This window comes from Alistipes putredinis DSM 17216 (genome assembly GCF_000154465.1).
GTDB lineage: Bacteria > Bacteroidota > Bacteroidia > Bacteroidales > Rikenellaceae > Alistipes > Alistipes putredinis.
In genome coordinates, this window is the sequence record NZ_DS499581.1 from 115,344 (window position 1) to 173,014 (window position 57,671).

Annotated in this window: 42 protein-coding genes and 1 pseudogene (2 of these 43 cut by a window edge); 16 read left to right on the forward strand and 27 right to left on the reverse strand. The window is 55.3% G+C overall.

The window, feature by feature from the left end; translation table 11 throughout:
• Positions 1-999 carry the 3' portion of a transposase gene (locus ALIPUT_RS11505; RefSeq protein ID WP_004328501.1) on the forward strand. It extends 390 nt beyond the left edge of the window, so only the last 999 of its 1,389 coding nucleotides appear in the window; its start codon lies beyond the left edge, outside the window; it ends in the stop codon at positions 997-999.
• A 387-nt stretch (positions 1,000-1,386) separates the two neighbouring features.
• Here the strand turns inward: ALIPUT_RS11505 and ALIPUT_RS11510 are convergent, their stop codons facing one another.
• Together ALIPUT_RS11510 and ALIPUT_RS11515 are read right to left on the reverse strand one after the other, a co-directional pair.
• Positions 1,387-1,731 carry a hypothetical protein gene (locus ALIPUT_RS11510; protein WP_004330173.1) on the reverse strand — a complete coding sequence of 115 codons (345 nt, stop codon included), beginning with the start codon at positions 1,729-1,731 and terminating at the stop codon, positions 1,387-1,389.
• A 76-nt stretch (positions 1,732-1,807) separates the two neighbouring features.
• Positions 1,808-2,377, reverse strand: coding sequence for an HdeD family acid-resistance protein (locus ALIPUT_RS11515; protein WP_004330174.1), 570 nt, complete (start codon positions 2,375-2,377; stop codon positions 1,808-1,810).
• A gap of 187 nt (positions 2,378-2,564) precedes the next feature.
• Between ALIPUT_RS11515 and panC the strand changes: the two genes are divergently transcribed.
• From panC to ALIPUT_RS11535, 4 genes are all read left to right on the forward strand, one after another.
• Positions 2,565-3,401 carry a pantoate--beta-alanine ligase gene (panC, locus tag ALIPUT_RS11520; RefSeq protein ID WP_004330175.1) on the forward strand — a complete coding sequence of 279 codons (837 nt, stop codon included), beginning with the start codon at positions 2,565-2,567 and terminating at the stop codon, positions 3,399-3,401.
• A complete protein-coding gene (panD, locus tag ALIPUT_RS11525; protein ID WP_004330176.1) occupies positions 3,398-3,757 on the forward strand; it encodes an aspartate 1-decarboxylase in 360 nt (119 codons plus the stop codon). Before panC ends, panD begins: the two co-directional genes overlap by 4 nt.
• Positions 3,758-3,980: 223 nt before the next feature.
• Entirely contained in the window at positions 3,981-4,493 is a 513-nt protein-coding gene (locus ALIPUT_RS11530; protein ID WP_004330177.1) for a DUF456 domain-containing protein, read from the forward strand.
• 12 nt (positions 4,494-4,505) lie between these two features.
• Positions 4,506-7,418 carry a M16 family metallopeptidase gene (locus ALIPUT_RS11535; protein ID WP_004330178.1) on the forward strand — a complete coding sequence of 971 codons (2,913 nt, stop codon included), beginning with the start codon at positions 4,506-4,508 and terminating at the stop codon, positions 7,416-7,418.
• A 206-nt stretch (positions 7,419-7,624) separates the two neighbouring features.
• Here ALIPUT_RS11535 and ahcY read toward each other — a convergent pair whose 3' ends face one another.
• The 8 genes from ahcY to ALIPUT_RS11575 form a co-directional block, all read right to left on the reverse strand.
• Positions 7,625-9,034: an adenosylhomocysteinase gene (gene ahcY / locus ALIPUT_RS11540; RefSeq protein ID WP_040293983.1), complete on the reverse strand. Its 1,410-nt coding sequence runs from the start codon at positions 9,032-9,034 to the stop codon at positions 7,625-7,627.
• A gap of 153 nt (positions 9,035-9,187) precedes the next feature.
• A complete protein-coding gene (locus ALIPUT_RS11545) occupies positions 9,188-9,562 on the reverse strand; it encodes a riboflavin kinase (RefSeq protein WP_004330180.1) in 375 nt (124 codons plus the stop codon).
• Between the two features lie 4 nt (positions 9,563-9,566).
• Positions 9,567-10,673: an AI-2E family transporter gene (locus tag ALIPUT_RS11550; RefSeq protein WP_004330181.1), complete on the reverse strand. Its 1,107-nt coding sequence runs from the start codon at positions 10,671-10,673 to the stop codon at positions 9,567-9,569.
• Between the two features lie 33 nt (positions 10,674-10,706).
• Positions 10,707-11,372: a phosphatidylserine decarboxylase family protein gene (locus ALIPUT_RS11555; RefSeq protein WP_004330185.1), complete on the reverse strand. Its 666-nt coding sequence runs from the start codon at positions 11,370-11,372 to the stop codon at positions 10,707-10,709.
• A 19-nt stretch (positions 11,373-11,391) separates the two neighbouring features.
• Positions 11,392-12,255 carry a phosphatidate cytidylyltransferase gene (locus ALIPUT_RS11560; protein ID WP_004330186.1) on the reverse strand — a complete coding sequence of 288 codons (864 nt, stop codon included), beginning with the start codon at positions 12,253-12,255 and terminating at the stop codon, positions 11,392-11,394.
• Positions 12,256-12,282: 27 nt separating this feature from the next.
• Positions 12,283-14,379, reverse strand: coding sequence for an ATP-dependent zinc metalloprotease FtsH (gene ftsH, locus ALIPUT_RS11565; protein WP_004330187.1), 2,097 nt, complete (start codon positions 14,377-14,379; stop codon positions 12,283-12,285).
• A gap of 6 nt (positions 14,380-14,385) precedes the next feature.
• Positions 14,386-14,736 (reverse strand): ribosome silencing factor, encoded by a 351-nt coding sequence (gene rsfS / locus ALIPUT_RS11570; RefSeq protein WP_004330188.1) that lies wholly within the window; start codon positions 14,734-14,736, stop codon positions 14,386-14,388.
• Positions 14,737-14,895: 159 nt separating this feature from the next.
• Positions 14,896-15,789 (reverse strand): hydrogen peroxide-inducible genes activator, encoded by an 894-nt coding sequence (locus ALIPUT_RS11575; RefSeq protein WP_004330189.1) that lies wholly within the window; start codon positions 15,787-15,789, stop codon positions 14,896-14,898.
• Between the two features lie 122 nt (positions 15,790-15,911).
• Between ALIPUT_RS11575 and trpS the strand changes: the two genes are divergently transcribed.
• The 3 genes from trpS to ALIPUT_RS11590 are packed head-to-tail and all read left to right on the forward strand — an operon-like array spanning position 15,912 to position 19,260.
• Positions 15,912-17,033 (forward strand): tryptophan--tRNA ligase, encoded by a 1,122-nt coding sequence (trpS, locus tag ALIPUT_RS11580; RefSeq protein WP_004330190.1) that lies wholly within the window; start codon positions 15,912-15,914, stop codon positions 17,031-17,033.
• Positions 17,034-17,063: 30 nt separating this feature from the next.
• Positions 17,064-18,875 (forward strand): chloride channel protein, encoded by a 1,812-nt coding sequence (locus ALIPUT_RS11585; protein WP_004330191.1) that lies wholly within the window; start codon positions 17,064-17,066, stop codon positions 18,873-18,875.
• Positions 18,876-18,933: 58 nt separating this feature from the next.
• Complete coding sequence (locus tag ALIPUT_RS11590) at positions 18,934-19,260, forward strand: PAS domain-containing protein (RefSeq protein WP_004330192.1); 327 nt, start codon at positions 18,934-18,936, stop codon at positions 19,258-19,260.
• Positions 19,261-19,500: 240 nt separating this feature from the next.
• Here ALIPUT_RS11590 and ALIPUT_RS11595 read toward each other — a convergent pair whose 3' ends face one another.
• The 5 genes from ALIPUT_RS11595 to lon form a co-directional block, all read right to left on the reverse strand.
• Positions 19,501-19,785 (reverse strand): YciI family protein, encoded by a 285-nt coding sequence (locus ALIPUT_RS11595; RefSeq protein ID WP_004330193.1) that lies wholly within the window; start codon positions 19,783-19,785, stop codon positions 19,501-19,503.
• Positions 19,786-19,790: 5 nt separating this feature from the next.
• Positions 19,791-20,756, reverse strand: coding sequence for a KpsF/GutQ family sugar-phosphate isomerase (locus ALIPUT_RS11600; RefSeq protein ID WP_004330194.1), 966 nt, complete (start codon positions 20,754-20,756; stop codon positions 19,791-19,793).
• A gap of 1 nt (position 20,757) precedes the next feature.
• Entirely contained in the window at positions 20,758-21,516 is a 759-nt protein-coding gene (gene kdsA / locus ALIPUT_RS11605) for a 3-deoxy-8-phosphooctulonate synthase (protein WP_004330196.1), read from the reverse strand.
• A gap of 4 nt (positions 21,517-21,520) precedes the next feature.
• Positions 21,521-22,276 carry a 3-deoxy-manno-octulosonate cytidylyltransferase gene (kdsB, locus tag ALIPUT_RS11610; RefSeq protein ID WP_004330197.1) on the reverse strand — a complete coding sequence of 252 codons (756 nt, stop codon included), beginning with the start codon at positions 22,274-22,276 and terminating at the stop codon, positions 21,521-21,523.
• 81 nt (positions 22,277-22,357) lie between these two features.
• Entirely contained in the window at positions 22,358-24,796 is a 2,439-nt protein-coding gene (gene lon, locus ALIPUT_RS11615; protein ID WP_004330198.1) for an endopeptidase La, read from the reverse strand.
• A 269-nt stretch (positions 24,797-25,065) separates the two neighbouring features.
• Here lon and ALIPUT_RS11620 point away from each other — a divergent pair, with 269 nt between their 5' ends.
• Entirely contained in the window at positions 25,066-27,693 is a 2,628-nt protein-coding gene (locus ALIPUT_RS11620; RefSeq protein WP_004330201.1) for a valine--tRNA ligase, read from the forward strand.
• A 67-nt stretch (positions 27,694-27,760) separates the two neighbouring features.
• A complete protein-coding gene (gene rnhA, locus ALIPUT_RS11625; protein WP_004330202.1) occupies positions 27,761-28,228 on the forward strand; it encodes a ribonuclease HI in 468 nt (155 codons plus the stop codon).
• Positions 28,229-28,364: 136 nt separating this feature from the next.
• On the opposite strand, the gene ALIPUT_RS11630 is transcribed toward rnhA, so the two are convergent.
• Positions 28,365-28,877, reverse strand: coding sequence for a flavin reductase family protein (locus ALIPUT_RS11630; RefSeq protein WP_004330203.1), 513 nt, complete (start codon positions 28,875-28,877; stop codon positions 28,365-28,367).
• 142 nt (positions 28,878-29,019) lie between these two features.
• Between ALIPUT_RS11630 and ALIPUT_RS11635 the strand changes: the two genes are divergently transcribed.
• From ALIPUT_RS11635 to ALIPUT_RS11650, 4 genes are all read left to right on the forward strand, one after another.
• Positions 29,020-30,864, forward strand: a complete 1,845-nt coding sequence (locus ALIPUT_RS11635) for an ABC transporter ATP-binding protein (RefSeq protein WP_004330204.1) — start codon at positions 29,020-29,022, stop codon at positions 30,862-30,864.
• A 12-nt stretch (positions 30,865-30,876) separates the two neighbouring features.
• Positions 30,877-31,431: a sugar O-acetyltransferase gene (locus tag ALIPUT_RS11640; protein ID WP_004330205.1), complete on the forward strand. Its 555-nt coding sequence runs from the start codon at positions 30,877-30,879 to the stop codon at positions 31,429-31,431.
• Positions 31,432-31,726: 295 nt separating this feature from the next.
• Complete coding sequence (gene ileS / locus ALIPUT_RS11645; protein ID WP_004330207.1) at positions 31,727-35,125, forward strand: isoleucine--tRNA ligase; 3,399 nt, start codon at positions 31,727-31,729, stop codon at positions 35,123-35,125.
• Positions 35,126-35,225: 100 nt separating this feature from the next.
• Positions 35,226-35,612 carry a TraR/DksA family transcriptional regulator gene (locus tag ALIPUT_RS11650; RefSeq protein ID WP_004330208.1) on the forward strand — a complete coding sequence of 129 codons (387 nt, stop codon included), beginning with the start codon at positions 35,226-35,228 and terminating at the stop codon, positions 35,610-35,612.
• Positions 35,613-35,805: 193 nt separating this feature from the next.
• Here the strand turns inward: ALIPUT_RS11650 and ALIPUT_RS12210 are convergent, their stop codons facing one another.
• The 6 genes and pseudogenes from ALIPUT_RS12210 to ALIPUT_RS11680 all read right to left on the reverse strand — a co-directional run bounded on the left by ALIPUT_RS12210 (position 35,806) and on the right by ALIPUT_RS11680 (position 45,739).
• Positions 35,806-39,588: a M56 family metallopeptidase gene (locus ALIPUT_RS12210; protein ID WP_004330209.1), complete on the reverse strand. Its 3,783-nt coding sequence runs from the start codon at positions 39,586-39,588 to the stop codon at positions 35,806-35,808.
• A 4-nt stretch (positions 39,589-39,592) separates the two neighbouring features.
• Positions 39,593-39,961, reverse strand: a complete 369-nt coding sequence (locus ALIPUT_RS11660; RefSeq protein WP_004330210.1) for a BlaI/MecI/CopY family transcriptional regulator — start codon at positions 39,959-39,961, stop codon at positions 39,593-39,595.
• 262 nt (positions 39,962-40,223) lie between these two features.
• Positions 40,224-40,415 carry a 30S ribosomal protein S21 gene (rpsU, locus tag ALIPUT_RS11665; RefSeq protein ID WP_004330212.1) on the reverse strand — a complete coding sequence of 64 codons (192 nt, stop codon included), beginning with the start codon at positions 40,413-40,415 and terminating at the stop codon, positions 40,224-40,226.
• A 37-nt stretch (positions 40,416-40,452) separates the two neighbouring features.
• Positions 40,453-41,586 carry a helix-hairpin-helix domain-containing protein gene (locus ALIPUT_RS11670; protein ID WP_004330213.1) on the reverse strand — a complete coding sequence of 378 codons (1,134 nt, stop codon included), beginning with the start codon at positions 41,584-41,586 and terminating at the stop codon, positions 40,453-40,455.
• 3 nt (positions 41,587-41,589) lie between these two features.
• A complete protein-coding gene (locus tag ALIPUT_RS11675) occupies positions 41,590-43,437 on the reverse strand; it encodes a menaquinone biosynthesis decarboxylase (protein WP_004330214.1) in 1,848 nt (615 codons plus the stop codon).
• A gap of 122 nt (positions 43,438-43,559) precedes the next feature.
• Positions 43,560-45,739: pseudogene (locus tag ALIPUT_RS11680) on the reverse strand (glutamine synthetase III family protein).
• Positions 45,740-46,171: 432 nt separating this feature from the next.
• Here ALIPUT_RS11680 and ALIPUT_RS11690 point away from each other — a divergent pair.
• Positions 46,172-48,022, forward strand: a complete 1,851-nt coding sequence (locus ALIPUT_RS11690) for a methylmalonyl-CoA mutase family protein (protein ID WP_004330219.1) — start codon at positions 46,172-46,174, stop codon at positions 48,020-48,022.
• A 12-nt stretch (positions 48,023-48,034) separates the two neighbouring features.
• On the forward strand, positions 48,035-50,179 hold the full coding sequence (gene scpA / locus ALIPUT_RS11695; RefSeq protein ID WP_004330220.1) for a methylmalonyl-CoA mutase: 2,145 nt from the start codon (positions 48,035-48,037) through the stop codon (positions 50,177-50,179).
• A gap of 610 nt (positions 50,180-50,789) precedes the next feature.
• Here scpA and ALIPUT_RS11700 read toward each other — a convergent pair.
• The 5 genes from ALIPUT_RS11700 to bamG form a co-directional block, all read right to left on the reverse strand.
• Positions 50,790-52,826: a peptidylprolyl isomerase gene (locus ALIPUT_RS11700; RefSeq protein ID WP_004330221.1), complete on the reverse strand. Its 2,037-nt coding sequence runs from the start codon at positions 52,824-52,826 to the stop codon at positions 50,790-50,792.
• A 156-nt stretch (positions 52,827-52,982) separates the two neighbouring features.
• Entirely contained in the window at positions 52,983-54,245 is a 1,263-nt protein-coding gene (locus tag ALIPUT_RS11705; RefSeq protein ID WP_004330223.1) for a hemolysin family protein, read from the reverse strand.
• Positions 54,242-54,970 (reverse strand): LPS export ABC transporter periplasmic protein LptC, encoded by a 729-nt coding sequence (gene lptC / locus ALIPUT_RS11710; protein WP_004330224.1) that lies wholly within the window; start codon positions 54,968-54,970, stop codon positions 54,242-54,244. The genes ALIPUT_RS11705 and lptC overlap by 4 nt, the downstream gene beginning before the upstream one ends.
• A 20-nt stretch (positions 54,971-54,990) precedes the next feature.
• On the reverse strand, positions 54,991-56,334 hold the full coding sequence (locus ALIPUT_RS11715) for a hypothetical protein (protein ID WP_050751554.1): 1,344 nt from the start codon (positions 56,332-56,334) through the stop codon (positions 54,991-54,993).
• A 42-nt stretch (positions 56,335-56,376) separates the two neighbouring features.
• Positions 56,377-57,671: the 3' portion of a BamG family beta-barrel-assembly machinery protein gene (gene bamG, locus ALIPUT_RS11720; protein WP_004330226.1), read on the reverse strand. The gene runs 61 nt beyond the window's last position; 1,295 of the gene's 1,356 nt are visible here — the last part of the coding sequence; its start codon lies beyond the right edge, outside the window; the stop codon is at positions 56,377-56,379.

Sequence of the window (57,671 nt, forward strand, 5' to 3'; positions counted from 1 at the left end):
AAGAAACTGAAGATTCAGGAGCAGCAGAAGGTACTTGCAGATGCATGGAAGCCGTACATGAAGAACCTTGATACTGTCTATACAGATGCCAGCTGCTATGAAAGCCTGATGCGCTTTCCAACTGACGTGAAGTTGCTTTGGGAATGTGTAGATAGAGCATACAAGATGATGTGCGGTATCAGTTCTCAGCTTGGTGAGCATCGAATGAGAACAAAGTACAATGATATCGACAAGGCGAACCTGGCATATAGGAAGCAGCGCAAACATACTCATAAGCAGACCAGAAAGATGATAATGAGACTGCTTGCATTGCTGGGCAAGATACTGGGAGAAATCCGCAGACAGATGCGCGTCCATCCGGATGAAGAACTATTGAATTACAAGCAGTTGGATATGCTTGAGACTGTCACAAGGGTATATCGTCAGCAGAAGAACCACTTCAAGAGTGGTGACTCTCGTGAGAGTATCCCTAACCGTATTGTAAGTCTCAGCAAGCCTTACATCAGACCGATAGTCAGAGGCAAGGAGACCAAGATAGTCGAATTTGGAGCGAAGTGCAACAACATATTGATTGACGGAATATCGTTTATTGAGAAGCTATCATTCAATGCATTCAATGAAGGAACGAGACTTAAGCACTGTGTGTCATTGTCGAAGAAACTTACAGGCGTTGATGTAAAAAAGATAGGTGGCGACCAGGGTTACTCGGGTAATGACAACAGAACTTTCTGCAAGGAGAATGGTATTGAAACCTCATTCACTCAGAAAGGACGAACTGGAAAGAATGAAGTTAAGAACGCTACTAAACGAGAACTTGCACGCGTTCGAGCTACAGCAATGGAAGGCTCTTTTGGAACTCAGAAGGAGCATTATGGTCTGCGAAAGATTGCTGCAAGGATAAAATCGACAGAGATCATGCTGATCTTCTTCGGTATCCACACAGCAAATGTGGTAAACCTTGCAAGACGAGAGTCAGTCCAAGTAGCTCTTGCAGCCTGATGTTCCACGCATGGAACACGACTTTACGGGAGTGGTAGCTCCAGACGTGACTGAAAATGAAAAAATCGGCCCTAAAAACAGAGCCGATGATATAAAAAACGATGAGTATGATCGGAAAAATAAGGGAAAGTCTGCTGGTTAATTCAAATTGAAGGAATTAAATGACTATCCCTAAATTAATTAATTTATGAACTCGGGGCCGAACGATCAAAACCGCCCCTCCTTCGGATGAATAAAAGTAGTTCTATTTTTTAACTGCAATCATATCATATAGTAATGTACCATTATCTAATGGTCACCTATTCGTGACTTGGGTGCATCTGTAATTCTGCTACCGCGGGCCCTCCCCGGAGAGGACTCGAGACACTACGCCTCCAAGGAAGTACATCAAATAATATCTTGAAAAGCCGCTTCCGACATCCGTTCAAGGACCGTATCCGTTTTGGAAGCAGATAGTGGGCTCCGTTTTATCGGGCCGTATTCGACAGCCCGCATATTCAACCGCACAAGCCCTTCTCCGTTTATTTCATTCTTCAATACTATAAATTCCCTGACGCTTCCTCTCTCCCGGCAGAAAACGGCACGCCGCGACACCTCTATTTCAAGTCTTTTCTTAAAATTATTGTAAAGATAAACAAAAAAATGAAACCAACGGCTATATTCTAACAATTTTTTGACATAAAGAACAAAAGACAGATCGAAGACATTCTGATCGTGCTGCCGGGAATTCATCGGGAATCTGTATAAAAAACGCTTCGGCCCGGCAAAATATTGCCAGGCCGAAGACGAATCGGAACATTATCGACCGTTACAGCTCCTTGCGCAACCGCCGCAGAGTGACAGCGTGTGCAATCAAATCGACACCGGCCAGCAGCAGGGACAATCCCACCCAGAACACGACTACACCGACACCGATAATCGGATTGAACAGAACGAGAAACGCGGAAATAATCACGAGAATACCCAGCGTCATCGTCCAGCCGGCGCCCTTGATACCCACACCCATCATCTCGCTGGCGACGCCGACGGCCATGAATCCCCGGAAGAGGAGCCAAAAGCCGAGCACGAACGGCAGGATCGTGAAGAGCATCGACGGGGTGCACAGCAGCAGGATACCCAGCAGGATTTCGATTACACCGCCTGCGATGTACCATCCCATGCCCGACCCGGTGGGAGCCTTCGTACCCAAATACAGTTCGAAAGCGCCCGAGAGAATCACGACGATCCCGAACAGCACGGAAAGCGCGAGATAAGTGCCGCCCGGCTCGAAAAAGACGACGATGCCCACGATGAAGAAAATAATACCGAGCAACATGGAGAGCTGCCAATTGTCGATGGAGTGTCGGAATCGACCGACATCATAAATTTTATCTGCCATAATAATACGAATTTAAGTTTCTACCTGGTATCCGCAAGAAACCTGCCAAACCCGGAATCGCCTTTCGACCGCATGGATTCGGAGAGATGGAGCGCTCTTCCCATTTTTTGAATTTTTCTCTTCCGATTCTTAATTGTTATTTCTACCTTTGCCGCCGTCAATACGACTAACTTTTCAAACCAAGAAAATGGAAACAATCACAAACAGCGAGGAACTGCGCCGGGCACTCGGCAGCCGGAACCGGTCCGGCATCGGATTCGTCCCGACCATGGGTGCGCTCCACGCAGGACACCGTTCGCTGGTTGAACGCGCACGCCGGGAGTGTGCGACCGTCGTGGTGAGCGTATTCGTCAATCCGACACAATTCAACGACAAAACCGACCTGAAAAATTACCCCCGGACCCCGGAAGCCGACCTGCGCCTGCTCGAAGAGGTCGGTGCGGACTATGTTTTCATGCCTTCGGTCGAGGAGGTATATCCCGAACCCGACACCCGCACGTTCGACTTCGGCATGATCGACAAAGTGATGGAGGGTGCGACCCGACCCGGCCACTTCAACGGCGTGGCACAGGTCGTGAGTCGGCTTTTCGATCTGGTGAAACCTGCCAAAGCCTATTTCGGCGAGAAGGACTTCCAGCAGATCGCGGTAATCCGCGAAATGGTACGCCAACTGCGCATTCCGGTCGAGATCATCCCCTGCCCGATCGTGCGCGGAGAGGACGGGCTGGCGCTTTCGTCGCGCAACACCCTGCTCGATACGGATCACCGGACGGCGGCCCCTTATATATATAAGGTATTGAAGGCTGCGGTCGAAAAATCCCATCAGACGACACCCGACCAGCTCGCAGCCTGGGTTACGGCACAGGTAGAGAGCAATCCGCTGCTGAAAGTAATCTACTTTCAGGTCGTAGATGCGGCGACCATGCAGCAGGTCCGCACCTGGGAAGAGAGCCCGGCTATACAGGGCTGCATCGCCGTACAGGCCGGAGATATTCGTTTAATCGATAACATCAAATTGCGATGAAATTCCAGATCGAAGTTCTCAAATCCAAAATACACCGCGTTTCGGTCACACAGGCCGACCTGAACTACGTGGGCAGCATCACCATCGACGAGGAGTTGATGGATGCGGCCAACATGATCGAAGGCGAAAAAGTACAGGTACTGGACGTCGATAACGGCGAACGCCTCGAAACCTATATTATCAAAGGAGAGCGGGGCAGCGGTGCGATCTGTCTGAACGGCCCTGCCGCACGCAAGGTGCAGGTGGGCGACGTCGTAATCATCGCCTCCTACGCCCTGCTGGATTTCGAAGAAGCCAAAGCCTTCAAGCCCTGGGTGATATTCCCGGATACGAAAACCAACAAGCTGATCCGGTAGAAAACTCCGGCAAACGATCGAAAATCCTGCCCCGCAACGGCAGGATTTTTTCATACGCGGTACGAACCGTCAAAAATGCCCCTAAATATTTGGTGACGCAGTCGATAACCCATATATTTGCATAAAAGTTCCCGAAAAGCGAGGACATACGCCAAACAAGTTCGGCACAGCCTGACGGAGAACCGAAAAAAACGATGCAACCTATTTTGCCGGCCGCATTTTTATGGACATAGCGCTTTCGATCGCAGCATTCCTGTTTTCGATCACAGGCATCGTCGGATGTATCGTTCCGATCATCCCGGGCGTAGCGTTGAGCTACGTGGGATTACTCTGCGCCTCCTTTTGCAGCTATTCCGAAATATCGTCCGCGACACTTTGGATCTGGCTGGCCGTGACAGTGGCCGTTTCGGTCATCGACTACTTCCTGCCCGGCTATTTCGCACGTCTGGTGGGCGGTACGCGGGCAGGGTCGATCGGGGCGACCGTCGGCATGATCGCCGGATTTTTCGCGGGCGGATTGGTCGGCGTCATCCTCGGCCCTTTCTTCGGCGCGGTCATCGGCGAGCTAATCCACGACCGCAGCGACTCGGCCAAGGCGTTCCGTTCGGGCTTCGGCTCTTTCCTCGCCTTCATCGCAGGTACGGGATTGAAGCTCGTAGCCGCCATCTGGATGATCTGCCTCGTCTGGTCGGACACCTACCCTGTCGTAAAAAACTGGATCGTAACAACATTCTAAAATATAAACCGTATGAAAAAATTTCTGTTATTAATCGCGGCAACGGCCTTCGCGCTGCTTACCACGGCCTGTACCGATTCATCCGGGTACACGTACGAAACGGTCAAGAACGACCCGCTCAAGACCCGTATCTACACGCTGGATAACGGACTGAAAGTCTATATGAGCGTCAATAAGGCAGAACCGCGCATCGAAACCTACATCGCCGTGAAAGTCGGCGGCAAGAACGACCCGAGCGAAACGACCGGTCTGGCCCACTATTTCGAACATCTGATGTTCAAGGGCACCCAACAGTTCGGCACGAGCAACTACGAAGCCGAGAAGCCCCTGCTCGACCAGATCGAACAGCTCTTCGAGGTTTACCGCAAGACGACCGACGATGCGGAGCGTGCGGCAATCTACCGTCAGATCGACAGCATCAGCTACGAAGCTTCGAAATACGCCATCCCCAACGAGTACGACAAACTGATGTCGGCGATCGGTGCTCTGGAAACCAACGCCAACACCTCGATGGACCGGACGGTCTATATCGAAAACATTCCTTCGAACCAGATCGAGAACTGGGCCAGGATCCAGGCCGACCGCTTCAAGAACGTCGTGATCCGCGGATTCCACACCGAGCTCGAAACGATCTACGAGGAGAAAAACATGTCCCTGACGGACGACAACCGTAAGGTTTACACCACGATCGGCGAAGTGCTCTATCCGAACCACCCCTACGGCAAACAATCCGTACTCGGCACGCAGGAACACCTGAAAAACCCGTCGATTACCAACGTAAAGAACTATCACACGCAATATTACGTGCCCAATAACATGGCCATCCTGCTTTCGGGCGACTTCGATCCCGACCAGATGATCGCCACGATCGACAAATATTTCGGCGATATGCAGCCGAACGAGAATATCCCGCAGCTCGCCTTCGAACCCGAAGCCCCGATCACCAAACCCATCGTCAAGGAGGTTTACGGTCCCGACGCCGCGAACGTAACGCTGGCATGGCGCACGGACAACGCCGCATCGGACGATGCGGAATACCTGCTGTTGGCCAGCCGGATCCTCTACAACGGACAGGCCGGCATGATCGACCTCGACCTGATGCAGCAACAGAAAGTACTCGACGCCTTCTCGTACCCGGATCAGCGGGCCGACTACGGAGCCCTCGTGCTGCAAGGTCTTCCGAAAGCGGGTCAGACCCTCGACGAGGTCCGGGATCTGTTGCTCGCAGAGGTAGCGAAACTCCGCAACGGCGAATTCAGCGAAGAGCTGATCAAGGCGGTCGTAAACAACCTGAAAGTATCGACCATGCGCGAGGAAGAGACGAACGTGGGACGTGTCGAAATGTACCTTTCGTCCTTCTACAACGACATTCCCTGGAGCGACGAAGTGACCAAGCTCGACCGCATCGGCTCCATCACCAAGGAACAACTGGTGGCCTGGGCCAATGAAAAACTCGGCACCGAGAATTACGGCATTATCTACAAACGCCAGGGAGAGGACCCCAGCGTGCAGAAGATCGCCAAACCGGCCCTCACCCCGATCCAGATGAACCGCGACACCCAGAGTGCATTCCTGACCGAAATTCAAAATTCGACGGTAACTCCGATCGAACCCGTATTCGTGGATTTCAACCGCGATATGGAGATTTTCAAAACCGATTCCAGCCTCGAAGTCCTCTATAAGAAAAATGACATCAACGACCTTTTCTCGCTGACCTACCTCTTCGATACCGGCGTGCTGAACGATCCGGCGCTCAACAATGCCTTCGCTTATATCGACTACCTCGGCACCCAGGCCAAGACAGCTGCGGAGATCGCATCCGAACTCTACGACATCGCCTGCTACTACGACCTGTCGGCCAGTCAGAACCGCTGTGCGATAACCTTCAAGGGATTGAGCGAAAACATGGGACAGGTCATGGATATCTTCGAAGACCTGGTAGCCAATGCACAGGGCGACGAAGAGATTCTCGCCAACTACAAGGCCGACCTGCTGAAAAAACGTGCAGACAACAAACTGAACCAGGAAGCGAATTTCGCAGCCTTGCAGCGTTTCGCCTTCTTCGGCGGAGAAGCTATCCAGCGCACGACCCTCAACAACGAGCAGCTCGAAGCGCTCACGTCGGACGTACTGATCGGCAAGGTCCGCGACCTGCTGAAAAAGCAGCACACCATCCTCTATTACGGTCCTAAGGACAAAGCCGGGCTGCTCGCCGACCTGAAAGCACACCACCAAACGCCGGAAGTGCTCGAACCGCTGACTCGGGGAAATATCGCGTTCCAGCCTACGGAACAGAACAAGGTCTGCCTGGCCAACTACAACGCGCCGCAGCTCTACTTCCTCCAGTACTCGAACCTGGGCAAAAAATTCGACGTAGCGGTCGATCCCGCTCTGAAACTGTACAACGAATACAACAGCGGCAGCATGGGAGCCATCGTCTTCCAGGAGATGCGCGAATCCCGCAGCCTGGCTTACATGGCCTTCACGGAGTGGATCAATCCGAGCTACCTGGACGACAATTATCTTTTCGCAGCGATCATCGCCACGCAAAACGACAAAATGGCCCAGGCCATCGACGCATTCGATGAGATCATCAACAACATGCCCGAATCGGAAGCAGCCTTCAAACTGGCCAAAGAAGCCGTACTGACCAATCTGCGGACCTCGCGTACGATCAAGGACGAAGTGCTCTGGAAATACATCGCCAACAAAGATCTGGGCGTAACGGAAGACCGCAACAAAGCCATCTTCGAAAAGGTCCAGGACATGACCTTCGCCGACCTCAAAGCCGCCCAGGAACAGTGGATCAAGGACCGCAAATACACCTATTGCATCCTCGGCGACCTGAAAGACCTCGACCAGGATTACCTGCGCAAGCTGGGCACGGTACAGATCGTGAGCCAAAAGGAGATGTTCGGCTATTAATTCCACCGACCCGATCATTCAAAACGTCTTCGGATTTTTCCGAAGACGTTTTTTATCCTCCTTTCCCCGGAGGCAAAGCAAGCGGTACGTCCTGTTTCGGATGCACCTTACTCGACCAATCGCCCGCAGCCCGAAACAATAAACCCGGCGTCAGATAAACTGACGCCGGGTTTATTTTCGGGCACCGAACGGAACCCGATCTATTTTTAATACCGATAATGCTCGGCCTTGTAAGGACCCTCGACCGGTACGCCGATATAGTCGGCCTGTTTTTTCGTAAGCTGCGTAAGCTCCACACCGAGGTTATCCAGATGCAGCCGGGCAACCTCCTCGTCCAGATGTTTAGGAAGACGATACACTCCCACCTCCAGTTTCTTCTGCCACAACTCGATCTGCGCCAGACACTGGTTAGTGAACGAATTGCTCATCACGAACGAAGGATGTCCCGTAGCGCACCCCAGATTCACCAGGCGACCTTCGGCCAGGATAAAGATCGAATGGCCGTCGAGGAAGGTGAACTTATCCACCTGCGGTTTGATGTTGGTACGCACGGCATCCGAAGCCTCAAGACGGGCCATCTGGATTTCGTTATCGAAATGGCCGATGTTGCAGACGATGGCCTGATCGCGCATCCGCTGCATGTGCTCGAGCGTGATGATGTCGCAGTTTCCCGTGCAGGTCACATAAATATTACCCTCGGCCAGAGCACTCTCGACGGTCTTCACCTCGAAACCCTCCATCGCGGCCTGCAAAGCGCAGATCGGGTCGATCTCCGTAACGATGACCCGGGCTCCGTACGAACGCATCGAACGGGCGCAGCCCTTGCCGACATCGCCGTAACCGCAAACGACCACCACCTTGCCGGCAATCATCACGTCGGTCGCCCGCTTGATACCGTCCGCCAGCGACTCGCGGCAACCGTACAGGTTGTCGAATTTCGACTTGGTGCAGGAGTCGTTCACGTTGATCGCAGGAACGAGCAGTTCGCCCGCCTCCTGCATCTGATAAAGGCGATGCACGCCGGTCGTCGTTTCTTCGCTCACACCCCGCCACTCGGCTACCGTTCGGTGCCATTTGCCGTTATCTTCGGCCAGAATCTTCTTCAGCGTATCGAGAATGACCTCCTCCTCGTAAGACGACGGTTCGTAATCCAGCGTCGAAGCGTCGTTTTCGGCCTTGTATCCTTTGTGGATCAGCAACGTGGCATCGCCGCCGTCATCGACGATCAACTGAGGGCCCTTCCCGCCGGGGAACGACATGGCCATCGCCGTACACCACCAGTACTCGGGCAGCGTTTCGCCCTTCCACGCAAAGACGGGAACCCCCGCTTCGGCGATGGCCGCCGCCGCATGGTCCTGCGTCGAAAAAATATTGCACGAGCACCAGCGCACGTCGGCGCCCAGCTCGACCAGCGTTTCGATCAACACGGCGGTCTGAATCGTCATATGCAGCGACCCCATGATACGCACGCCCTTCAACGGTTTCTGCGGGCCGTACTTGCGGCGTATGGCCATCAGTCCGGGCATCTCGTGCTCCGAAATCTCAATCTCTTTCCGGCCCCATTCGGCCAATGACATATCGGCCACTTTGTAAGGCAGGGACAAATCCAAAAACATACTTTTTATCATTTAATCAATTATACATAATCTCTTGCCGAATCGTCGGCTCTCGTCGGCCGCATTGCGACACCGACTCCCGCCGAAGGGAATCGAAGCCACAAAGCGGTAAACACGGCCTCCGGCCGAAAAACGGCATAAACCGCCGCACGGTCATCGCCGCCGATTCTCCGAACTCAAAATACAGCTGCGATCCCGTTCGATCTGGCGCTGCAACTCCTCCAGCGAATCGAACTTGCGCTCGTCGCGGATCTTACGCCGCAGCTCGACCCGGAGTCTCCGACCGTAGAGATCGCCCGAAAAGTCGAAAATATGGGTTTCGAGATGTCGGGGACCTCCGCCCACCGAGGGGTTGCTCCCCAGATTCGACATGGCCTTATACTCCACACCGTCGATCTCCACATAGGACTCATACACTCCGCTTTCGATCGTATCCGCATCCGCAACCTCCATATTGGCGGTCGGAAATCCCAACTCACGGCCCAGTTGCCGTCCGTGCATCACCTCTCCTTCGATCCAGACAGACATAGCCTCAAATCTTTTCGGTCAGCTTGCGCACCAGGGAAATCTGGGAGAAAAACTCCTTGGCGAAAACCCGCAGCACGGTATAAAGCGGTATGGCCAGCAGCATGCCTATCACCCCGGCCAACGACCCTGCAATCAGGATCACGAGAAATATCTCGAGCGGCTGCGCCTTGACCCGCTCGGAGTAGAGCGTCGGTTGCAGCACGAAATCATCCAGCCCCTTCAAAATCAACAGCGATCCTGCAATGACCAGCATCGTATGGCCGATCGACATCCCTTCGATCGGGGTGATGATACCCATGCAGACCGAAACAGCACCGCCGATGGTCGGACCGGCGTATGGCACGACGTTCATAACCCCCATGATAAGACCGATGAAAAAGGCATCCTGCGCCCTCATGCCGAAAGCCATCATCACCAGCGATACGGCCAACATCAACAGGAAGCTCTCGGCCAAAATCCCCCGAAAGTAGCGGAACAGAAGCACTGTAACCGAATTGAGGGCATGCGTCACGTTCTGTTGGTATCGATCCGGGAAAAGTGCCGTTACCATCGCATAGAAAAGTCCGTCGTCCCGCAGGAAAAAGAACGTGATGAACGAAATCGAAAAAAAGGCGATCACGCTCGAAACGGCCAAACTCACCACCGATGAAAACGCCGTATTGATCGTGTCGAAATTAATCAGCGACTGCAGGAACAAGATCAGCGTGTCCTTGAACGACACCTGGGTTTCGGGCAACGAGAAGAAGTGAGTGAGATAATCCTGAATACGCTGCAGCGGCTCCTCGACAGAAGTCAGCACCGTCGAAAAATCGAGGTGCGCCAACTGGTAGAGCTTGTTGGTCACCAGCGGCACGAAAAGCCCGCACATCACCGCGAAAACGATCCAGATCACCAGCAGCGTAACGAGCGCTCCGCACCAGCGCGGCACACGCCATCGCCCGATCCGACCTCGGGATATCCGGGCTACCAGCGGGCGTCCCATAATGGCCAGCACCGCCGAAACCAGAATGTAGATCACGATGGAGCTGAAGTACCACATCAAAAAGAGGACGACGGCCGTAATGGCCGCCCCCACCGTAAAACGAAGCAATGTTTGAGGTGTAATACTCATACGTACCGCAACGCGAAAACCGCCGCCAATAAGTTACTTCAACCGGGCGATGGGAGTTTGCGATCCCACGACAGGATCCCCGATCTCCACGAGCAGTTCGGTATCCTTCGGCAGAAGGATGTCGATGCGGGAGCCGAACTTGATGAACCCGCAAACCGAATTTTGCTCCACCTTCGAGCCGACTTTCATATAGGAAACGATACGACGGGCGATCAGACCCGCAATCTGACGGAAGAGCACCTCCTTGCCGTCGGGGGTTCGCACGACGGTCGTCGTCCGCTCGTTCTCGGTCGAGGACTTGGGATGCCACGCCACCAGGAAACGCCCCGGATGATACTTGAAATACTCCACGGTACCTCCGACCGGCACCCAATTCATGTGAACGTTGGTAATCGACATGAAGATCGAAATCTGCAGCATCTCCCGATCGAGGTATTCGCTCTCGTGCACCATTTCGGTCACTACGACCCGGCCGTCGCACGGAGCGAAGACCAACTCCGCATCATGGATCTTCACACGCCGCGGCTCCCGGAAAAATGCCACGATAAAGAACCAAAACAGCACAAGCAGAATGGATCCGAACCAGAGCAGTCCCGCTTCGGCATGGCGCGACATCAGATAGTACATCAGCGCCCAAAGCAGGAAACAAACGACTCCTGTCAGCCCGATAATCTTGTAGCCTTCCTTGTTTATTTTCATATTCGGATAGTAAGTTTTCTTATGAAATATACAGCAATACCAGATAAGCGACCACGAACGGCAACGAGAAAATGAGCGCATCGAAACGGTCGAGCCAACCGCCGTGCCCCGGCAGAATATTGCCCGAATCCTTCACGCCGGCCGCACGCTTGAACATCGACTCGATCAAATCTCCCAACACACCGCTCACGGCAGCGATCGCAGCTAAACAGCACCACAGCCAATAGCTACCGTCGAGCCACCATGCGGCAAGGCAACCCATGGCGATCGCACCGACGATGCCGCCGAAGAACCCCTCCCACGACTTGTTGGGCGAAATCCGCTCGTAAAGATGATGTCGGCCGACGCTGACCCCCACCAGGTAGGCGAATACGTCGTTGGCCCAAATAATGAAGATGTAGGCCAAAATCACCCAGGGATTCCAGCCACCCTTCCCCGTCAGCAGAGGCAGATAGGCCATCATCGACAAAGGCACGGCCACATAAAAGACACCTCCGAGCGTCGCCCCCACATCGGCGGCGGGGCGGGCACGCTTGAGGAACAGTTCGCAGACGAACATCAGTGGTATGAGCAAAATAAAAACCGGCAACAACCACAAGAGGACGGAAAGCGCTCTCGGCAACAACGCCACCTGCTCCGCAGAAACCGCCAGCAGGAAACTCGCCACGAAAAGAGCCGTACCCGTAACCAGTCCGAGCCATTTGAGAGGGTAAATATCCTCCCGGCGGGCCATCCGGTAAAACTCCCACATACCGCCGATGAGAATCGCCAGCAACAGCACTCCGAAACTCCACTGCGACCAAAGCACCGCTCCGACTACCACGACAGTCAGGACGGCACCGCTCAAGGTTCGCACCAGAAGATTCCTTATTTTATCAGACATAATTCAACCTTTTTCGGGTAAACCTCGTTAAACTTCAGGCGTTTCCGCCGACGATTTTCCGTCCGACACAGCGGAAGCGGCGGTTCCGGAAATCTTTTCTTCGTCCTTTCGGGGCTCGGCCGACGCAACCTCTTTTTTCCCGGCTGCCTCTTCCGCATCGCCGGATGCAGCTTTCCGCTCCGCCAAAGCCTTCTGCTCGGCCTCTTTCCGTTCCCGCAGAATATCCTTTTTCCGTTTACCGAAGATACGCTCCACATCCTCCGTAAAAACCACTTCGCGCTCCAACAGCAGTTCGGCCAACTCCTTCAAACCGTCGGCATGGCTGCGGAGCACCTCCGCCGCCATCGCATAGGCTTCGGCAATGGTATTTTTAGCCTCGGCATCGATCTGCTGGGCCGTCAGTTCGGAATAGGGCTTGGTCAGCGCCATGTCGCTCTGGCCCGTAGAGTCGTAATAGCTGATTGTCCCGACCTTCTCGCTCATACCGTAATAAGCCACCATGGCATACGCCATCTTGGTCGCCCGCTCCAGATCGTTGAGCGCTCCGGTCGAAACCTCGCCGAAATTGATCTGCTCGGACACCCGGCCGCCGAGCATCGCAGCCAGCTCGTCCATCATCTGCTCGCGCGTGGTGATCTGCCGTTCTTCGGGCAGGTACCAGGCCGCGCCCAACGACTTGCCGCGCGGAATGATAGTCACCTTGATCAGCGGACTGGCATTCTCCAAAATCCAGCTTACCGTAGCGTGTCCGGCCTCGTGATAGGCAATCACCCGCTTCTCTTCGTCGGAAATGATCTTGTTCTTACGCTCCAGACCGCCGATAATGCGGTCGATCGCCGCCAGGAAATCCTCGCGCGACACATATTTCTTATTGTGACGGGCCGCGATCAACGCCGCCTCGTTGCAGACATTGGCGATGTCGGCACCCGAAAAGCCGGGCGTCTGCTTGGCCAGGAAAGTACGGTCCAGCTCCGGATCGAGCTTCAACGGACGCAGGTGCACGTCGAAAATCTCCTCGCGCTCCTTCACGTCGGGCAATCCCACCTCGATCTGCCGGTCGAAACGTCCGGCACGCATCAGCGCCTTGTCCAGAATATCGACCCGGTTGGTCGCCGCCAGGACGATCACGCCCGTATTGGTCTGGAAACCGTCCATCTCGGTCAGCAACTGGTTGAGCGTATTCTCCCGCTCGTCATTGCCCGAGAACCCGGCGTTCTTGCCACGGGCCCGGCCGATGGCGTCGATTTCGTCGATGAAAAGAATACAGGGAGCTTTCTGCTTGGCCTGCTCGAAAAGGTCACGCACGCGCGAAGCGCCCACGCCCACGAACATCTCCACGAAATCCGAGCCGGAAATCGACAGGAACGGCACATTGGCCTCTCCCGCCACCGCCTTCGCCAACAGGGTTTTACCCGTTCCCGGAGGGCCTACCAGCAACGCGCCCTTGGGAATTTTCGCACCGATGGATTTGTATTTGTCGGGTTTCTTGAGGAAATCGACGATCTCCATGATCTCGACCTTTGCCTCCTCCAGTCCGGCAACGTCCTTGAAAGTCACCTTTTTCGAGTTCTCCTTGTCGAACACCTGCGCCCGGGCCTTCCCCACGTTCATAATACCGCCAGCACCGCCTCCGGCCCCCCGCGACATGCGGCTCATCAGGAAGAACCAGCCGCCGATAATAATGATCCAGGGAAGCATCTGAAGCAGAATCGATGTCCAGGAATTCTCCCGGTTCTCGTACACCAGCACCACCTTGTTACCCGACTCGGCCGTCACCTTATCCAAATCCTGACGGAACGTATCCACCGACCCGATATTGAAAGTAAGCTGAGCCCCCGTTTCGGGCATATTACGGAAACGCGGGTCAACAGCATCCTTACGGTACCGGTCCGCAGCATCCTTCTTAAGGTAGATTTCCGCCAGGTCACGATTGACGACCTGGATTTTTTCGACGTCGCCCTGCTCGATCATCTGCGCCACGGTATTCCAGTCGCTCTTGACCGGGACTCCGTTGCCGGGTCCGAACATCCAGTAGCCGACAATAAAAATAATGATGACGCCGTATATCCACATCCACGAAGGACGCGGCATATTCATTTTGTTGTTTATTTTCTGTTGTGCCATAAAATATTATTCGTCATACTCATAACGGGTCGCCGGGGCATCGGCCCACAGCTCCTCCAATTTGTAAAATTCACGCAATTCTGTCTGAAAAATATGCACCACCACATCCACGTAGTCCATAGCGATCCACAGCGCATTTTGCTGTCCTTCCACGCGCCAGACCTTCTCGCCGAGGGTTTCCAATACCTGCTCCTCGATACCCGCCGCGATCGCAGCGACCTGCGTGGTGGAGTCGGCGTTGCAAACGATGAAGCAGGAGCAGATCGCCCCGTCGATTTTCGAAAGATCCAACGATACGATATTTTTACCCTTTTTATCCTGGATTGCACGAATTATCGTGCCTGTCAATTTTTCCATAGTTTGAATTTACCGGTCAATACAACTTTGCAAAGGTAGCGAAAATGAGGGCAGAACAAAACAAACCCGTTTGTTTTTTTATGCCGAACGCATCCCGCTTCCCGCAAAGATACAAGAGAATATCCGAAAATTTACTCTGCAAATATCCGTCCCGAATCCCTATTGGCGGGAAACTTTCGACAAAATAGTATCGATCAAGGCTTTGATGATCGAACTTTTGACATAGGTCCGGCGCACGGCCACGGCGATCTTGCGCGAAGTAGCCCCCTTGGCCAGCGTTTTGACCTGACAACGATGCTCCGCAGGAATGTATTCCACGGCCATTTCGGGGATAATCGTCACACAGTGCGTGTAATCGACGATCCGCATCAACGTATCGAGCGAACCGGATTCGAACGTATAGTGCGAGGGGACCTCCCGTTTGGCCTGGCACAGCTCGATGATCTGGTCACGCATACAATGCCCCGGACTTAACAGCACCAGCTCCTTGAGGTCGATATCCTCGATACGGACGTTCGTGCGTTCAAAAAGCGGATTCTCCCGGGACACGTAAAGATGGAACCTGTCGTCGAACAACTCGTGTTCCTGAATCCCCTCGCCGCAGGTTCCGCCGGCGACCAATGCCGCATCGATCCGGTCGCGGCGCAGCGCATCGACGATGTCGGCGGTCACCATCTCCGCAATCTCCAGTTCGACTTTGGGATAGTCCCGCACGAAATCGGGAATAAACTTATGCAACAGGTAAGGTGCGATGGTCGGAATGACGCCGAGCCGCAACCGACCGGAAGTTTCGCCTTTGAGTTCCGCGACCGCTTCGCGGATATGATCGTAAGCCCGGAGGGTTTCCCGGATTTCGGCAAGCACCACCTCGCCCGCCTCGGTCGGAATGACCGGTTTCTTGCTGCGATCGAGCAGCACCACGCCCAATTCTTCCTCCAAAGACTTGATCTGCATGCTCAACGACGGCTGGGTCACGAAACAGTGTTCCGCTGCCAGAGAGAAACTGCCGCAATTGGCTACCGCCAGCAGGTATTCGAGTTGGATGATAGTCATAGTTTATCTTATTTGCACGCACGAAAATATAAAAAAAACCGATACTTCGCAATTATTATTCGACCATCGGTTTAGTTTTTCGTACATTTGCAGACTATTTATTATTAGAAACTTTTTAACTGATGGGAAAAATCATACTCACCGGAGATCGTCCGACCGGCAAACTCCACCTGGGACATTACGTAGGTTCGCTGCGCCGCCGCGTGGAGTTGCAGAATTCGGGCGAATTCGAGAAAATATTCATCATGATCGCCGACGCCCAGGCGCTGACCGATAATGCGGACAACCCGGAAAAAGTGCGGCAGAACATCCTCGAGGTCGCCCTCGACTATCTCTCTTGCGGACTGGATCCCGCGCAATCGACGCTCTTCATCCAGTCGCAGGTGCCGGAACTCTGCGAGCTGGCTTTCTACTACATGAACCTGGTGACCGTAGCCCGTCTGCAGCGCAATCCGACGGTGAAGGCCGAAATCCAGTTGCGCGGCTTCGCCGAAGGCAACGAAGAAGAGGGATCGCAGCGCCAGGGTATTCCGGTAGGATTCTTCACCTACCCGATCAGCCAGGCCTCGGATATCACCGCTTTCAAGGCCACGACCGTACCGGTCGGCGAGGATCAGGAACCGATGATCGAACAGACGCGCGAAATCGTCCATAAATTCAACTCCGTATATGGAGAAACACTCGTCATGCCGGGAATTCTGCTGCCCGACAACGCGGCCTGCCTGCGTCTGCCCGGTACGGACGGCAAGGCCAAGATGTCGAAATCGCTGGGCAACTGCATCTACCTCTCCGACTCGGCCGATGAAGTGAAGAAGAAGGTGATGGGTATGTATACCGATCCCGACCACCTGCGGGTGGAGGACCCGGGCAAGGTCGAGGGCAACACCGTCTTCACCTACCTGGACGCCTTCAGTCGCCCGGAACATTTTCAGCGATACCTGCCCGATTACGCCTCGCTCGACGAGTTGAAGGCGCACTACCGCCGGGGCGGGCTGGGCGACGTGAAGGTCAAGAAGTTCCTGATCGCCGTGCTGAACGAAACGCTGGAGCCGATCCGCGAGCGCCGCAAGCAGTACGAAGGCCGCATCGAAGAGGTCTATGAAATTCTGCGCAAAGGTTCGGAGCATGCCCGGGCAACAGCCGCGCAAACGCTCGGCGAAGTGCGCCACGCCATGCGGATCGACTACTTCGACGACAAGGAGCTGATCGCCGAGCAGGCTCGCCAATACCAGCAACAGCGATAACGCGCATAACCAGCAGACAAGGTACCCGAAATGTTCAAACGCATAACACCGCAGACGATCGCGGATTGGGGCGAACGTATCTACATCCGTTTCCTGGAGCTTACCAAACGGTTCACCAGTACGCAGATCATGGCGCTGCTGGCCATCATCGTAGGGGTTCTGGCCGGATTGGGTACCTGCCTGTTCGAACTGCTGCTCTACGGAATCAAAGCAGGGCTGACCCATTGGTTCCCCGTCGAACAGTCGCATTTTCTCTTCCTGTTCTATCCGGTCATCGGTATCATCCTGGCCTCGCTTTTCGTCAAATACGTCGTCAAAGACAATATTTCGGAAGGCGTTACACGCGTGTTATATGCCATGTCGCGTAAAAACTCGTACATTGCCTCCCACAACTGCTGGACTTCGGTCGTAGGCGGTGCGACAACGATCGGATTCGGCGGTTCGGTCGGTCCCGAGGCCCCGATCGTCCTGACGGGCGCAGCCATCGGTTCGAACATCAGCCGCCTGGCCCACCTGAACTACAAAAACACCACCCTGCTGCTCTGCTGCGGAGCCGGGGCGGCCCTTGCAGCCATCTTCAAAGCCCCGATCACGGGCGTGGTCTTCGTGCTCGAAATCCTGATGCTCGATCTCACCTCGCGCACGGTCGTACCGCTGCTGATCTCTTCGATCACGGCCGCCGCCGTCGCCCTCACGATCCGGGGATTCGATCCGATCATCGCCATCTCGCTGACTCCCGACGATGCGTTCCGGCTCAACCAAATTCCGCTTTTCGTCCTGCTGGGTATCTTCTGCGGGCTGATGTCCTACTACTTCACCACGGTCAATGCCCGGGTGGGCGCCTTCTTCAAAAAGATCGACAGTCCCTACAAGAAGTGGCTGATCGGCGGAGCCGTACTCGGCATCCTGATCTACATTTTCCCGCCCCTCTACGGCGAAGGCTACGAAGGTTTCATGTCGCTCATGCACGGCAACACGACCGAGTTGTTCAACAACTCGCTCTTCTACCGCTTCAGTCAGATCGACTGGGTGGTCATTCTCTTCATCGTAGGCACGATGTTCTTCAAAGTGATCGCTATGGCCTCGACCAACGCTGCGGGCGGCGTCGGCGGTACGTTCGCCCCTTCGCTGTTCGTCGGCGCATTCATGGGCGCTATCACGGCGCTGGTCTGCAACACCCTGTTCGGATGGAACCTGTCGCTGGTTTCTTTCACCCTGGTAGGTATGGCGGGCGTAATGTCGGGCGTGATGAAGGCCCCCCTGACCTCGATCTTCCTGATCGCCGAACTATCGAGCGGTTACGGCCTTTTCATCCCGCTGATGATCACCGCCTGCATCGCCTTCGCCATCGACTACTACCTCGATCCCGACTCGATCTATACCAAGCAACTGCGTCAGAACGGGGAGTTGATCACCCACAACAAGGACGAATCGGTCTTCGTCTTTCTGAGGCTCGACGACCTGATTCAGGACGACGGGGTTTACATCCACCCGTCCCAGACTTTGGGCGACATCGTGCAGATCATGTCCCGGGAGCGTCACGACGACTATTTCCCGGTTCTCGACAACGAAAAACACCTGCTGGGCATCGTCCGCCTGAACGACGTGCGGGAAGACCTGTTCAATCCGCAAAAGTACGGCAACCCGATTACACGCTACATGCTCCTGTCCCCCGACACGATCCTGCAACATGAACAGATCCAGAGCGTGCTGCGCCGTTTCGACGAAAACCACGTCTGGGTGTTACCCGTCGTGGACAAGGAGAAACACTACCTGGGCTACATCTCCAAATCGCGAATCATGACCGCCTACCGCGAACAACTGGTCAAGATTTCGCAATAAAATACAGTCCCGACCTCGCTTTCTACAACCGAAGAAACTATAAAAACAGAATAGTACTATGAATTTTAATTGGGCTGACGACACGAACTGCGCCGTAACGGTATGCGACACCGAAGGCGTGGTAATTTACCAGAACAAGCAATCTATCTCCGTCAATGGAGAGTATCGCGGCAAAAGCATGCTCCCCTGCCACAACGAGCGCTCGAAGGGGATCATCGCCCGCATCCTCGAAAAAGGCGACACGAATGCCTACACCATCGAGAAAAAAGGGATCCGCAAAATGATCTACCAAACAGCCTGGCGCCGCGAGGACGGCACCGTAGGCGGTATCATCGAACTGTCGATGCCGATTCCCGCCGAAATGCCGCACTACGTACGGGGATAATAGAGCACCCCGGACCAGAAGCATCCGAACCACTCAACGACACCAGGAACTTCAACCGGAAAGCCGCAAAAAAATACACGAAACAACCCCTATCCGATACAGGAGAAGAGTCAAACGACCGCCTTTCTTCCAAAACGTTACGAAGAGGCGGATCAAAACGGTTTACAACACTTTCCACAGCCGTTTTCCGAAAACAGGAGCGCCCGCGATTAGTCGCGGGCGCTCCTGTTTATTTGCTTACTACCGAAATTTCTCGAATCCGGGAAGATACTTGGTCGGTTCGAACTCGACGATCGTATAATCTGCGATCTCATGCCGGAAGAACGGATCTTCCCGCGTAAAGGCTTCGGCTTCCGCACGATTCGCGGCTTTCGAAACGATCACACCGCCCGTACGGGGATTCTGCGGCCCGGTGCAAAGCAATTTGCCCTGAGCGAAATAACGGTCGAGAAAAGCCCAATGCTCCGCCAGGTAGCGCTCCACCTCTTCGAGCGGCTTCTTGTAATCGACGATAATCAGAAACATAGTTTTCAAAGTTTTATGTCGTAAATCTGGATCACACCGACAAGTTTGCCTTCGTCGTCGGTCACCAGCAACGAATTGATCTTATGCTGGGTCATTTTCTTCTCCGCAGCGATCAGCTTCTCATCGGGCCCGATGGTCTTGGGGTTGAGCGTGGCGATGTCCATGGCCCGGATCGAGAAAAACTCCGATTCGCGGCGTTCCATCGCCCGGCGGATATCCCCGTCGGTGACGATCCCCAGCACTTTGTCCCCCTCGCAAATGACGATTAGACCCAGACCGCCTTTGCTGACGGCGTGGATCATATCCTTGGCCGAACAGTCCGGAGCCACTACGGGCAAACCCTCCTTGTGCATCACATTGCCGACAGTCATCAGCAGACGGCGGCCCAGGCTGCCGCCCGGGTGCAGCCGCGCGAAGTCGATGCTCGTGAAATTGCGCAGCTTCATCAGCGCTACGGCCATAGCGTCGCCCATGGCGATCTGTGCCGTAGTCGAAGTGGTAGGCGCCAGGTGCAGGATGCAGGCCTCGTGGCGTACGGCCACGTCGAGGTGCACGTCCGAATTGCGGGCCAACGTCGATTCGGGATTGCCCGTCATCGAAATCAGCTTGTTGCCGTTGGTATGGATGAACGGCACGATCTTGAGAATTTCATCCGTTTCGCCCGAATAAGAAAGCGCCAGCACGGTATCTTCCGGAGAGATCATTCCCAGATCGCCATGAAAAGCCTCGCCCGGATGCAGGAAGAAACTCGGCGTACCGGTGCTCGCCAGCGTCGCGGCGATCTTGCGGCCGATCAGCCCCGATTTTCCCATTCCGGTCACCACGAGCTTGCCCCGGCTGTGCAGGATAAGTTCGACAGCGCACACGAAATCATCGCCCAGCGTCTGTTCGAGATGCTTGAGCGCCAGCGCTTCGGTATGGATCGTCTTTCGGGCCAGCGAGAGGATATCGGCCCGCTTGTCTGCGGTCATATTATAGCAAAGATTTTATTACGTTTTCCAAATCATTCAGATAAAGCATGTTCGGGCCGTCACTCAAGGCATGATCGGGATCAGGATGCACCTCGAAGAAGAAACCGTTGGCACCGAACGCCCGGGCTGCCCGGGCCATGGCAGGCACGAACTCGCGGTTACCGCCCGTCTTGCCGCCGGCGGCACCGGGGCGCTGTACGGAATGCGTGCAGTCCATGACGACCGTCGAAGCGATACCGAGCATGTCGGGAATGTTGCGGAAATCGACCACCAGGTTGTTGTAGCCGTACATATTGCCACGTTCGGTAAGCCAAACCTCACCGGCACCGGCCTTCATCGCCTTTTCATAAGGGTATCGCATATCTTCACCCGAAAGGAACTGCGCTTTCTTGATATTGACCGTACGTCCCGTACGGGCCGCAGCGACCAACAGATCGGTCTGGCGGCAAAGGAATGCCGGAATCTGGATCACATCGACGACTTCGCCGACCGGAGCGGCCTGACAGGATTCGTGAATGTCGGTCAGCAGCCGCAGCCCCCACTTCGACCGAACGTCGGCGAGCATCCGAAGGCCCTTTTCCAACCCCGGCCCCCGGAACGACGAAATCGACGTGCGGTTGGCCTTGTCGAACGAAGCCTTGAAAATGATTTCGACGCCCAGCCGACGATTGATGTCCGCCAGCGTCGCAGCGACCGTATCGAGCAATTCCGCCGATTCGATCACGCAGGGACCGGCTATAAAGAGAGGTTTTTTATCCATGATTCTATCGCTTCATTCGTTTCAAAAATTCCTCGGCGGCCGCCAGATCTTCGGGCGTGTCGATGCCGATGGTCTCCACGTCGGAGATACCCACGCCGATCCTGTAGCCGTTCTCCAGCCAGCGCAACTGTTCGAGCGACTCGGCCTTCTCCAGCGAAGATGGCGGCAAGGCCGTCACCTCGGCGAGCACCTTCGTACGAAAGGCATACATACCGATATGTTTATAGAAAGTATGTTTCGCCAGCCACTCCGACCGCTCCACACCCCGCAGGTAGGGAATCACCGAGCGCGAAAAGTAGATCGCCCGCGACTCGCCGTCGAGCACCACTTTCGGCGAATTGGGATTTTCGAGCGCCGCCAGTCCGTCTGACTCGGCGAAGGGACGCACCAGGGTAGCGATGTCCGTACCCGGCACGTCGAAGCAGCGCATGATCGCCCGAAGCTGTTCCGGACGGATAAAAGGCTCGTCGCCCTGCACGTTGATTACGGCGTCGTACTCCCGGCCGAGCTTTCCATAAGCCTCCCAGCAACGGTCGGTGCCGCTGCGGTGCTCGGACGAAGTCATCACGGCACGACCGCCGAACTCCTCGACGGCACGCAGGATCCGTTCGTCGTCGGTCGCCACGACCGCATCGGGCAGCACGCCGGTCACCTGTTCATACACCCGGCGGATGACGGGCTTTCCCCCGAGCATCGCCAGCGGCTTGCCCGGGAAGCGGGTCGATGCATAGCGGGCGGGAATGATCGCAACAAACTCCATAACTCGTGACTCTATCTGTTTCAAGTCGCTAAAATACGAAAAAAGCGGGACATTGCGTCCCGCTTTTCAAATTAACACGGATTATTTCTTCTCCTCGAGAGCCAAACGCAACACATCCTCGTTCGTCCGCACGTAGTGGAACGTCAGACCGTCGATGTACTCCGCCTTGATCTCCGAGATGTCCTTGCGGTTGTCTTCCGAAAGGATCAGCTCCTTGATACCGGCACGCTTGGCCGCCAGGATCTTCTCCTTGATACCGCCTACCGGCATTACACGTCCCCGCAGGGTCGTCTCTCCGGTCATGGCGATACGCTCGCGCACCTTGCGCCCCGTATAGGTCGAAACGATCGAGGTGACCATCGTGATACCCGCCGAAGGACCGTCCTTGGGAATGGCTCCCTCCGGTACGTGGATGTTGATGTCGTTCTTCTCGAACATTTCGGGATCGATACCCAACTCCTTGTGGTGCGCCATCACCCACTCGTGGGCGATCGTCGCCGACTCCTTCATCACCTCACCCAGGTTACCCGTCAGGCTCACTTTGCCCTTGCCGGGGGTCAGCACCGACTCGATGTAGAGGATATCGCCGCCGACCTCGGTCCAAGCCAGGCCGGTGACTACGCCGACCATATCCCCGACCTCGTACTCTTCGCGCAGGAATTTCGGGATGCCGAGAATCTTCTCGACATCGGCCTGCGTAAGCTCCGGCGTATAAGCCTCCTCGAAAGCGATCTGCTTGGCCCGGTAGCGGGCGATCTTCGCCAAGTGCTTGTCCAGCGAACGGACACCCGACTCGCGGGTATAGCCCGCAATGACCTGCTCGACGACCTCGGGAGTCAGCACCAGTTGCCCCTCGGGAATGCCGTGCGCCGTCATCTGCTTGGGCAGCAGGTGGTCGAGGCCGATCCGCACCTTCTCTTCGAGAATGTAGCCCGGAATGTTAATCATCTCCATACGGTCGCGCAGCGCCGGATTGATGTTGCCGATGTTGTTGGCCGTGGCGATGAAAAGCACTTTCGAAAGGTCGTACTCCGTATCGAGGTAGTTGTCGTGGAATGTCGTATTCTGTTCAGGATCGAGCACTTCGAGCAGTGCGCTCGACGGGTCGCCGTGATTGCTTACGGTCACCTTGTCCACCTCGTCGAGGATGATGACCGGATTGGACGACCCGCAGCGTTTGATGGTCTGGATGATCCGGCCCGGCATCGCCCCGATGTAGGTGCGGCGGTGACCGCGTATCTCGGCCTCGTCGTGCAGACCGCCCAGCGAAATACGGCCGAACTTACGTCCCAGCGCCGCCGCCACGGACTTGCCCAGCGAGGTCTTGCCTACGCCCGGAGGGCCGTACAGACAGAGGATCGGGGATTTCAAGTCGCCTTTCAGCTTGATGACGGCCAAATGCTCCAACAGACGCTCTTTCACTTCGTCCAGCCCGAAATGGTCGTGGTCGAGCTGCTCGCGTGCGCATTTCAGATCGAGATTATCCTGCGTCACATCGTTCCAGGGCAGCTCGAGCATCAGTTGCAGATAGGTAACTTGCACCGAATATTCGGCCACGGCGGGATTGAGCCGTTCGAGCTTGGTGATCTCCTTCTCGAAAAGTTCGGCCACCTCCTTGGGCCAGTTCTTCTTGGACGCCTTCTCGCGCAATCCCTCCAGCTCGCTGTCGGCACCTTCGCCCAGCTCGTCCTGAATCGTGCGCATCTGCTGCTGCAGGTAGTAATCGCGCTGCTGCTTGTCGATCTCCTGCTTGACACGGCTCTGGATCTCGTTCTTCAGCTCGACGAGCTGCTGCTCGCGCACCAGAATCTCCAACAACTTGCGGGCACGGGCCAGCAGACCGGGAGACTCCAGCAGCGACTGGCGGTCTTCGTCCGAAAGCTCGAGGTTCGAACAGATGAAGTTGATGATTCCCCGCTTGGAGTCGATATTCTTGATGGCGAACGCCGCCTCCTTGGGCATGTCCGGCGAAATAGCGATGATACCCAGCGCAATGTCGCGGATCGAATCCACGAGAGCCTCGAACTCCAGGCTCTTTACATCGGGAGAAGAGTCGCGCAACGGCGTCACGCTGGCCTGGAAATAAGGTTCCGTGGAGACATACTCCTTCACCTCGATTTTCTCCAGTCCGTTTAGAATCACCGTCAGGTTGCCGTTGGGCATCTCCAGAATCTTGATAATACGAGCCGCAGTGCCGACCTTGTACATATCGTCCGGCGCCGGATCTTCGACTTCGCTTTCGCGTTGCAGCACGGCCCCCAGCAATCCGTTGCGCTCGTTCACTTCGCGCACCAGCCGGATGCTCTTCTCTCGGCCGACCGTAATCGGCGTGATCGCTCCGGGAAACAGCACCGAACTGCGCAAGGTCAATATCGGCAATATTTCGGGCACGTTGACCTCTTCCAACACCTCGTCCCCGCCCGTTACGATGGGAATGACGTGATGGCGTCCGTCCAGGACATCGGGCAGTGCCTTCAGATCGTCCATGTCGATATTCTTTATTTTATCCTTCTTACTCATATTCTTTTTATTATGTGGCTAAAAATCGAAGTGTTTTCCGTATCGTCGGATAAATTCTCCCTTCGGAAACTCCCGACCCCGACCGCTTTCCCCTCGCTCCTCCTTTCCTTGACCGGGAAAGTTTTGAGTACGAAAAACATCTACTTTTTTTAAAAAATTACAGATTTTGCAAAGATAACGATTTTCCTCCTAATTTTATTTCATATTAGCAGAATGTTCATAACTTTGCAAATCCTGTACAAATTATTATAAATACCGCATACAATATCATGCAAATCGCCGACAAATACTCCCCGCAGGAGATCGAATCCAAATGGTACGACTACTGGATGGAGCACCGCCTTTTCCATTCCGAACCCGATGAACGGGAACCCTATACGATCGTCATCCCGCCACCCAACGTCACGGGTATGCTCCACATGGGACATATGCTCAACAACACGTTGCAGGACGTACTGGTGCGCCGCGCCCGCATGCAGGGCAAGAACGCCTGCTGGGTCCCGGGCACCGACCACGCCTCGATCGCCACGGAAGCCAAGGTGGTGGCCAAACTCAAGGCCGAGGGGATCGAGAAATCGTCGCTCTCGCGCGAAGAGTTCCTGCGTCATGCCTGGGACTGGAAAGAGAAATACGGCGGCGTGATCCTGCAACAGCTGCGCAAGCTGGGCGCCTCGTGCGACTGGGAGCGCACCTGCTTCACGATGGACGAAGCCCGTACCGAAAGCGTCCTGCGGGTCTTCTGCGACCTCTATGAAAAGGGGCTGATTTACCGGGGCGTACGCATGGTCAATTGGGACCCGTCGGCCCAGACCGCCCTTTCGGACGAAGAGGTAGTGTTCAAAGAGTCGCACGGCAAGCTCTACTACCTGCGCTACCGGGTCGAAGGCACCGACCGCACGATCATCGTCGCCACGACCCGGCCCGAAACGATCCTCGGCGATACGGCCCTCTGCGTCAATCCCGACGACGAACGCTACGCCTGGCTGCCCGAAGACGCCCGGGTCATCGTCCCGCTGGTGGGCCGGTCGGTGCCCGTGATCCGCGATACGTACGTGGACATCGCTTTCGGCACGGGTGCCCTGAAGGTTACTCCGGCGCACGACGTGAACGACTATATGCTCGGTGAAAAATACGGGCTCGAATCGATAGACATCTTCAACGACGACGGCACGATCAACGACAAGGTAGGGCTTTATGCCGGTATGGAGCGCTTCGCCCTGCGCAAACAGATCGAAAAGGATCTCGACGCGGCCGGCCTGTTGGAGAAAACCGAAGACTACACCAATAACGTGGGTTATTCCGAACGTACCGGCGTAGCGATCGAACCCAAGCTCTCGATGCAGTGGTTCCTCTCGATGGAGAAGCTCGCCGGACCGGCGACGCGGGCCGTTCTGGAGGACGAAATCAAGCTCGTTCCCGAAAAATACAAGAACACCTACCGTCACTGGATGGAGAATATCAAGGACTGGTGCATCTCGCGCCAGCTCTGGTGGGGCCAGCGCATTCCGGCCTGGTATCTGCCCCAAGGCGGCTACGTAGTGGCCCTCAACGCAGACGAGGCACTGGAGAAAGCCCGGGCCAAGAGCGGCGACGCCTCGCTGACGCTCGCCGATCTGCGGCAGGACGAGGACGTGCTCGACACCTGGTTCTCGTCGTGGCTGTGGCCCATCTCGGTATTCGACGGCATCCGCCGCCCGAATAACAAAGACATCGAATACTACTATCCGACCAACGATCTGGTAACCGGTCCCGACATCATCTTCTTCTGGGTGGCCCGCATGATCATGGCCGGTTACGAATACCGGGGTGAGAAGCCTTTCGGTCACGTCTATTTCACGGGGATCGTGCGCGATAAAATCGGCCGCAAGATGTCCAAACAGCTCGGCAACTCGCCCGATCCGCTCGACCTGATCGCCCAGTTCGGCGCCGACGGCATGCGCGTAGCGATGCTGTTGAGCTCCTCAGCGGGCAACGACGTAATGTTCGACGAGGCTCTCTGCGAACAGGGACGCAATTTCGGCAACAAAATCTGGAATGCCTACCGACTGGTCAACGGCTGGACGATCGACGACACCCTGGCACAAAGCGAAAACAACCGCCTGGCAATCGAATGGTTCCGTCAAGCGCTCGCCAAGACGCTGCGTCAGGTCGAATCGGACTTCGCCTCCTATCGTATCTCGGAAGCCTTCATGAATCTGTATAAACTCTTCTGGGACGACTTCAGCGGCTGGTACCTCGAAATGATCAAACCGGCCTACCAATGCCCGATCGACCGGCCGACACTGGAAGCCACGTGCGGTTTCTTCGACGACCTGCTGCGTCTGCTACACCCCTTCATGCCGTTCGTCACCGAAGAGATCTGGCAGGACCTGGCACCCCGCAAGGCAGGCGAGTCGATCATGGTCCAGCGCATGCCCGAAGCACGGGAGATAGACGAGGCGCTGCTGGGCCGGTTCGAACTGACGAAAGAGGTCGTAACGGCCGTCCGCAACGTCCGCAAGCAGAAAAACATTCCGCAGAAAGACCCCCTGACGCTCCGGGTGATCGCCGACGAGAACTACCCGGCGGAATACGCTCCCGTCCTGCAGAAAATGGGCAACCTCTCGCAGATCGAAACCACCCGGGAGAAAGATCCTTCGGCCGTCGGATTCCTCGTAAAGACCACGCAATACTTCGTACCGATGGAGGGCATGATCGACATCGAGGCCGAACGCAAAAAACTCGCAGGCGAACTGGAATACCTCGAAGGATTCCTCGCCAGCGTGCAAAAAAAGCTCTCGAACGAAAGATTCGTTTCGTCGGCTCCCGAGAAAGTCGTGGCCAACGAACGGACCAAACAGGCTGACGCCGAAGCCAAGATCGCCGCGCTTCGGGAACAACTGGCGGCCTTGAAATAACTCATCACGAAACATTCAACTCCTCTCTCCGGCTTACAACAGCAGAGAGAGGAGTTTATACCCGACTATGCCGGAAATCACCATCTATACCGACGGCTCGGCCCTGGGCAATCCCGGTCCGGGTGGTTACGGAGCGGTCCTGATATCGGGACGGTTCCGCAAGGAGGTGTCGCAGGGTTACCGCCTGACGACCAACAACCGCATGGAGCTGCTGGCCGTCTGCGTAGCCCTCGAAATGCTGAAATTCGAAGGCAGCGACGTGACGATCTACTCCGATTCGAAATACGTGGTCGATGCCGTGGAGAAACGCTGGGTATTCGGCTGGGAGAAGAAAGGGTTCGCCGGCAAGAAGAACCCCGATCTATGGTCCCGCTTCCTGCGCTCCTACCGCCGTCACAAGGTCCGTTTCGTCTGGGTCAAGGGTCATGCCGATACGGTCGAAAACAACCGCTGCGACCAACTGGCCGTAGCCGCAGCCAACGACAGGGCGCACCTGCTGGAAGATACCGGGTATGTTCCGGGCAGTGGAGAGTAAGCCATATAAAGAGAATAAAAAGCCCCGAAACACGACGAAATGTCCCGAGACTTTTTAAAAAACTATCCGGTCACACGGCCGCCCGAACTCGGGACGGCATTGCCCTACTCACCTCCTGCTCCTATCTCTACTTAACTTACTTCCGCACGTAAGCTCGCTCGATTTCGGCAATATAGACCTCGTGATAATCGTGCTGGGGATACCATTTCGTATCGCAACTGCGATCGACGAACCCTTCGGGCCGGATTCTTCCGACATAGAGCTTGCGGCATTGCAGGATCAGGCGTGCTTCGGCCGGCGCGGGCACTCCGTCGTCCGTACAGGCGACCGTCAGTCCGGCATTGCGGATCTTATCCTCCGTACGGCCGGTACGACTGCCGCAGTATTCGAGAGCCGCACGATATTCGGGCGAGAAAAACGAGAGGGTCGCCCTCTCCTCCCGATCGACGAACTCCCGCGTATAACGCTGCGGACGTATCACGAACTGCGCCACGGGGCGTCCCCAGATGAACCCGATCAAACCCCAACTGGCGGTCATCGTATTGCAACTTTCTCTGTTCCCGGCCGTGACGAGCATCCACTCCCGGCCGATGGCCCGGATAAAATTATCGGTAATTTCAGCCGGATCGATCTGTTTGAAATTTTCCATGGTCTATTGTTCCTTTTTATGACTCTATCCTGTTACAAAAATAACATTCTTTCCCCAAAATCGGACAACCGGATTGCATATCCTGATTAAATTGCTATATTTGCCCCTACTTTACTCCGAAACAATAACCGATCCGGAATTTATGTTCAAAACATACATGCGGCTGCTGGGATTCGTCAGCCCGATCTCCAAATACGCCGTCCCCTACTTCTTTTACGCGCTGCTGTACGCCCTGTTCAACACGCTCACCTACGCCATGATCCTCCCGATCATGAACACGCTGTTCGACGACAAGAACTCCTACGTTTTCCAACCCGTTTACGACTTTCCCATGCACGGGCTCTCGTTCTCGGACATCGACGCCTCGCAGATGTTGAGCTACGTCTATACGCAACTGTTCGGGACGAATTTCACGATGTCGAAAATGCTCCTCCTGCTCGCCTGCGGTACGATCGTAATGAACCTGTTGAGCAATTTCTTCCGCTACATGAGCGCCTGGACGGTCGAAAACATGCGTGTCAGGTCGCTGCAACGCATGCGCAACGATCTGTTCAACAAAATCATGGGGATGAACGCCGGATATTTCAGCGATCAGCGCAAGGGCGATCTCATGTCGCGCATCACACAGGACGTCATGGTGGTCCAGTACTGCATCACCAATACGCTGCAAGTCGCCTTCCGCGATCCGCTGCTTATTATCGGTTACGTGATCTACATGCTCCTCGTATCGTGGCAGTTGTCCCTGTTCGCCATCCTGTTCCTGCCCGTAGTGGCGCTCATCATCGGACGGATCGTCAAAAAACTGCGCCACCCGGCCCTCAAAGGGCAGGAACGCATGGGCGACATGGTAAGCGTGCTCGACGAATCGCTTTCGGGCATCAAGGTCATCAAAAGCTACAACGCCACCGACTATATCCGCCGCAAGTTCTCCGAGTTCAACGCCGAATTTTCGCGCCTGATGCTCTCGATGGCCCGCCGCCAGCAACTAGCCTCGCCGATGAGCGAATTCCTCGGCCTGACGGCCGTCGCGGTACTGATCGTCTTCGGCGGTTCGCTCGTCATGAACGGATCGCTTTCGGCCGGCGGATTCGTCGGCTTCATCGCCGTATTCTCGCAGATCACCCGCCCCGTGCGCTCGTTCATCGACCAGTTCGCCAACATCAATCAGGGTATCGCCGCAGGCGAGCGCATCTTCGACGTGCTCGATTCCGAACCGGAAATCCAGGACAAGCCCGACGCCAAGACGTTGGACGGCCTGCACGAGAAGATCGAATTCCGCAATGTACACTTCTCCTACGACGGCAGCCGGGAGGTGATCGACGGCATCTCGTTCGACATCCGGCGAGGAGAAACAGTGGCTCTGGTCGGTCCTTCGGGCGGCGGCAAATCGACCCTCAGCGAGCTGATCCCCCGCTTCTACGACACTACGGGCGGCGACATCCTGATCGACGGGGTTTCGATCCGCGACTACACGCAGGAGAGCCTGCGTGCCCACATGAGCATCGTTGCGCAAGATACCGTGCTGTTCAACGACACCATCGAAAACAACATCGCCATGGGACGCCGGGGAGCGACGCACGAAGAGATCGTCGCTGCGGCCAAAATCGCCAACGCCCACGACTTCATCATGGAGTGTCCGTCGGGCTACGACACCAACATCGGCGACCGGGGCGCCAAACTCTCGGGCGGTCAGCGCCAGCGCCTGAGCATCGCCCGAGCCGTACTCAAGAATCCCGAAATCCTGATCCTCGACGAAGCGACTTCGGCCCTCGACACCGAGAGCGAAAAACTTGTGCAGGACGCCCTTAACTCCCTGTTGCAAGGCCGCACATCGATCGTGATCGCCCACCGCCTCTCGACCATCCACAACGCCGACAAAATCATCGTCATCGAACGGGGTCGGATCGCGGAACAGGGCACACACTCGGAGTTGATGGCCAAAAACGGCATCTACGCCAAGTTGATCGAGATGCAGAGCTTCGACTAAAAGCCGATTCCCATGACCGAAAAGGAGAAAATGCAGGCCGGGGAGTGGTTTTCCCCAAATGACGAGGAACTCGTACGCGATCGTGCCAGGGCCCGCCACCTCACCCATCGGCTCAACGTCGCGCTCAAAGACAAGGACGCGACCTATCTGGCAACGCTCCGGGAACTCTGTCCGAGGGTCGAAGCCATGATCCGCGCCCCTTTCCACTGCGATTACGGATACAATATCTCCATCGGCAAAGGGTCCTACGTCAATTTCAACTGCGTTTTTCTCGACCTCGGGCCGATTCGCCTGGGACAACGCTGCCTGATAGGTCCCGGCGTACAACTTCTGACGGCCGTGCATCCGATGAACGCTGCGGAACGGGCTACGGGCAAAGAAAAGGGAGCGGGCATCGAAATCGGCGACGACTGCTGGCTGGGCGGCGGCGTGATCGTCTGTCCGGGCGTCAAGATAGGCTGCCGCTGCGTCATCGGCGCCGGCAGCGTGGTCACGCATGACATTCCCGACGATTCGGTCGCTGCCGGCAACCCGGCCCGCGTTATCCGCACCGCAACCGACGAATAAATCCACTACTTCCAAAAATCTTTCGAGGAAATCGTGCAACGGCTTCCTCCACAACTCGTTGCCCCTCGATAAAAAACTGTTTCCGGGGATTTATTTATTCATATTTTTTCGTAACTTTGCATGTTGGTAAAATCCGCCGCCGGCTTCCCGCACGAAACAGGCGGCACACAGCGAATTCCGGCGCTGCCGAATACGACAAAGACAGGTAACAGCTCCGCATTCGGGGCTGTCCGGCGGAATCGGGCCGGATCGGATTCTGCCAGCCCATGAAAACGACGATTGAAAACAACAGGATATGAAGTTCAAAGAATATAAAGGCCTCGATCTGCCGGGGTTGGCCGCCGACGTACTGAAAGAGTGGGACGCACAGGACACGTTCCACAAAAGCATCTCCACCCGCGAGGGTCATCCCACCTTCGTCTTTTACGAAGGACCTCCCTCAGCCAACGGCACGCCGGGCATCCATCACGTCATGGCCCGCACGATCAAGGATATCTTCTGCCGTTACAAGACGCAGCAAGGTTACCTCGTTCACCGCAAGGCCGGATGGGACACGCACGGACTGCCTGTAGAGTTAGGCGTCGAAAAGAAACTCGGCATCACCAAGGAGGACATCGGGCGCACAATCTCCATAGAGGAGTACAACCGCGCCTGCCGCGAGGCGGTGATGGAGTACACGGGCCTGTGGGAAGAACTCACGCGCAAAATGGGTTATTGGGTCAATATGGACGACCCCTACATCACTTACGACAACAAATACATCGAAACCCTCTGGTGGCTTCTGAAACAGCTCTTCGACAAGGGGCTACTCTACAAAGGTTACACCATCCAGCCCTACTCGCCGGCCGCCGGCACGGGACTTTCGACCCACGAGCTGAACCAGCCGGGCTGCTACCGCGACGTGAAGGATACCACCTGCACGGCGCAGTTCAAAATCATCCGCGACGAGCGGAGCGAAAAACTCTTCGACGGAGCCGAAGGCGATCTCTACTTCCTGGCTTGGACCACCACGCCCTGGACACTGCCGTCGAATACCGCGCTGGCCGTAGGCCCCGAAATCGAATACGTGCGCGTCAAATGCCGCAATCCCTATACGGATGCCCCCCAGACTGTCATCCTGGCCAAAGAACTGCTGGGGTCGTATTTTACCCCCAAGATGGAGGGCAAGTTCGAAATCTCTCCGGTCACCTACAAGGGTCCGGACTTCGAAGGCATCCGCTACGAACAGCTCATCCCCTGGGTGAAGCCTGCGGGCGATGCGTTCCGCGTCATCCTGGGCGACTACGTGACCACCTCCGACGGTACGGGTATCGTGCATATCGCCCCGACGTTCGGTGCGGACGACGACCGCGTGGCCCGCGCCGCAGGCATCGCCCCGCTGTTTATGGTCGATAAGGCGGGCAAGAATCAGCCGATGGTCGATCGCAAGGGACGGTTCTTCCTGCTCGAAGAGCTCGACCCGACCTTCATACGCGACAACGTCGATACAGCGGCCTATTCCCAATGGGCGGGCCGTTACGTGAAAAACGCCTACGACGATTCGCTCGCCGCCGACGCGCCGACGCTCGACGTCGATCTCTCAGTGATGCTCAAGGCCGAGAACAAGGTTTTCAAGATCGAAAAGCACACCCACTCCTACCCCCACTGCTGGCGTACGGACAAACCGGTGCTCTACTACCCGCTCGACTCCTGGTTCATCCGAACTACGGCGCTGCGCGACCGGATGATCGAACTCAACAAGACGATCCGCTGGAAGCCGGAATCGACCGGAACGGGACGCTTCGGCAAGTGGCTCGAAGGTCTGGTGGACTGGAACCTCTCGCGCTCGCGCTTCTGGGGCACGCCGCTGCCGATCTGGGCTACGGAGGATTACTCGGAAATGAAGTGCATCGGCTCGGTCGAAGAGCTCGTCGCCGAAATCGAAAAATCCGTCGCGGCAAGTCTGATGAAGGAGAATCCCTACAAGAACTTCAAGCCGGGCGACCTCTCCAAAGAGAACTACTCGACCGACCGGATCGACCTGCACCGTCCTTACGTGGACAATATCGTGCTGGTTTCGTCCAAAGGCGAACCGATGCGGCGCGAACCGGATCTGATCGACGTGTGGTTCGACTCGGGCGCCATGCCTTATGCCCAGCTACACTACCCCTTCGAGCACGGCGGCGACTACTTCAAGAGCGTCTATCCGGCCGATTTCATCGCCGAAGGCGTCGATCAGACGCGCGGATGGTTCTTCACGCTGCATGCCATCGCCACGATGCTCTTCGACTCGGTGGCCTTCAAGAACATCATTTCGAACGGCCTGGTGCTCGACAAGAACGGCAACAAAATGTCCAAGCGCCTAGGTAATGCCGTGGATCCCTTCGAAATACTTTCGACCTACGGCGCCGACGCGACGCGTTGGTACATGATCTCCAACTCGCAGCCCTGGGACAACCTCAAGTTCGACCGGGACGGCGTGGACGAAGTGCGCCGCAAGTTCTTCGGCACGCTCTACAATACCTACTCGTTCTTCGCCCTCTACGCCAATGTGGACGGTTTTACGGGACAGGAGCCGGAAGTTCCGATGAGCGAACGCCCGGAGATCGACCGCTGGATCATCTCCCTGCTCAATACGCTGGTCCGGAACGTCACCGAATCGCTCGAGAATTACGATCCGACGCCGGCGGCCCGTATGATCCAGGAATTCGTATGCGAAAACCTGTCGAACTGGTACGTGCGCCTCAACCGCAAGCGGTTCTGGGGCGGCGGTCTGACACGCGACAAACTGGCAGCCTACCAGACGCTCTACACCTGTCTGGAAACCGTTTCGATGCTCTCCGCACCGTTCGCGCCGTTCATCTCCGACCGTATCTTCCGCGATCTGAACGCCGTAAGCGGTCGCCACACGGACGAGTCGGTACATCTTTCGACCTTCCCCGTCTGCGACTCCTCGCTCATCGACGGTGAATTGGAGCAGATGATGTCTATGGCCCAACAGGTTTCGTCGATGGTACTGGCCCTGCGCCGCAAGGTGAACATCAAAGTCCGCCAGCCGCTCACGAAGATACTCATTCCGGTCCTCGACGCCGACACCGCACGCCGCATCGAAGCCGTCAAGGGGCTCATTATGAGCGAAGTGAATGTCAAGGAAATAGAACTGATCGAAAATACGACGGGACTCATCACCAAGCGCATCAAGCCCAACTTCAAGACCCTCGGTCCCAAATACGGCAAACAGATGAAGCAGATCGCAGCTCTCGTAGCCGGGTTCTCACAGGATCAGATAGCCGCGATCGAAGCATCGGCGGAAACCCTGCTGGACGTGGACGGCGAAAAAATCACCGTCACCCCTGCCGATTTCGAAATCACCTCGGAAGATATGCCGGGCTGGCTCGTAGCTACGGAGGGCAAGCTGACCGTAGCCCTCGATATCACGATCACCGACGACCTGCGTGCCGAAGGTATCGCCCGCGAGTTGATCAACCGTATCCAGAACATCCGCAAGGATTCGGGCTTCGAGGTGACGGACAAAATCCGTGTGGAGATCGAACAGCAGGAGTTCGTCCTTCCCGCGCTCAAATCCTTCGCCGACTACATCGCCTCGCAGACGCTGGCTGTCGAAATCGAAGGAGTGCCTTCTCCCAGCGGCGAATTCGTCGTGGAGTCGGAGGTAGATGAGCAACCGGTCCGTATCGCGGTGACCAAAATTTGACCAAAAAAGGAGAACCTGCACGTTTCCGGCAAAAAATTTGGAAGTAACGGGAATATTGTTTAATTTAGTATAACATTATTACAAATAAAATATTGAAACTATGGCAGAAGCAGAAAAAACCCGATACAGTGACGCCGAATTGGAAGAGTTCAAACAGCTCATTCTCAAAAAACTGGAAACAGCACGTGCGGATTACGAACTCCTGCGCGCCACGATAACCCACACCGCATCGAACGATACGGAGGATACCTCGCCGACGTTCAAGGTGCTGGAGGAGGGAGCCACTACGCTCTCCAAAGAGGAGAGCGGCCGCTTGGCAGCCCATCAAATGAAATTCATCCGCAACCTCGAAATGGCACTCGTACGCATCGAGAACAAGACATACGGCATCTGCAAAACCACCGGCAAGCTGATCCCCAAGGAGCGGCTGATGAAAGTGCCTCACGCAACCGAGTGCATCGAGGCCAAAGAAGGACGGATTCACTAAAGGATTCACCCTCCGAACGAATGTTCTTTTCGTATGGTATGAAAAGAATCCGTTCGCCACGACCGGAGATAAAAATAGGAGCGTCCCCGTCAGGACGCTCCTATTTTTATAAAAAACATCCCGCAACTAAGTGCGGCTGCAGGATGCTTCCCTGACGGAACAATAACACTTATGAATTGGAACTTCTCTATATTCATTCGCCGGCCACGCCGCTCCGATTTTTTTTCGTCGTGATCTCGATCACCCCTTCCGCTCCCTTCTCGCCATAACGTTCGACCCCCTGCTCTCCTTTCAATACCGTCATCGCGTCGATTCGGGAGGGATCCAGTTGCGAAAGGCGATCGGCAGAAATTTCCTCGCCATCCAATACTATTAAACCGACCTGCTTCAGAGAACGACCGTTATCAACAACTGAAACCGAATCCGAATCCGCTCCGGTCGTATAGGTCAACGTAACGGTTTCCTCCAAAGGCTGCGCCGACGTGGCAATCGATTTAGACACGGAAATCGACTTTGACACAGAAGTGCGCCCCGAGGAGGCGCCGGAAGGCTCCCTGACAACTGTCATCTTATTAGGCGTTTTGCCCGACGCATTCGACGAATAAACCGCCAAAGTCGTACGTTCTCCGGATTCATTCGTCGTAAACTCGATCACACCGTCCCGCGCCCGCTCGCCATAACGGTCCAGCAATTCGAACCCGGGTTGCAGAATCCGAACCCACAGAACCTTCCCCGCATCGATCGACTTCAAATAGTCATCATCGACCTGCCGGCCGTTGATCAACACAAGCGGTCGGGCTCCATTGAGCGGACGGATCGTAAATCCGTTTCCCGTATCCTTGATCCGATAAAGACCGGGACCTTCCTGGAAAGAGTTTCCACGCTCGAAACTACACTCCAGACGGTCGAACTGCCGGGCACCTTCAGTCGTCGTCACATAAACCACGCCATCCGCCGCCGCCTCGCCGTAACGTCCGACAGCCCATTCGTCCTTCAAGACCGACATCGATTCGATTTCCGCTTCATTCAAAGCCTTTACCTCGGCAGCTGCGACCCTTCTGCCATCGAGCAGGAAGAGCATCGAACTCAAATCGTGACCGGAAACCACGAACGAATCGTTCGGTGCAGCAACTTCGGAAATCCGCACCTTGCCCTGCCCGTCCACCGGAGTATTACCGGTCTGAACCGTACCGAACGACGGTCCCTCCGGTACGGATGCGACGACAGATTCACCTGCACCGGACTTCCGGGCCTCTTTTTCGGCCTGTTTCGCAGCATCACGAGTCGTCACAAGAATCGCTCCGACACGGGCGGCATCCCCGTAACGCTCGACTAATGCCGGGTCACGGAATACATCCTCCCAGGAAAAAATCTGTATGGTTTCGATCTTGCGGGCAGGAATCTTCTCCAGATCGGTGATGGACCCCACACGCCCGTCCACAGCTACCAACGGCAACATTCCGGGACGTACTCCCTGCACGTTCCGCAATTTCAATCCGCTCACCTTATAGGTATTTTTACCATCCACCGATCGGAAACTACCCTTCAGATAACGCATCGGATTGTTGTATTTATCATAAACGGTCACCTCGAAATCATCCTCACGCGAAGCCGTTTTGGAAACGACCTCGATCACCCCGTTCCGGGCCGATACGCCGTATCTGGCGACCGTCGCTTCGTCCGGCTCGGTTACGATCCGAACGGTTTCTATCTCGTGAACGATACCGGGAGTAGTAAAAAGATAGATATTCGACACCTTGCCATTCCACAGTACCAATGGCCGGAATTCGAACGGCATCGAATGGCTAAACTCGATCCGCCGCACCCGGTAAGTATCGGGCACACCCGTCGGTTCAAAATCGCCCGTAATATAGTGATACAAATCGGAAGGCTTCTGTTTCTCTTCGATTGTCACACGTTCCGACTCCGGACGACTCGTATAGACGATCGCACCGTAACGACCCCGATCGCCGTAGCGTCTGCGTGCCTCGCCGGAGGTCATTTGGGTAGCCGTGGCGATACTCGACGGGGATATCGCGCCCAACTGTCTGTAATCAATCTCCTCACCGTCAAGCAGATACAAGCCCTCGTCCGACAGATCAATCCAAAAAGGAATGAGGGCAGCCCCATCGCTCACCTCGACAGTCACCCACTCTTCCGCACCATCGACCGATTTATACCCGAGTCGTTCGAGTTTCCCGGCATCAGCAGTCAGCAACTTGGCAAACTCCTCTTTCATGTACGCATCGCGGCGGGCGACAAACTGTTCGGGCAACTCATCCCCTTCCCACACCAGATAAAGCTCCAAATCCTCCGGATCCCACAAGGACGGATCGGCCGGACTCCAAGACTCCGTATAAGGATAGGTCTGAACCCTAATCGACAACACTCCGTTCGCCGCCCGCGTACCGTATCCCTTCAGTGCCTCCGGCCCTTTGACCATCCAAGCACCAATCATCTTCTGTTCCGGCAACCCCAAATAGGTATCCAGCGTTTCAGCCGACAATTCCTCGCCCCCGTCCATTATCAGAGGCGGATGTTCCGGATCGAAGCGAAAATCTGCCGGATCGCCATAAACCGCATACACTACCGGTTCATCGGATACGGGCAGGTGGGTCAGAGCAAGCGACTCTTTCAAATGAAATTCCAAGGCAATGTCCGTCCCCATCGGAATTCCGAAGCGGCTACCGACTGATTTTACTTTCTGATCCGTCTCCCCTCCGACAAGGTAACAAACGATCGGCTTCTCCGTAACGATCGTAAAGCGGCCCTCCGCATCGGTCACAACCCGCCGGCCGCCGCTGCAAATAAACTCATAACCGGCCCAAGGCTTATCGTCCCGGCCAAATACGCGTCCGGTAAAGGTGTGCGCCCCCGATTCTGCCGTTTGCTTTTCGAGAGCGGTACGCTCGAGATTAGCGAGCAATTCGGCCATGGAGCCTTCGACCGGTGGCATTCCCCCTTCCGGTGTACCGACTGTGAGGCCGTCCGCACCAGCAGGAAGAGGCATTTCACCGTTTCCGGAATTTTTCGTAGTTTTGTCCTCCGGAAGAACATAGGAGGTCTGTGCGAAAGCGCCGAGCGCCAGGCACGCAAGCGGCAGGACATAGAGCGCCTTGGCCCTGGCCCACCTCGATGATCTTTTACGCAACATCATGGTAATTCGGTTTTTAAGGTTACTATGATTAAGGCTGTTGGCAATTGAGTACCACCTCCCGCCAACGGCCTTTTTTATCAACAGCATCTGATAATCTTTCGCATCGACCCCGCAGCGGAGCACCTGCTCGTCGGCCTCGTACTCGTGCACAGCACGCAGTTCCACACGCAACAGCCACATCGCGGGGTTGAACCACTGCAAACACCCCAGCAAATCGACCAGCAGCAGGTCCCACGAATGGCCCAACCGCTGATGCGCCTGTTCATGCACGAGGATCGTCCCTCCGCCGCAGGCATAATCCTCCTCGGACATCACCACGTATCTCATCCAACTGAACGGAGCTCGAATCCGGTCCGACAACACCAAAACGCTCCCGTTTCCAAGCGGTATGCGCTGGCCGCGGCGCGTCATTCGCACAACCCGCACGATGTTGCATACGGTCCATCCCAACGTCGCAAACATCCCTGCAAAATAGATGATTCCGAGCAAAACGCCCCAGTCGAACGGTTCGGGAGCAGGCTCCGGCTCCTCTATTATCATCAGGTCCCGGGTATCGTCGGGGATTCGGTTTTCGAATACCATGTCCCGCCGGAAATAATTTTCCGGAATCACGTCGATCCCGGCGGCGGATACCCCGGGCAACTCCTTCTCGACGGTAATTACACACAAAGGCAGCAAAAACGACAGCAGCAACACTCCGCACAACAACACCCTGTTCATCCGATGCAGCGTATCGCGGCTCAACAACAACTTGTAAAACAGGTAGAAGACCGCCAGGCATCCCGCAGCCTTCAGACTGTAAAGCAGAAAGGTCGGCATAGGACTATCGTTTTTCGGTTTGACTTTCAATTTGCCGGATCAGGTCGCGCAGATCGTCCACGGAGATTTTCTCTTCCCGTACGAGCGACGAAACCACCCCGAGGTAGGAATTGTCGAAATACTTGCTCACCACGCCCTTCAGCGTCTTGCGGCTGAACTCCTCCTCGCTGACGAGCGGATAATACTGGTAGGTGCCGCCATAGGCCTTGTGTCCGACGTACCCTTTCGCCTCGAGGCCACGCACCATCGTCGATAACGTATTGAAATGAGGTTTCGGTTCGGGCCAGAGCGCAACCAGTTCGCGCACGAATAACGGGCCCCGCGTCCAGAAACAACGCATCAGCTCCTCTTCTCTGGGTGTCAGCTTTTCCATAGTCGATGTCGGTTAAAGTCGAACGAAACAGGACCTGCACAAACGGCAGCACAGCTCCGCATTGCCGGCTCCTGCACAAAAATCTTCTGAAACAAAGATAACTAAAAAAATTTCACATACAACTATTTTTTATAGTTTTCAAACTAAAAAATTTAGTTTTGCAGGAAAAACAGAGAGCAACCCGCTGTAAAACAACAAAAAAATAATAGACAAGATAAAAAATTCTTGTCTATTATCAGGATTAAGATATGGAAAAATCTTCCTATTCCTCGTCGCGGTGCAGCTTCTCTACGTAAATGGCATGCTGCATGGCGATACGCTTCGCAACCGAAGGTTTGGTGAAATACTGGCGACGACGAAGCTCCTTCAGAACACCCGTACGCTCGTATTTACGTTTGAATTTCTTGAGGGCCTTCTCGATGTTCTCGCCCTCTTTTACCGGCATGATAATCATAATTCGTTGCTTTTTTTATTGTTTTTTACTCTAATTTCTAATGGATCGTGTCTTGTATCGGGGCGGGACTCCATCCGGACGACGCCGACTCCCCGTTCGGTATGTCTTTCGAGGCTTCTCGTACCGTAAACCGAAGATACGGGGCCAATCGCTCGGCCTCACGCGGGGTTAATATGTGCTCTTCAACCAACTCTTCGACGGTACTCCAACCTCCTTTCAATTGTCTTTTACTAAATAACTTCCTAAATACGGCGGGCGGCAAATAAGGATGCCCCTTGAGCGTACTCGGAGGTGCAAAGTTAATATCAATTTTTCGAATTTTGAAACTATCGCAGTAAATTTGTTTCACGATCCGCTCGAAATTGGACTCCGTGACCTGCGGAACCTCGGCCAACTGATCCACGCTGTAAAATCCGCCGAGCCGCTCCCTGTATCGAATAATGGCCATGACGCTCTTCTCACCGATCCCGACTACCGAGCGTAAGGTCGCCGAATCGGCCCCGTTGAGCTCGATCAATCCGGAGCGAACGGGCTCCGGTTTCGGAAAAATTACATAGGGGAGCAAAAGATCGGCCACCGAATCAGCGATCATATAGCAAGCCCGAAAACCCGCTTCGTCCCGAAGACCTTCGTAAAGATCCCGATAACGGACAATGGCCTCGGCCTGACGGACGGAAAAACCGAGCGACGCGAGATAGGATGCGGACACCGTATCGATCCTGAATCGTTCGCGGGGCACGATCCTCCTCGGCTCCTGCGGGACATACTCCCGATATTCCCGACGCGGAGAAGGTGTCAGCGCATACTCGCGTCCGATCCGAATATAGGGTTCCAGAATAAAATAGACCGAATCGGTCATGCCGTAGCAGGTAGCCACATCCTCGGGGATCCGAAACACTTTGCCCGCTGCGCGGTACTTCAGCAGGCTGACCGCCATGCGGGACGAGAGTCCCAGCCGCCGCAGATCGGCATACTCCACCGTATTGGGATCGAACTCGAACAGCCTCACGGAGTCCGCCGCAACCGTCGCTTCCATCTCTGCCTCCACCCGGTCGGCGGATACCGCGCTCTTCCGCCGTTCGGCCAGGAGCAGCCCGGCAACGAACACTCCCGCCAGCAGGAGAAACACCACGAGCGCCCGGCGCTCACGCGTCTGGAAAAGTCCGACCATCCTCTACCACGCAGCTTTGTCGGACAACAACAACGCCCGGTAACGGTCGGAAGGCGACTCGAGCCGCTCACCCAAACCATACTCCGCCCAACGTTCGTCCACCTTCCGAACGACCTCGGGCAGCGAAGTCACCACATTGGGAAAACGCGAAGGGTTGCCCGCAATTCCGGGCCGCTTGCTCCGGGCATCCACGCACAGCACACCGTCGCGGCACTCCACATCCCGCCGGGGATCGGTATTGGCTGCGGCGAGCCACAGCAGCTCGTCCGGGCGCATCGTCCGGGCGTGTCCGTCGAAAAGAACGGCATAGCGAATCCCTCGGCACGGATTTCGGGCAAGGAAAGCGGCCAGATCCGGCTTCTGTTCCACCGCATCATCGGCAAAGAGCAGCAAGGCTCCCCACTTCCCGGCAAGTCCGTCCGCGACCTCGACCAGACCGGGTGTCAGCTCGAACCGCTCCGGCACCCGAACGGCCTCCGCCGGAGCGGACGGATCGATCTCCGTCAGGTCGAACGCCAGTTTACCGCCGAACCCGGATGTCACAGTCGCATGGTCGAGTACGTCGTAAACTCCCTCGCTTACAATCAAATCGCGCGGGAACTCGGCCCGGCGCAACAAGGCGGCCAACCGGTCCGGATCATGCACGTCGCAATCCTCGCCCGTAATGACGAGGTATTTATTGAACATCATCTGCCCGGCCCCCCAGAGTCCCTGCGCTACTTTATGGGCTTGTCCCCGGTAGCGTCTGTCGATCGACACTACGGCCAAATTGTGCGCCGTACCGAAAACAGGCATCGTCAGCTCCTTCACTTCAGGCTGTACGGCCAGCCGGATCGGAGCCAGGAAAATTTTCTCGGTGGCCTTGGCGATATAGGCGTCCTCCTGCGGAGGAATGCCCACCAGCGTCGCAGGATAAACGGCATCGCGCCGCCGCGTGACGGCCGTCACATGGAAGCGGGGATATTCATCGGTCAGCGAGTAAAAACCCGTATGGTCGCCGAAAGGCCCTTCCACCGTCTTCGGCTCCGACGGATCGACATACCCTTCGATCACGAAATCGCAGTCGGCCGGCACATAAATATCGTTGGTGATACATTTCACCAGTTTCACCGGGCGCCGGCGCAGGAACCCCGCCAGCAGGTATTCGTCCATGTTGTCCGGCATCGGAGCCGTCGCAGCATACGTATAAGCCGGATCGCCGCCCAACGCTACCGACACGGGCATCCGCCGCCCGGCACGCCTGTAACCTTCGTAATGACGGGCTCCGGTCTTGTGCAGGTGCCAGTGCATGCCCGTCGTGCGGGCGTCGAACAGTTGCAGCCGGTACATGCCCACGTTGCGGATTCCCGTTTCGGGATCGAGGGTATGCACCAGCGGCAGCGTCACGAAGCGTCCGCCGTCGCACGGCCAGCACTTGAGCACCGGCAGCGCATCGAGCGACGCCTCCTCCCCCTGCAGCACGACCTGCTGACATTCGCCCCGCGACGACGAGGTACGCGGCAGCCAGCGCGACATCTCGGCCAGCAAAGGCAACATCCGCAGTTTATCCAGGAGCGAATTTTTCGGCGTGACGGCCTGCTGCAACAAATCATCGAGCCGTCGCGTCAGTTCGTCGAGCGACTCCACGCCGAGCGCCATCGCCATCCGACGATCGGAACCCATCATATTGGTCAGCACGGGAAACGGCGTCCCCGTCTGCTCGAACAACAGCGCCTTGCCGCCGTCCGGCTGCTTGGACATGCGGTCGGTAATCTCGGCGATCTCATACACCGGATCCACCGGCACGCTCACGCGCTGCAATTCGCCTTCCCGCTCCAGGCGGGCGATAAATTCACTCAGGTTGCGATACATAAATCCCTACATTGATTCTGCCCCGAAGTTTTCGAGGCATACAAAGTTAAAAAATAATCCGGCAAATCCGCCGGATTATCCCGATTATCGTTTCCGCCCGCAGAAGCGGCAAGCCGAAGCAACTACCGCAGGAACAGCAGCTCCCGGTACTTGGGCAGCGGCCACATCTGGTCGTCCACGATCTCCTCCAGGCGATCCACGTGTTTGCGGATCTGGTCGAAATAGACCGCCACCGTATCGTGGTACGCGAGCGCCTTCTCCCGCTGATCCTCGATCTTGTTGGCCACCTTGCGGGCTTCGATCATATCGTGGGTCAGTTGCTGGATCAGAGCCGTATGCTGCTGAATACGTTTGATGAGTTCGACATCGGCCGAAGCGTCGAGCCCCTGTCCGATTTGCGAAATCTTATAGACCTTATCCAGCAGCAGAGCTTCGTAACGCGAAGCGATCGGCACGATGTGGTTCATCGTCAGGTCGCCCAACACGCGACCTTCGATCTGAATCTTTTTGGTATAGGTTTCCCACTTCACTTCGGTTCGGGCTTCGAGCTCCACCTTCGAGAGTACACCCATGCGGGCGAACATCTCGACCGACGAAGGATCGAGGTAGCGGTCGAATACACGCGGCGCACAGGTTTCGCAATCGAGCCCCCGGCGTGCCGCTTCGGCCCGCCACTCCTCCGAATAGCCGTTGCCGTCGAAACGGATCGCCCGCGAAGAGCGGATCATACTCTTGAGCTCCTCGTAAATCGCCTTTTCCTTCCTGACTCCGGCCTCGATACGCGCATCCACGCGCTCGCGGAACGCCGTAAACTCGTCCGCCACTGCGGTATTGAGCACGATCATCGCCTCGGCGCAATTGTCCGAAGAACCGACGGCACGCAACTCGAAACGGTTGCCGGTAAACGCGAAAGCCGAAGTGCGGTTGCGGTCGGTATTGTCCCGCAACAAAGCCGGAATATGCGAAATGCCGCTCATCTTGAAGACGTTCTTGGCATTGAAGCGGATCGCCGAATCGCTGCGGCTGGCCTCGAGTTTATCCAGCACGGCCGAAACCTGCGTACCGAGGAAGGTCGAAATAATCGCCGGAGGCGCTTCGTTGGCCCCCAGGCGGTGGGAGTTGGTGGCGCTCATGATAGCCGCCTTCAGCAGGCCGTTATGCTTGTGCCCGGCCGAAATCACATTCACCAGGAAGGTAATGAACTGCAAATTCTCCGATGCGGTTTTACCCGGACTGAGCAGATTGACGCCCGTATCGGTTCCCAGCGACCAGTTGTTGTGTTTGCCCGAACCGTTGATTCCCTTGAAAGGTTTTTCATGCAGCAACACCCGGAAATTATGACGGCGGGCGATCTTGTCCATGATGGTCATCAACAGCTGGTTGTGGTCGTTGGCCAGGTTGCACTCCTCGTACACGGGAGCCAGTTCGAACTGATTGGGAGCCACCTCGTTGTGACGGGTCTTGACCGGAATGCCCAGCTTCAGGCATTCGTATTCGAGATCGGCCATGAAAGCGATGACCCGCGTGGGGATCGCCCCGAAATAGTGATCTTCCAACTGCTGGTTCTTGGCCGATTCATGCCCCATGAGCGTACGGCCCGTCAGCATCAGGTCGGGACGTACGGCCCAAAGACTTTCGTCCACCAAGAAATATTCCTGCTCCCAGCCCAGATACTGAATCACCCGGTTCACCTCCTTGTCGAAATAGCGGCACACCTCGGTCGCAGCCTTGTTCACGGCCGAAATCGACCGTAGCAGAGGCACTTTATAATCGAGCGCCTCGCCCGTATAGGCGATGAAGACGGTCGGGATGCAGAGCGTACCGCCCACGATGAAGGCCGGCGAGGTAGGGTCCCACGCCGAATAACCCCGTGCCTCGAACGTATTACGGATACCGCCGTTCGGAAACGACGACGCATCGGGCTCCTGCTGGACAAGCACCTTCCGGAAAATTCGTCGAGTACACCCCCGCAGCCGTCCGGCTCGGCAAAGGCGTCGTGCTTCTCGGCCGTACCGCCCGTGAGAGGCTGAAACCAATGCGTATAGTGGTCGGCGCCGTGGTCGAGCGCCCACTGGCGCATTCCGGCAGCCACGCCGTCGGCGACTTCGAGCGTCAGCGGCGTCCCCCGCTGCATCGTATCGAGCAGTTGGGCATAAACCGTCTTGTTGAGATACCGGCGCATGGCCTCGCGGCCGAATACCTTCGTACCGAAATACTCGGAAGGACTTCCCTCGGGAGCCTTCACTTCGACGGCTTTGTGATCGATGGCCGCCTCCACCATTTTGAATCGGAGCAATGACATGGGATCACTTCGAATTATGAACTCGGAATACCGTAAAACCCGTACACTTCCGCCCGGGTGACGGACGGCATCCTTTCTGCGCACAAAGATAAATATCCGACACGACAAAAACGCACAAAAAACCGCATCTTCCAGAAAAAAATCGAATATTTTTCGAAAAAACCAATAAAAAAACAACTTTTCCCGAAAAAACAGCCTAAAAATTCGTCATACCGGTCGATTTCAGACATTATTTTCCGGAAAATAGCATTTTTTCGAAAAATCGCCCCATTCATGATCCGGGCATTTCCAAAACCTCCGCCGAAAAGAGCCTTCGTTGGTACAAACCGGCTATTTTCCGCATTTCTTGCTTACAATCCGGCAATTATTTTATATCTTTACGGGCAGTTTAAAAGCAATTGAACATATTTCAATACTAATCTCTAATTTATTATGGCAACTACCAAACGTGAAAAGTTGTTTACCGAATTTCCGCCGGTTTCGACCGAGCAGTGGGAGGAGGTAATCAAGGCCGACCTCAAAGGTGCGGACTACGAGCGTAAATTGGTGTGGAAAACGCCGGAAGGTTTCAACGTCCGTCCCTACTACCGGGCTGAAAACCTCGCCGGACTGAAGTTCCTCGGCTCCGAAGCCGGGGTTTTCCCCTACGTGCGGGGCACCCGTGCCCACAACCGCTGGAAGATCCACCAGACGGTCATCGTCAATTGTCCCAAGGAGGCGAACGCCGTCGCGCTCAAGATCCTCAATGCGGGCGTCGATTCGATCGAATTCCAGATCGTTCCGGAGACCTTCTCCGCAGAAGATCTGAATACGCTGCTCAAGGATATTCACATCCCTGCAGTCGAAATTACCTTCAGCGGCAGTAAAACCGCCCATGTGGCAGAGTTGGTGATCGCAAAGATCGAAAAGGAACAACTGCCTGCGGAAGAGGTGCACATCAATTTCTGCATCGACCCGCTGGTCAAGAAACTGACTTCGAAAGGCAGCTTCTGTTCGGAGAACGGTGCCAAATGTTTCGAGAAGATCGCCGACCTGGTTCGGAAAACCAAAACCTACAAAGGTATCCGCGTAATCACGGTATCGGGCGAAATCTTCAGCAACGCCGGCTCGACGATCGTAGAGGCGCTCGCCTTCTCGCTCGCTGCCGGTCACGACTACCTGGTACGCCTGATGGATATGGGCTTCACGATCGAAGAGGCCGCTAAAAAGATCCGTTTCTCGCAGGCCATCACCTCGAACTACTTCATGGAAATCGCCAAATTGCGTGCAGGCCGTATGTTGTGGGCCAACATCGTGAAAGCTTATAACCCCGCGAAGAACTGTCCCTGCAAGATGTTCACGCATGCCGTGACCTCGACGTGGAACCAGACGGCATACGACCCCTACGTCAATATGCTGCGCGGCACGACCGAAGCGATGTCGGCATCGATCGCCGGCGTACACTCGCTCGAGGTGACTCCTTTCAACAAGGCATACGAAGATCCCAACGAATTTTCGATGCGCATCGCCCGCAACGTCGAACTGCTGCTCAAACACGAGTCGCACTTCGATCAGGTCGTCGATCCGGCCGGCGGTTCGTACTACATCGAAAACCTCACCGACTCGATCGCCAACGAGGCGTGGAAACTCTTCCGCGAAATCGAGGAGAAGGGCGGCTACACCGCAGCCTATGAAAGCGGCTTCATCGTAGAGCGCGTCAAGGCATCGGCCGCAGCCAAGGACAAGAACATCGCAACGCGCCGCGAAATCCTGCTGGGCGCCAACCAATACCCCAACTTTACGGAGGTCGCCGGCAAGGAGCTGACCGAAGCCGCCGTAACCCGCCCCGTGAGCGAAGGCAACACGCTGGCTCCCTACCGTGGTTCCATGGCATTCGAAGCCATGCGTCTGCACGTGGACCGCAGCGGCAAGGCGCCCAAGGCGTTCATGCTGACCTGCGGCAGCCTGGCTATGGCCCGTGCCCGTGCCCAGTTCTCCTGCAACTTCTTCGCATGCGCCGGCATCAAAGTAATCGACAACACGTTCTTCAAATCGATCGAAGAGGGCGTCAAGGCCGCTCTGGAATCGAAAGCCGAGATCGTCGTAGTCTGCGCATCGGACGACGACTACGCAGAGGCGGCTCCCAAAGTGAAAGAGCTGCTCGGCGACAAGGCGATCCTCGTGGTTGCGGGCGCTCCGGCATGTATGCCCGAACTGGAAGCCCAGGGCATCAAGAATTTCATCAACGTCAAGAGCAACGTACTCGAAACACTGAAGTTCTACCTCAAAGAAATGGGTATCTAAAAAGCAAAAATCATGAGAGCAAAATTTTCAGATTTAACATATGACGGAGGCGAGCAGAAGAGCTGCTGCGCTTCGAAAGGCTGCGGCCAAACCGAACCGTGGCTGACTGCCGAGCAGATACCTGTCAAGGGCTCCTACTCGGCAAAGGATCTGGAGGAGATGGAGCACCTGAACTATGCGGCAGGTATCGCACCGTTCCTCCGCGGCCCCTACTCGACGATGTACGTGATGCGTCCCTGGACCATCCGCCAATACGCCGGTTTCTCGACGGCCGAAGAGTCCAACGCATTCTATCGCCGCAACCTGGCTGCCGGACAGAAGGGTCTGTCGGTGGCATTCGACCTGGCGACACACCGCGGCTACGACGCCGATCACCCGCGCGTAGTGGGCGACGTCGGTAAGGCCGGCGTGTCGATCTGCTCGGTAGAAGATATGAAGGTGCTCTTCAACGGTATTCCGCTGGATCGGATGTCGGTGTCGATGACCATGAACGGCGCCGTGCTGCCGATCCTGGCGTTCTACATCGTGACCGGTCTGGAGCAGGGATGCACCCTCGATCAACTGTCGGGTACGATCCAGAACGACATCCTCAAGGAGTTCATGGTGCGCAATACCTATATTTATCCGCCGAAATTCTCGATGAAGATCATCGCCGACATCTTCGAATACACCTCGAAGAACATGCCGAAGTTCAACTCGATTTCGATCTCCGGCTACCATATGCAGGAGGCAGGCGCCACGGCCGACATCGAGTTGGCCTACACGCTGGCCGACGGTCTGGAGTACCTGCGTGCGGGCGTTGCAGCCGGTATGTCGGTGGATGCTTTCGCACCCCGTCTGTCGTTCTTCTGGGCGATCGGTATGAACCACTTCATGGAGATCGCCAAGATGCGTGCGGCACGTATGCTCTGGGCGAAGATCGTCAAAAAATTCAACCCCAAGAACCCGAAATCGTTGGCCCTGCGTACGCATAGCCAGACCTCGGGCTGGTCGCTCACCGAGCAGGATCCGTTCAACAACGTAGCACGTACGGCTATCGAGGCGATGGGCGCCGCTCTGGGCCACACCCAGTCGCTGCACACCAACGCACTGGACGAGGCGATCGCCTTGCCGACGGACTTCTCGGCACGTATCGCCCGTAACACCCAGATCTACATCCAGGAGGAAACCAACGTCTGCCGCGAAGTGGATCCCTGGGCAGGTTCCTACTACATCGAAACCCTCACCAACGAGATCGCCCACAAGGCTTGGGAGCGTATCGAGGAGGTCGAGAAACTGGGCGGTATGGCCAAGGCCATCGAAACCGGTATTCCGAAGATGCGTATCGAGGAGGCGGCAGCCCGCAAGCAGGCCCGCATCGACTCGGGCATCGAGAAGATCATCGGCGTAAACGAATACCGTCTGGATCACGAAGCACCGATCGATATTCTGGCTGTGGACAACACGGCCGTACGCGAGAGCCAGATCAAGCGTCTGAAGGAGTTGCGTGCGAACCGCGACGAAGCAGCCGTGAAGAAGGCGCTCGAGGCCATCACCGAATGCGTCAAGACCGGCAAGGGCAACCTGCTGGAACTCGCTATCGAGGCCGCCAAGGTACGCGCTTCGCTGGGCGAGATTTCGGATGCCTGCGAGGTGGTCGTAGGACGTTACAAAGCAGTTATTCGTTCCATTTCAGGTGTATATAGTTCAGAAGTGAAATCAGATCCCGCATTCGAACACGCGAAGGAACTGGTTGCCAAATTCGCGAAGAAGGAGGGCCGCCAGCCGCGCATCATGATCGCCAAACTCGGTCAGGACGGACACGATCGTGGCGCCAAAGTCGTTGCGACCGGTTACGCCGACATCGGCTTCGATGTCGATATGGGTCCGTTGTTCCAGACTCCCGAGGAGGCAGCCAAACAGGCTGTCGAGAACGATGTTCACGTAGTGGGCGTATCGTCGCTGGCCGCCGGCCACCTGACGCTCGTTCCGCAGATCATCGCCGAACTCAAGAAACTGGGCCGCGAGGATATCATCGTCATCGTCGGCGGTGTGATCCCGGCACAGGATTACGATGAGCTGTATCGTGACGGTGCCGCCGCCATCTTCGGCCCCGGTACCCCGATTGCGACCGCAGCGATCAAGATCATGGAGATCCTGCTCGACGAGCAGAAATAATCCGGATCACTCCTCTGTTATTATCAAAGCCCCGCATCAAAAGATGCGGGGCTTTTTAATGGGGTAAGCGAACCGGCCGACCGAAAAAGAACTTTGCCATCGACCTTCATAATTCCATCGCCGGCCTCACCTCCAGAGTCCGCGCAAATACAGCGGCGGATCTCAAACAACGACCGAATACATGCTGTCACAGTGCCATTTCCACAAACCCTACAAATTATGTTTGTAGGCCATATTTCCCGTTAGACAGACAGCGAATATCCTCCCTCCCCGACTCTCGAAAACAGCCGATTTCATACCGCAAACACCTATCCGGAAAGAAACTCGACTGCCGAGACCGTCGTTCTCCTCCCCCAGCCCCAAAGACTTCCGGAATATACGATAAAATCACGGACATTTCGAAGATGCGGAAAAAGAGAATGGCGGATTGGCCGGACTACCACTCCGAGCACCTCACAGAAGAGAATTCAGGAAACCGGCTCTTATCGCTTTTAAGAAGAGAAGTCATCCCCCTATGCCATCGCAATAACGACAATAAAAAAGAGGAATGTATAAGCTACATCCCTCTTTTTCGGCCGGAACTATTCCGGAAAAAATCTACCGGTAACGGTTAAAAATACTTGCCGCGCAAGTCCTCCACATTCGACATCTGCTCCAGGAAATCGAACAGACGACGCTGAATCATCCCCTGCGACGACGCCTCGGCACGTACCTTTTCAGCTTCGATACTCTGCGGAGTTTCCGCCTCCTGAATATCCGTCACCACGAAAACATAAGCACCTACATTTCCCTTGACCGGCTCGGACAGCGTATTCGTCTGCTCCGTTGCGGTAATCGCTCCGATCACACGAGGCTCGACACCCATGTTACGGATAAAGAACGATCCGTAACGGACATCTTCGAAAGGAACGACTTCGGTACCAAGGTTTTGGGCGACCTCTTCGATAGTCGAACCCTTCATTTCGCTGACGATCTTTTCAAACTTCTTATCGGTTATAAGCGTCTGGCGAATATTGTTCGCTACTTTCTCGATCGGCGTATAATCCTCATTGTCGATCTCAGTTACCACTGCGACCACATAGTCATCACCCACAGGGAAAATCTCGGAAATCGCGCCCACCTTGGCATCGTATGCCCAGCGCACCAATTCACGCGAATCAGCCAGTCCCTGCAGCAGACGGTCACCCTGCGTGAGTTTCGCTTCACGAGGAGTGAGGTTTCCCTTATTCGCTGCCTCGTTGAACGCATCGACAGAACCCTTGCCCTCGACAGAGAAAAGACTTGCCTGACTATGCACATTGCGACGGGTCGCCGACGAAGCCTCAACAGGATAAGTGATCGTCGCAAGGCGCATGTGCTTCGAAGGTTTGTCCAGACGATAAACCTGTAAAATCTGAATAACGTCACCCACTTCGACACGGAGAATATCCCCCTGCTTAGCCGTCGAAAGAAGTCCCGAAAGCTCGTCCGGGAATGCAGAGAAAGGCATCACGCCCGCATCGCCTCCATTTCCGGCATCCTGCATATAGAGCGAATGGGTACGAGCCGCCTGTGCGAAATCCGCACCTTGCCGCAAAGCCGTCATCAGACTGTCGGCCAGGTCGCGTTGGTCGTAGGTGAGTACAATATGGCGGACGCCCACGGAATCCGGAGCGTTCAAAGTTTCAACGACACGGGTCATCGTCCAGGTATCGTTCTTCAGGACGGGACCATACTGCTTGCCGTTGGCCAGCGCTTCGGCCTCATCGTCCAGAAGCTGGGCAACCGACCGATAATTGTCTGTAATTTTACCGAAACGGTTATTCTTGGCAAATGCTTTCGGATCGTCCGACGCGGCAAATTCATCGCCGACTTCCCGAACGGTCTTCTCCAAAGTCGCCATATCCTCTGCACTCGGAGCCACTTCGAACACCACATAAGAGAGCGTGCGCGAAGGTTTCTGCTCATAACGGGCCTTATGGCTATTGTAATAAGCCTTGATTTCGGAATCGGAAACCGAGAACAGAGAATCAGGCATATCGTGATAACGCTTGCCGACCCAAGAACCGCTGAAAGTCTTATTCTGCGCATCGACGCCTTCTTCCGCTTCCAGCCGATTGACATATACACCGCCTTTGACCAAGCCGTTATACTTATTGATTTCGCGCTCCCGCATAGCCTGTCCGACCAAAGCCCCCCACATATATTGCATCTGGGGATTTCCGGTTGCCTGGGCGATAAAATCACTCACACCCTCCACACTGTACTGTCCTGTACGGGGGTCGGTGAAAGCCGCAGCCATCGTCCCGGAATAATACTCGCCGCTGATAAGTCCCTCACGCTCGGCATCGGTCACCGAGATTCCCATCTTCTCGAAACCGGGCAAGTACACGTGGTTGGCAATCAGAGTCTGCCAAGCCATTTCAGCCAACTGATCCATCTGCTCTTCATTACTTTCGGAGATGTTGCTCTGGTCTTTCAGGTTGTTGTATACCTCAATATATTCCGAATATCTGATCTTCGAACCGTCGATCACACCGACCTTGGGGTCGTTACCCGAAAGTCCCATATCCGTTTTAAGCGAGAGAATGAATGCCAGCAGTGCAAACGCGATGATAATCGACAAAACCACACCGAATCTGGTCCGTAACGTGTTTAAACTTGCCATATAAACTATTTTAATTTATTGTTTCAAAATGAGTGTTCAAAGATAATAAATATATTCTGAAAACCATGATAAACGACCAAATTCTTTCGTCATTTTCCGCATCCGGCATATCGAAAAAACGCACTTGCCCCTCACCGGTCGAAAATATCCCGTAAACTACAACCGTTTCACGCGCGCCAACTCCAACCGGGAACGGGTCCTGCGCAGAATCTTGATCTCAAGATGCTCGAAACGCACGGTTTCTCCGGCCGCCGGCAGCCCTTCATACCGGAAAATGATATACCCGGCCAGCGTTTCGTACTCGTCACTCTCGGGTATGGCAAGCCCGTATTTTTCATTGAGATATTCCACTTCCAATCGGCACGAAAGGACAAATTCCGAATCGCCGACCTGTTTCTCCGTAAGGTCGGGCACATCGTGCTCGTCTTCGATTTCGCCGAAAATCTGCTCCAGAACATCCTCCAAAGAGATAATACCGGCCGTACCGCCGAACTCGTCGATCACGACCGCAATATTGCTCTTATGACGGATGAGCCGCTGCATGAGTGCTTGCAACGGCATCGTCTCCGGGACGTATTGCACCTCCATCAGCACCTCATCGATCGACGTCGGATGCCGGAACAGCGACTTCGAATTGACATAGCCGACGATATTATCGACACTCTCTTTCCAGACGAAAATACGGGAATACTTACTCTCGACAAAACGCGCCGTAAGCGCTTTGATCGAGGTATCATCGATATCGACCGCCTCCATATCGATACGGGGAACCATGCAATCCCTCACGCGCAAATCGGCAAAATCCAGGGCATTCTGAAAGAGTTTGATCTCATTATCCGGTTCATGCTGCGCCTCCGGCTTCCCCGATTCGAACAAGCTGGCCAGATCGGTCCGGTCGAAAATGGGCTCCATCATCGCAACCTTCGGCTTACGCCCCATCAGCCACAAAATCCCCTGGGAAATCCAGGTCGTCAGCTTGGCGATCGGAAAAAGCAGCAGATAAAAGAAATAGATCGCAGGAGCAAACAGGCGGTAATAAAAATTCGGGCTGTTCCGGAAAACGGATTTCGGGAGAAATTCGGCGACGAAGATGATGATGATTGTCGAAACCGCCGTTTCCAGAACGACGGACCCGCCGCGAGCGATCTCCGTCCAACCCACTGCCGCCGCGAGCGAGCGCAACAACAGCGACATATAGAGCGAATAGATAACCAGGGCGATATTATTCCCGACCAGGATCGTCGTGATGTACTGCCCGGGGTGACGGGCAAAAATGTCGGCGATGAAATTGAACAGCCGACTCTGCTTCCGGTCGATCTCCAGTTTCAGGCGGTTCTTGCTCGTAAAAGCGATCTCCATCCCCGAAAAAAAAGCCGAAAGCAACAACATCAGCAGAATTATAAACACCGAAGTTATCATAAGGAACGATCGTTACTTTCTACGGGAGTCAGTTGAATTTTCCGGTCGTTCCCCCGTATCGGCCGGGCCGGTTTGACAGGCTGTTCGGAAACTGCCTCCTTCGCAGCGGAAACATTGTCCGCAACGGGTTTCACCGACGTAGAATCCGCGTCCCGTGTCGGCTCGATATTGACCCACATACGCCCTTTGATTCGGCGAAATTTCCAGTCTTTCAACTGATCGTCCGACTCGAATCCTTCGACGATGTAGGAATTTCCGCTCTCTTCCACGATCTTGGAATCGACGTTAGACCAGATCCGGCGCGTTTTCTCGTTCCAGAACAACTGCTGGGTGTAGAGCTCCTGTCCGTTGGATTTTTTCACTACGACATTTCCTTTGGCTTCCCATAATTTCCGATTCCCGTAATGAATCGCATAGTTAGCCGTTAGCGTAGCATCGACCGCTCCGGTACTGTCCTTCTGATATGTCACGATATCCACGCCCTTGCGAAATTCCTGATAAGGCTCTTTTGCCAAAGAGTAACCTTCCACCAAAGGAGCCGTAAAAACATAGGATTTCCGGCCGTTCTCCGTATTGGTCATCGTCAAATGCTCGCTGTACTCGGTCATCAAAGCCTCATCGTTAGGCTCTTCGGCCACCGACTCCTTGTCGCACGAATATAGCAAGATAGCACTTCCCGCGATGAGAAGTGCTACCTGTGCATATCGTTGAATGCTTCGGAGCATCGTTCGTACAAACTATGTCGCTACCGGGGGCGTACGGTCGTCACGATACCGCGGGCCGGACCGCAGGTAATCGTATAACGTGCACCCTCCATCAATTCGTTGAAGAAGCATTCCTCGGCAGTCGGGAATCCGCGACGGTAGTTTGCTGCCGCATCACGCGCCGTCTGAGCGAAATTGCCGGCATCGGCGTCGTTGGCAAGCAGGTTGGCTGCCTGCGTCATCGTATCGTAAGCGACCCAGAAAATAGCCTGACCCTCCAGTCCGGAGCAAGATGCAGCCGAAGCCGCATAAGCCTGCGCCAGGGCGAAATAAGCCATACCGTTATTGGGATTCAGCGCCTTGGCCTCATTAGCCGCAACTGCAGCCGCCGTAGGATTCTTGGCTGCCAGTTCGGTCATACTCAAACGCACCAGAAGCAATTCTTTCTGAACGGCGTCTTGTTCGGCAGCAATCGCCTCACGCAGGTAAGTAGTCGATTTGGCGAAGTCGCCCCGCTCTTGAAATCCTTGAGCCAGCATCATGGCCGTCTGGGCAGAAGGTTCCATCGCATAATATTTTTCGGCGATCTGAAGGAAAAATTCGGAACTGCACTGCGAACGGGACATCAGCGAAACCGTCTGCTTGAGCAACTCCATATCCTCCGGAGCCGCTTCGATACGCGGACGGAACATCTTCTCCAGGTTCTCGCAATCGGCAGCACCGCTACCCGCAAAACAAGTATCGAACTGTGTTTTCGCCTCCTTTACTCCAGGAGCATCACTCTCGAAAATCGGGGCCAGACGAGCGTACTCATCCAAAACGGCATCCGGATAGACCTCGCCCATCTTATAATCATCGCACAAATTGCTGAAATATACCAATGCGACATCCGGCAGCGCAGCATAACCGCTCTGCAAACCGGCTTCGATCGCCTCCTTATACAACTTGCGCACGCCTTCCCGGTCGGAAGGATTGAAAGTCAGGTATTCACGAGCTTTACGGTCAAGGACATAAGCCGTACCGTAATTGGGACTGGAAGGAAAATACTGTACACGCAGGTCGTAAATCATCATCAGCGAATCGAGCAGAGCTTTTTTCTCATTCAGGTCTTGTGCGCGTTGCACCTTGTTCGAATAAACCTGTGCCCCCCGAATAAAGGTCGCTTCGAAAGCCGAAGGAGCCTCCTGTGCAAGCGTACGGAAATAAACAGCGGCTGCGTCGTAATCGCGGGTATCGACAGCTTCCTTCAGCAGGTTGCTCGTCAGAATGTTTTGCTTACGCTGTTCGGGCGTATCTCCCCACGGAGCGTACCGAGGGTCACTGAAATCCTGGGCGATCGAAGCTGTCGCAGCGAACACCAATACTGCCGACAGCAAAATTTTCATGCGATTCATATTCTTCTTTATAATTTATTTTTTATGTGTGGTTTAATCGTATTTCGGACGAACGAACCAATAATCACCGAACAATGTCACACCCAGCGAAAATTTGCAATAGGTCTGTTTAACCAGACTCACCTGTTCGTTGATCGCCTTGAAACTGCCGCGTCCGCCGACTTCGACACCCAGATCGACCGACGACGCACCCAATATGCCGCCCAACACCGTCAGGGGAATACCGACGCCCAGCGTCACGGCGTATTCATTGACATCCACTCCGCCGAAAGTCTGGTTATAGGTACCATAACGAACTCCGGCCCGGTAGGACCAGCGTTTCAATGCGCTGCGTACATCCGCTTTATTGGGGGTGTATTCGACCCCGAGTTTAACCGTATTCGTGTTCCGGTAAGCCACATCGAAACCGGCTGCGGATTTCTCGACCAACCGAGAATTGCCGCTTCGCCAGTCCTGATAGACGTAATCCGCCCCCACAGCTATTTTAGGCGTGTTGTAATAAATACCTACGGCAACCTGCTGGGGCAGCTTGAGCCCCAGACGATTTCCCATATCCATAGCGACCGTATTGAAAATATCGCCGGTCTGCACCTTCGTCGTCACATTCGGATTCAAGTCGCCGCCGATATCGTAGGTCGCACCGATCGTCAGAATACGCCGACGGTTGCTGATCGGGGACCACTGTACGCCGAACTGTCCCTTAAAACGGGAAACGCTGTAGGTTTCGGTTCCCGTCGCGTCTGCGATAAGACCTCCTCCGGTTATATTCTCCAAAATAGCGGTTTTATAAATCCGCTGAATGTCGCCCCAATAGTACTGGGCAGCTATTCCGATCGAGAATCCGCGGAAGATCTCCCAGCCCAGACCGAGCTTCACCTCCGTCACGTCGCCGTCGCCGTCCCACTGGTACTGCACGCGGCCGATATTACCCCAGATTTCATCGTCGTCCACCTCCTGTTTCATCCGGTAACCGACGCTGCTGTAAGGCGTCAGGCTGAAGCCCAACCCCAAATGCTTGGCAATCGGCAACTGAAACGCAATGTCGTGGAAATTGACCGTATAATAACTTGTATTGAGCGTCTGCCCGTAATATTTCTGGGAATTGTAAAAGCACTGCCCTTCAAGACCGAAATCGAAAAGGAACGACTTGGGGCGCACGGCACTGTAAGCCGCCGGATTGAGCAAATTGACAGCAGCCGCATTACGCATACCGACGCCGACACCGCCCATCGAACGTGTCTGAAGCGTTCCCGGGGTCCGCAGTTCACCCAGACCGTACATCGAATACGGTGAAAAAGCGTTGATACTGCTGGTTTGTCCCCATGCCA

Coding starts and splice junctions, on each gene's coding strand:
- ALIPUT_RS11510 (WP_004330173.1), bottom strand. CDS start 1,731: ATGAATTCCCGGCAGCACGATCAGAATGTCTTCGATCTGTCTTTTGTT.
- ALIPUT_RS11515 (WP_004330174.1), bottom strand. CDS start 2,377: ATGGCAGATAAAATTTATGATGTCGGTCGATTCCGACACTCCATCGAC.
- panC (WP_004330175.1), top strand. CDS start 2,565: ATGGAAACAATCACAAACAGCGAGGAACTGCGCCGGGCACTCGGCAGC.
- panD (WP_004330176.1), top strand. CDS start 3,398: ATGAAATTCCAGATCGAAGTTCTCAAATCCAAAATACACCGCGTTTCG.
- ALIPUT_RS11530 (WP_004330177.1), top strand. CDS start 3,981: ATGGACATAGCGCTTTCGATCGCAGCATTCCTGTTTTCGATCACAGGC.
- ALIPUT_RS11535 (WP_004330178.1), top strand. CDS start 4,506: ATGAAAAAATTTCTGTTATTAATCGCGGCAACGGCCTTCGCGCTGCTT.
- ahcY (WP_040293983.1), bottom strand. CDS start 9,034: ATGTTTTTGGATTTGTCCCTGCCTTACAAAGTGGCCGATATGTCATTG.
- ALIPUT_RS11545 (WP_004330180.1), bottom strand. CDS start 9,562: ATGTCTGTCTGGATCGAAGGAGAGGTGATGCACGGACGGCAACTGGGC.
- ALIPUT_RS11550 (WP_004330181.1), bottom strand. CDS start 10,673: ATGAGTATTACACCTCAAACATTGCTTCGTTTTACGGTGGGGGCGGCC.
- ALIPUT_RS11555 (WP_004330185.1), bottom strand. CDS start 11,372: ATGAAAATAAACAAGGAAGGCTACAAGATTATCGGGCTGACAGGAGTC.
- ALIPUT_RS11560 (WP_004330186.1), bottom strand. CDS start 12,255: ATGTCTGATAAAATAAGGAATCTTCTGGTGCGAACCTTGAGCGGTGCC.
- ftsH (WP_004330187.1), bottom strand. CDS start 14,379: ATGGCACAACAGAAAATAAACAACAAAATGAATATGCCGCGTCCTTCG.
- rsfS (WP_004330188.1), bottom strand. CDS start 14,736: ATGGAAAAATTGACAGGCACGATAATTCGTGCAATCCAGGATAAAAAG.
- ALIPUT_RS11575 (WP_004330189.1), bottom strand. CDS start 15,789: ATGACTATCATCCAACTCGAATACCTGCTGGCGGTAGCCAATTGCGGC.
- trpS (WP_004330190.1), top strand. CDS start 15,912: ATGGGAAAAATCATACTCACCGGAGATCGTCCGACCGGCAAACTCCAC.
- ALIPUT_RS11585 (WP_004330191.1), top strand. CDS start 17,064: ATGTTCAAACGCATAACACCGCAGACGATCGCGGATTGGGGCGAACGT.
- ALIPUT_RS11590 (WP_004330192.1), top strand. CDS start 18,934: ATGAATTTTAATTGGGCTGACGACACGAACTGCGCCGTAACGGTATGC.
- ALIPUT_RS11595 (WP_004330193.1), bottom strand. CDS start 19,785: ATGTTTCTGATTATCGTCGATTACAAGAAGCCGCTCGAAGAGGTGGAG.
- ALIPUT_RS11600 (WP_004330194.1), bottom strand. CDS start 20,756: ATGACCGCAGACAAGCGGGCCGATATCCTCTCGCTGGCCCGAAAGACG.
- kdsA (WP_004330196.1), bottom strand. CDS start 21,516: ATGGATAAAAAACCTCTCTTTATAGCCGGTCCCTGCGTGATCGAATCG.
- kdsB (WP_004330197.1), bottom strand. CDS start 22,276: ATGGAGTTTGTTGCGATCATTCCCGCCCGCTATGCATCGACCCGCTTC.
- lon (WP_004330198.1), bottom strand. CDS start 24,796: ATGAGTAAGAAGGATAAAATAAAGAATATCGACATGGACGATCTGAAG.
- ALIPUT_RS11620 (WP_004330201.1), top strand. CDS start 25,066: ATGCAAATCGCCGACAAATACTCCCCGCAGGAGATCGAATCCAAATGG.
- rnhA (WP_004330202.1), top strand. CDS start 27,761: ATGCCGGAAATCACCATCTATACCGACGGCTCGGCCCTGGGCAATCCC.
- ALIPUT_RS11630 (WP_004330203.1), bottom strand. CDS start 28,877: ATGGAAAATTTCAAACAGATCGATCCGGCTGAAATTACCGATAATTTT.
- ALIPUT_RS11635 (WP_004330204.1), top strand. CDS start 29,020: ATGTTCAAAACATACATGCGGCTGCTGGGATTCGTCAGCCCGATCTCC.
- ALIPUT_RS11640 (WP_004330205.1), top strand. CDS start 30,877: ATGACCGAAAAGGAGAAAATGCAGGCCGGGGAGTGGTTTTCCCCAAAT.
- ileS (WP_004330207.1), top strand. CDS start 31,727: ATGAAGTTCAAAGAATATAAAGGCCTCGATCTGCCGGGGTTGGCCGCC.
- ALIPUT_RS11650 (WP_004330208.1), top strand. CDS start 35,226: ATGGCAGAAGCAGAAAAAACCCGATACAGTGACGCCGAATTGGAAGAG.
- ALIPUT_RS12210 (WP_004330209.1), bottom strand. CDS start 39,588: ATGCCGACCTTTCTGCTTTACAGTCTGAAGGCTGCGGGATGCCTGGCG.
- ALIPUT_RS11660 (WP_004330210.1), bottom strand. CDS start 39,961: ATGGAAAAGCTGACACCCAGAGAAGAGGAGCTGATGCGTTGTTTCTGG.
- rpsU (WP_004330212.1), bottom strand. CDS start 40,415: ATGATTATCATGCCGGTAAAAGAGGGCGAGAACATCGAGAAGGCCCTC.
- ALIPUT_RS11670 (WP_004330213.1), bottom strand. CDS start 41,586: ATGGTCGGACTTTTCCAGACGCGTGAGCGCCGGGCGCTCGTGGTGTTT.
- ALIPUT_RS11675 (WP_004330214.1), bottom strand. CDS start 43,437: ATGTATCGCAACCTGAGTGAATTTATCGCCCGCCTGGAGCGGGAAGGC.
- ALIPUT_RS11690 (WP_004330219.1), top strand. CDS start 46,172: ATGGCAACTACCAAACGTGAAAAGTTGTTTACCGAATTTCCGCCGGTT.
- scpA (WP_004330220.1), top strand. CDS start 48,035: ATGAGAGCAAAATTTTCAGATTTAACATATGACGGAGGCGAGCAGAAG.
- ALIPUT_RS11700 (WP_004330221.1), bottom strand. CDS start 52,826: ATGGCAAGTTTAAACACGTTACGGACCAGATTCGGTGTGGTTTTGTCG.
- ALIPUT_RS11705 (WP_004330223.1), bottom strand. CDS start 54,245: ATGATAACTTCGGTGTTTATAATTCTGCTGATGTTGTTGCTTTCGGCT.
- lptC (WP_004330224.1), bottom strand. CDS start 54,970: ATGCTCCGAAGCATTCAACGATATGCACAGGTAGCACTTCTCATCGCG.
- ALIPUT_RS11715 (WP_050751554.1), bottom strand. CDS start 56,334: ATGAAAATTTTGCTGTCGGCAGTATTGGTGTTCGCTGCGACAGCTTCG.